54 protein-coding genes, 1 tRNA gene and 1 riboswitch (1 of these 56 running past the window's edge) are annotated in these 57671 nt (G+C 59.3%); of the genes, 18 read left to right on the top strand and 37 right to left on the bottom strand.

The window, feature by feature from the left end; all coding sequences use genetic code 11:
* Positions 1-27, bottom strand: the beginning of a protein-coding gene (locus Q0U90_RS07055; RefSeq protein ID WP_297452944.1) for a BCCT family transporter. The gene continues 1761 nt to the left of window position 1, outside the view; the window shows 27 of its 1788 coding nt (coding positions 1-27); its start codon is at positions 25-27; its stop codon lies off the left edge, out of view.
* Between the two features lie 318 nt (positions 28-345).
* Here Q0U90_RS07055 and Q0U90_RS07050 point away from each other — a divergent pair, with 318 nt between their 5' ends.
* The gene (locus tag Q0U90_RS07050) at positions 346-660 is read left to right on the top strand and encodes a hypothetical protein (protein ID WP_297452942.1); all 315 of its coding nucleotides are present in this window, start codon (positions 346-348) and stop codon (positions 658-660) included.
* A 36-nt stretch (positions 661-696) separates the two neighbouring features.
* Here the strand turns inward: Q0U90_RS07050 and Q0U90_RS07045 are convergent, their stop codons facing one another.
* From Q0U90_RS07045 to thiO, 4 genes are all read right to left on the bottom strand, one after another.
* Positions 697-1905: a ThiF family adenylyltransferase gene (locus Q0U90_RS07045; protein ID WP_297452940.1), complete on the bottom strand. Its 1209-nt coding sequence runs from the start codon at positions 1903-1905 to the stop codon at positions 697-699.
* Positions 1905-2732, bottom strand: a complete 828-nt coding sequence (locus tag Q0U90_RS07040; RefSeq protein WP_297452954.1) for a thiazole synthase — start codon at positions 2730-2732, stop codon at positions 1905-1907. The genes Q0U90_RS07045 and Q0U90_RS07040 overlap by 1 nt, the downstream gene beginning before the upstream one ends.
* Before the next feature lie 29 nt (positions 2733-2761).
* Positions 2762-2995, bottom strand: coding sequence for a sulfur carrier protein ThiS (gene thiS, locus Q0U90_RS07035; RefSeq protein ID WP_297452938.1), 234 nt, complete (start codon positions 2993-2995; stop codon positions 2762-2764).
* A gap of 13 nt (positions 2996-3008) precedes the next feature.
* Positions 3009-4199, bottom strand: coding sequence for a glycine oxidase ThiO (gene thiO / locus Q0U90_RS07030; protein ID WP_297452952.1), 1191 nt, complete (start codon positions 4197-4199; stop codon positions 3009-3011).
* A riboswitch (TPP riboswitch) is annotated at positions 4192-4314 on the bottom strand. Its footprint overlaps the gene before it by 8 nt.
* A gap of 70 nt (positions 4315-4384) precedes the next feature.
* On the opposite strand from thiO, the gene Q0U90_RS07025 reads away from it, so the two are divergent.
* Positions 4385-5140 carry a thiamine phosphate synthase gene (locus tag Q0U90_RS07025; RefSeq protein WP_297452937.1) on the top strand — a complete coding sequence of 252 codons (756 nt, stop codon included), beginning with the start codon at positions 4385-4387 and terminating at the stop codon, positions 5138-5140.
* Between the two features lie 335 nt (positions 5141-5475).
* Here Q0U90_RS07025 and Q0U90_RS07020 read toward each other — a convergent pair whose 3' ends face one another.
* Both Q0U90_RS07020 and Q0U90_RS07015 read right to left on the bottom strand, forming a co-directional pair.
* The gene (locus Q0U90_RS07020; RefSeq protein ID WP_297452935.1) at positions 5476-6177 is read right to left on the bottom strand and encodes a TrkA family potassium uptake protein; all 702 of its coding nucleotides are present in this window, start codon (positions 6175-6177) and stop codon (positions 5476-5478) included.
* A complete protein-coding gene (locus Q0U90_RS07015) occupies positions 6170-7600 on the bottom strand; it encodes a potassium transporter TrkG (protein WP_297452933.1) in 1431 nt (476 codons plus the stop codon). Before Q0U90_RS07015 ends, Q0U90_RS07020 begins: the two co-directional genes overlap by 8 nt.
* Before the next feature lie 435 nt (positions 7601-8035).
* Between Q0U90_RS07015 and trpB the strand changes: the two genes are divergently transcribed.
* On the top strand, positions 8036-9361 hold the full coding sequence (gene trpB / locus Q0U90_RS07010; protein ID WP_297452931.1) for a tryptophan synthase subunit beta: 1326 nt from the start codon (positions 8036-8038) through the stop codon (positions 9359-9361).
* A gap of 30 nt (positions 9362-9391) precedes the next feature.
* On the opposite strand, the gene Q0U90_RS07005 is transcribed toward trpB, so the two are convergent.
* The 3 genes from Q0U90_RS07005 to purD all read right to left on the bottom strand — a co-directional run bounded on the left by Q0U90_RS07005 (position 9392) and on the right by purD (position 13008).
* Positions 9392-9547, bottom strand: coding sequence for a hypothetical protein (locus Q0U90_RS07005; RefSeq protein WP_297452929.1), 156 nt, complete (start codon positions 9545-9547; stop codon positions 9392-9394).
* An 840-nt stretch (positions 9548-10387) separates the two neighbouring features.
* Positions 10388-11608: an aminotransferase class I/II-fold pyridoxal phosphate-dependent enzyme gene (locus Q0U90_RS07000; RefSeq protein WP_297452926.1), complete on the bottom strand. Its 1221-nt coding sequence runs from the start codon at positions 11606-11608 to the stop codon at positions 10388-10390.
* Positions 11609-11733: 125 nt separating this feature from the next.
* Positions 11734-13008, bottom strand: a complete 1275-nt coding sequence (gene purD, locus Q0U90_RS06995) for a phosphoribosylamine--glycine ligase (RefSeq protein WP_297452924.1) — start codon at positions 13006-13008, stop codon at positions 11734-11736.
* Positions 13009-13105: 97 nt separating this feature from the next.
* On the opposite strand from purD, the gene Q0U90_RS06990 reads away from it, so the two are divergent.
* The 3 genes from Q0U90_RS06990 to Q0U90_RS06980 all read left to right on the top strand — a co-directional run bounded on the left by Q0U90_RS06990 (position 13106) and on the right by Q0U90_RS06980 (position 15181).
* On the top strand, positions 13106-13528 hold the full coding sequence (locus Q0U90_RS06990) for an HIT family protein (protein WP_297452922.1): 423 nt from the start codon (positions 13106-13108) through the stop codon (positions 13526-13528).
* A 170-nt stretch (positions 13529-13698) separates the two neighbouring features.
* Positions 13699-14418, top strand: coding sequence for an alpha/beta fold hydrolase (locus tag Q0U90_RS06985; RefSeq protein ID WP_297452920.1), 720 nt, complete (start codon positions 13699-13701; stop codon positions 14416-14418).
* 4 nt (positions 14419-14422) lie between these two features.
* A complete protein-coding gene (locus tag Q0U90_RS06980) occupies positions 14423-15181 on the top strand; it encodes an alpha/beta fold hydrolase (RefSeq protein ID WP_297452918.1) in 759 nt (252 codons plus the stop codon).
* Positions 15182-15190: 9 nt separating this feature from the next.
* Here Q0U90_RS06980 and Q0U90_RS06975 read toward each other — a convergent pair whose 3' ends face one another.
* The 3 genes from Q0U90_RS06975 to Q0U90_RS06965 all read right to left on the bottom strand — a co-directional run bounded on the left by Q0U90_RS06975 (position 15191) and on the right by Q0U90_RS06965 (position 17100).
* Complete coding sequence (locus Q0U90_RS06975; RefSeq protein ID WP_297452916.1) at positions 15191-16033, bottom strand: DUF4442 domain-containing protein; 843 nt, start codon at positions 16031-16033, stop codon at positions 15191-15193.
* Between the two features lie 130 nt (positions 16034-16163).
* On the bottom strand, positions 16164-16538 hold the full coding sequence (locus Q0U90_RS06970) for a hypothetical protein (protein ID WP_297452914.1): 375 nt from the start codon (positions 16536-16538) through the stop codon (positions 16164-16166).
* Between the two features lie 486 nt (positions 16539-17024).
* Positions 17025-17100: transfer RNA gene (locus Q0U90_RS06965), tRNA-Thr, on the bottom strand.
* A 360-nt stretch (positions 17101-17460) separates the two neighbouring features.
* Between Q0U90_RS06965 and Q0U90_RS06960 the strand changes: the two genes are divergently transcribed.
* From Q0U90_RS06960 to Q0U90_RS06950, 3 genes are all read left to right on the top strand, one after another.
* Positions 17461-19128 (top strand): threonine/serine exporter ThrE family protein, encoded by a 1668-nt coding sequence (locus tag Q0U90_RS06960; RefSeq protein ID WP_297452912.1) that lies wholly within the window; start codon positions 17461-17463, stop codon positions 19126-19128.
* 271 nt (positions 19129-19399) lie between these two features.
* Complete coding sequence (locus Q0U90_RS06955; RefSeq protein WP_070603949.1) at positions 19400-19777, top strand: hypothetical protein; 378 nt, start codon at positions 19400-19402, stop codon at positions 19775-19777.
* A gap of 14 nt (positions 19778-19791) precedes the next feature.
* Positions 19792-20268 carry an META domain-containing protein gene (locus Q0U90_RS06950; protein ID WP_297452908.1) on the top strand — a complete coding sequence of 159 codons (477 nt, stop codon included), beginning with the start codon at positions 19792-19794 and terminating at the stop codon, positions 20266-20268.
* On the opposite strand, the gene Q0U90_RS06945 is transcribed toward Q0U90_RS06950, so the two are convergent.
* Positions 20250-20873 (bottom strand): flavin reductase family protein, encoded by a 624-nt coding sequence (locus Q0U90_RS06945; RefSeq protein ID WP_297452906.1) that lies wholly within the window; start codon positions 20871-20873, stop codon positions 20250-20252. The two genes, Q0U90_RS06950 and Q0U90_RS06945, sit on opposite strands and share 19 nt — an antisense overlap.
* Positions 20874-20962: 89 nt before the next feature.
* A complete protein-coding gene (locus Q0U90_RS06940; RefSeq protein WP_297452904.1) occupies positions 20963-22171 on the bottom strand; it encodes a LacI family DNA-binding transcriptional regulator in 1209 nt (402 codons plus the stop codon).
* Positions 22172-22477: 306 nt separating this feature from the next.
* On the opposite strand from Q0U90_RS06940, the gene Q0U90_RS06935 reads away from it, so the two are divergent.
* The 3 genes from Q0U90_RS06935 to Q0U90_RS06925 are packed head-to-tail and all read left to right on the top strand — an operon-like array spanning position 22478 to position 25067.
* The gene (locus Q0U90_RS06935) at positions 22478-23512 is read left to right on the top strand and encodes a zinc ABC transporter substrate-binding protein (protein WP_297452902.1); all 1035 of its coding nucleotides are present in this window, start codon (positions 22478-22480) and stop codon (positions 23510-23512) included.
* Between the two features lie 2 nt (positions 23513-23514).
* Positions 23515-24195, top strand: coding sequence for a metal ABC transporter ATP-binding protein (locus tag Q0U90_RS06930; RefSeq protein ID WP_297452900.1), 681 nt, complete (start codon positions 23515-23517; stop codon positions 24193-24195).
* Positions 24195-25067, top strand: a complete 873-nt coding sequence (locus Q0U90_RS06925; protein ID WP_297452897.1) for a metal ABC transporter permease — start codon at positions 24195-24197, stop codon at positions 25065-25067. The genes Q0U90_RS06930 and Q0U90_RS06925 overlap by 1 nt, the downstream gene beginning before the upstream one ends.
* 557 nt (positions 25068-25624) lie before the next feature.
* Here Q0U90_RS06925 and rlmB read toward each other — a convergent pair.
* The 3 genes from rlmB to Q0U90_RS06910 form a co-directional block, all read right to left on the bottom strand.
* Entirely contained in the window at positions 25625-26569 is a 945-nt protein-coding gene (gene rlmB, locus Q0U90_RS06920; RefSeq protein ID WP_070851867.1) for a 23S rRNA (guanosine(2251)-2'-O)-methyltransferase RlmB, read from the bottom strand.
* A 57-nt stretch (positions 26570-26626) separates the two neighbouring features.
* Complete coding sequence (cysS, locus tag Q0U90_RS06915; protein WP_297452893.1) at positions 26627-28030, bottom strand: cysteine--tRNA ligase; 1404 nt, start codon at positions 28028-28030, stop codon at positions 26627-26629.
* Between the two features lie 135 nt (positions 28031-28165).
* Positions 28166-28741, bottom strand: a complete 576-nt coding sequence (locus Q0U90_RS06910) for a CarD family transcriptional regulator (RefSeq protein ID WP_297452891.1) — start codon at positions 28739-28741, stop codon at positions 28166-28168.
* 154 nt (positions 28742-28895) lie between these two features.
* On the opposite strand from Q0U90_RS06910, the gene Q0U90_RS06905 reads away from it, so the two are divergent.
* Positions 28896-29582, top strand: coding sequence for a hypothetical protein (locus Q0U90_RS06905; RefSeq protein ID WP_297452889.1), 687 nt, complete (start codon positions 28896-28898; stop codon positions 29580-29582).
* A 265-nt stretch (positions 29583-29847) separates the two neighbouring features.
* Positions 29848-31407: a DNA repair protein RadA gene (gene radA, locus Q0U90_RS06900; protein ID WP_297452887.1), complete on the top strand. Its 1560-nt coding sequence runs from the start codon at positions 29848-29850 to the stop codon at positions 31405-31407.
* On the opposite strand, the gene Q0U90_RS06895 is transcribed toward radA, so the two are convergent.
* Entirely contained in the window at positions 31404-32117 is a 714-nt protein-coding gene (locus tag Q0U90_RS06895) for a hypothetical protein (RefSeq protein WP_297452885.1), read from the bottom strand. The two genes, radA and Q0U90_RS06895, sit on opposite strands and share 4 nt — an antisense overlap.
* 4 nt (positions 32118-32121) lie before the next feature.
* A complete protein-coding gene (locus Q0U90_RS06890) occupies positions 32122-32754 on the bottom strand; it encodes a carbonic anhydrase (RefSeq protein ID WP_297452882.1) in 633 nt (210 codons plus the stop codon).
* A 128-nt stretch (positions 32755-32882) separates the two neighbouring features.
* On the opposite strand from Q0U90_RS06890, the gene Q0U90_RS06885 reads away from it, so the two are divergent.
* The gene (locus Q0U90_RS06885; RefSeq protein WP_297452950.1) at positions 32883-33716 is read left to right on the top strand and encodes an A/G-specific adenine glycosylase; all 834 of its coding nucleotides are present in this window, start codon (positions 32883-32885) and stop codon (positions 33714-33716) included.
* Positions 33717-33778: 62 nt separating this feature from the next.
* Positions 33779-35023, top strand: coding sequence for a lipase family protein (locus Q0U90_RS06880; RefSeq protein WP_297452880.1), 1245 nt, complete (start codon positions 33779-33781; stop codon positions 35021-35023).
* A gap of 22 nt (positions 35024-35045) precedes the next feature.
* Here Q0U90_RS06880 and Q0U90_RS06875 read toward each other — a convergent pair whose 3' ends face one another.
* The 5 genes from Q0U90_RS06875 to Q0U90_RS06855 all read right to left on the bottom strand — a co-directional run bounded on the left by Q0U90_RS06875 (position 35046) and on the right by Q0U90_RS06855 (position 39706).
* Entirely contained in the window at positions 35046-35225 is a 180-nt protein-coding gene (locus Q0U90_RS06875) for a hypothetical protein (RefSeq protein ID WP_297452878.1), read from the bottom strand.
* Positions 35226-37910: an ATP-dependent Clp protease ATP-binding subunit gene (locus Q0U90_RS06870; protein WP_297452948.1), complete on the bottom strand. Its 2685-nt coding sequence runs from the start codon at positions 37908-37910 to the stop codon at positions 35226-35228. It abuts the gene before it with no gap.
* Positions 37911-38085: 175 nt separating this feature from the next.
* Positions 38086-38808 (bottom strand): anti-sigma factor, encoded by a 723-nt coding sequence (locus Q0U90_RS06865; protein WP_297452876.1) that lies wholly within the window; start codon positions 38806-38808, stop codon positions 38086-38088.
* A gap of 2 nt (positions 38809-38810) precedes the next feature.
* Positions 38811-39440 (bottom strand): sigma-70 family RNA polymerase sigma factor, encoded by a 630-nt coding sequence (locus Q0U90_RS06860; RefSeq protein WP_297452874.1) that lies wholly within the window; start codon positions 39438-39440, stop codon positions 38811-38813.
* A 47-nt stretch (positions 39441-39487) separates the two neighbouring features.
* The gene (locus Q0U90_RS06855; protein WP_297452872.1) at positions 39488-39706 is read right to left on the bottom strand and encodes a hypothetical protein; all 219 of its coding nucleotides are present in this window, start codon (positions 39704-39706) and stop codon (positions 39488-39490) included.
* A gap of 177 nt (positions 39707-39883) precedes the next feature.
* Here Q0U90_RS06855 and Q0U90_RS06850 point away from each other — a divergent pair, with 177 nt between their 5' ends.
* A complete protein-coding gene (locus tag Q0U90_RS06850) occupies positions 39884-41638 on the top strand; it encodes a cytochrome c biogenesis protein CcdA (RefSeq protein WP_297452946.1) in 1755 nt (584 codons plus the stop codon).
* Positions 41639-41896: 258 nt separating this feature from the next.
* Positions 41897-43612: an AMP-binding protein gene (locus Q0U90_RS06845; RefSeq protein WP_297452870.1), complete on the top strand. Its 1716-nt coding sequence runs from the start codon at positions 41897-41899 to the stop codon at positions 43610-43612.
* A 112-nt stretch (positions 43613-43724) separates the two neighbouring features.
* On the opposite strand, the gene Q0U90_RS06840 is transcribed toward Q0U90_RS06845, so the two are convergent.
* The 12 genes from Q0U90_RS06840 to panD all read right to left on the bottom strand — a co-directional run.
* Positions 43725-44552, bottom strand: a complete 828-nt coding sequence (locus tag Q0U90_RS06840; protein ID WP_297452868.1) for a hypothetical protein — start codon at positions 44550-44552, stop codon at positions 43725-43727.
* Positions 44553-44770: 218 nt separating this feature from the next.
* Positions 44771-46228 carry a metallophosphoesterase family protein gene (locus tag Q0U90_RS06835; RefSeq protein ID WP_297452866.1) on the bottom strand — a complete coding sequence of 486 codons (1458 nt, stop codon included), beginning with the start codon at positions 46226-46228 and terminating at the stop codon, positions 44771-44773.
* Between the two features lie 232 nt (positions 46229-46460).
* A complete protein-coding gene (locus Q0U90_RS06830; protein WP_297452864.1) occupies positions 46461-47672 on the bottom strand; it encodes an acyl-CoA dehydrogenase family protein in 1212 nt (403 codons plus the stop codon).
* 42 nt (positions 47673-47714) lie between these two features.
* A complete protein-coding gene (locus Q0U90_RS06825) occupies positions 47715-49121 on the bottom strand; it encodes an acyl-CoA dehydrogenase family protein (protein WP_297452862.1) in 1407 nt (468 codons plus the stop codon).
* 222 nt (positions 49122-49343) lie between these two features.
* Complete coding sequence (gene lysS, locus Q0U90_RS06820) at positions 49344-50876, bottom strand: lysine--tRNA ligase (protein WP_297452860.1); 1533 nt, start codon at positions 50874-50876, stop codon at positions 49344-49346.
* A gap of 69 nt (positions 50877-50945) precedes the next feature.
* Positions 50946-52505: a polyamine aminopropyltransferase gene (locus Q0U90_RS06815; RefSeq protein WP_297452858.1), complete on the bottom strand. Its 1560-nt coding sequence runs from the start codon at positions 52503-52505 to the stop codon at positions 50946-50948.
* On the bottom strand, positions 52506-53003 hold the full coding sequence (locus tag Q0U90_RS06810) for a DUF350 domain-containing protein (protein ID WP_297452856.1): 498 nt from the start codon (positions 53001-53003) through the stop codon (positions 52506-52508). It lies immediately after the preceding gene.
* A gap of 2 nt (positions 53004-53005) precedes the next feature.
* Positions 53006-53470 carry a DUF4247 domain-containing protein gene (locus tag Q0U90_RS06805; protein ID WP_297452854.1) on the bottom strand — a complete coding sequence of 155 codons (465 nt, stop codon included), beginning with the start codon at positions 53468-53470 and terminating at the stop codon, positions 53006-53008.
* A 4-nt stretch (positions 53471-53474) separates the two neighbouring features.
* A complete protein-coding gene (locus Q0U90_RS06800) occupies positions 53475-54014 on the bottom strand; it encodes a DUF2617 family protein (protein ID WP_297452852.1) in 540 nt (179 codons plus the stop codon).
* 11 nt (positions 54015-54025) lie between these two features.
* A complete protein-coding gene (locus tag Q0U90_RS06795) occupies positions 54026-54640 on the bottom strand; it encodes a DUF4178 domain-containing protein (RefSeq protein WP_297452850.1) in 615 nt (204 codons plus the stop codon).
* Between the two features lie 171 nt (positions 54641-54811).
* Positions 54812-57007 carry a PhoX family phosphatase gene (locus tag Q0U90_RS06790; RefSeq protein WP_297452849.1) on the bottom strand — a complete coding sequence of 732 codons (2196 nt, stop codon included), beginning with the start codon at positions 57005-57007 and terminating at the stop codon, positions 54812-54814.
* 253 nt (positions 57008-57260) lie between these two features.
* Positions 57261-57671: aspartate 1-decarboxylase (panD, locus tag Q0U90_RS06785; protein ID WP_297452846.1), on the bottom strand; the 411-nt coding region annotated here is incomplete at its 5' end.

The raw sequence follows: 57671 nt of genomic DNA, 5'->3' as shown, positions 1-57671 counted from the left end.
TACCTGTGGCGTTGTCGTAGATCCCATTGTCGGGGTCAGCGCCTTTCACTTCTAGACCATCTGCCCCAGTCACGGGGCAGCCCAGGAGTTTTCCCTCCCAAGACGTCTACTTACGTTACAGAAGGGCGTTCACTGTTTCGACAGTCTTGAGCATTTTCGCCACGCAATAGGTCTTCATCACGCTTTCACTTCCGCTTTTCGACGGATCTAGTTTTGCGGCCTAAACTTAGTCTTTATCCCTCACCGAAATTTTCCACCGCTTGCCTTTCCAGGTTGCCTGACAGAACAGGAAATACGATGGACCAACAGCCGGTAGATACCACATTGAAAAGTAATTCCACCCCGATGCAGTCAGATGAAACGCTAGCTTTTATTTTCAGTTTCATGCTGCTGGGCGCCTGGGTCCTCGGCCTGATTTTCATTGTTACCGCTGATGGCACAGGTGGGGATGAATCCTACTTCTTCGGCTTTAGCGCCATCTTCCTGTTTATCGGCGCATTTCTCTGCTCATTTGTTTTCATCCCGATTAATTTCATCATCGGAGCGCGGTGCAAGGAATCGGCCGAAGAAGCTAGAAAGCGACGTGGCCGCCAGATTCATGCGCTGCAGATTCCGGCTTTAATTTTCCCGGTTATCGTGGTCCTGCTCATGACGGGCTAATAACGGGCTCATGATGGGCTAGCTTGCAATAACCAATCAGGCCTCGGTGACATCCAGCCCCGCAGCATGCCAGGCCACAATGCCACCTGCGAGGTTGATGAGCACGGGGGTAGCTCCACTGCCAGCGTTCTCACTGTTCAGCAGTTCAATCGCCTGTTGCGAGCGCGCCCCCGAGTGGCAGTGGATGATGACTCGCTCTGCCTCACTTGCTGCACCGTCCGCTCCGCCGGCCACTCCACCAGCCTGTGCAAGTGCCTCATTCACCGCAGCCCAACCGCGGCTGCGAATCTCACCGAGGGGCACAAGCACCGATCCGTCAATGGCCGCCTCTGCATACTCTTCGGGCTCGCGCACATCAATCAGCGGCACCCCTTCGGCAATGAGCCCGCGTGCCGCATTGGGACCAACGCTGCGCGCACTCTGTTCCGAATCGTCTTCATCTTCCGACCACGATGCTGCACACACCTGCGCAATCTCGGTCAGGTCGGAAACGGGCTCGCGCTCCGGGTCGGCGGCAAAGGACAGGGTGCGGGTGGTTGCCTCCAGGGCGTCGATAAGCACGAGCTTGCCCACAGCGACCTTGCCTACCCCAGTGAGCACCTTGATTGCTTCGACGACCATCATGGAGCCGATTTGTCCGACCATGGCACCGAGAACTCCGCCTGCGGCGCACGACGGCACGGAGCCGGGGTCGGGGATGTCGGGGTAGAGATCGCGAAGCATGGGGCCGCGGCCCGGCCAGAAGACGGACAGTTGTCCTGCGAACTGCAGGATTGTGGCCCAGACCAGTGGCGTTCCGGTCAGTTCCGCGGTATCGGAAGATAGATAGCGCGTGGCAAAATTGTCCGCACCATCGAGCACCACATCGTGGGTGGCGAAGAGTTCCTCGGCATTGTCGACGCTCAACTTTCCGACAATAGCGGTTACTGATGCCTCGGAATCGAGGCGCCGAACAGCATCGGCGGCGGACTCGGCCTTCGGACGACCGATGTCGGACTCGCGGTGAATGACCTGGCGCTGCAGGTTCGACTCGTCGACCACGTCATCATCGATGATGGTGATGTGCCCGACCCCAGCACCGGCCAGGTACAGCAGCGCGGGAGAACCCAGCCCACCAGCGCCGATGACGAGGACGCGGGAGGCCCTCAAAATGCGCTGCCCCTCAGCGCCGAAGCCCGGCAGTGTTAGGTGCCGCGCGTACCGGCGCAGGTCGCGATCCGAAAGACTGACGCCGCGCTCCGCCATTACAGGGAGTCCTGCTCACGTGCGCCGCTGATGCGCTCGGTGATGATTCCCTCAAACGACGAGCTCGCCTGGGCCAGCCGACGCCGCGGGATGCGGCCCGACTCGCGAGCTGTGAGACCCGCTTCAACGCCGAAGCGCATCGCCATTGCCATGCCCACCGGATCGTGTGCACGGGTCACAGCGGAGGCCAGCAGCACTGCATCGCAGCCAAGCTCCATCGCCTGTGCTGCCTCGGACGCGGTACCGATGCCCGCGTCGAGGATGATGGGCACATTCGCGCGGTCCACAATCAGCTCGATGTTGTGCGGATTGAGAATGCCCAGGCCAGTGCCAATGGGCGAGCCCGCCGGCATGACCGCTGCGCAGCCCAGATCTTCCAGTCGCTTGGCCAGCGCCGGATCGTCATTGGTGTAGGCGAAAACGACAAAGTCGTCAGCCACCAGCTGCTCCGCAGCGTTGACCAGCTCGACGGGATCTGGCAGCAGCGTGTCCTCATCCGCGATGACTTCGAGTTTGAGCAGATTGGTCTCCAGCGCCTCGCGGGCCAACTGCGCAGTCAGCACCGCGTCACGAGCGGTATAGCACCCCGCGGTATTCGGCAGTGCCACGATGTTGTTGCGCTGCAGAATCTCAAAAACGTTCTGCTTCGTGCCGGGAGTAAAGCGGCGCATCGCCACCGTCGTCAGTTCGGTGCCCGAGGCCACCAGTGCGCGCTCCAGCGTATCCATGCTGGTCGCGCCGCCGGTTCCCATAATCAGGCGGGAGTTCAGCTCCAGCCCGCCAATGCGCAGTGGTTCGCGCGCGGTTTCGTTTCCTTGTGCGGACATATGTGCTTGTGCGGATTTCCCAGTCATCTCTAGCCTCCCTGAACTGCTGTCACGATGTCGATTGCACCTGCCACGGGCGTGGTCGCCCACTTGGCACGCGGAATCACCACGCCATTCACGGCCACTGCAATCCCCAGGCGGGTACCGTCCGCGGCAGTGCCGTCGTCGTTAAGCGCGTGCCCAGTGTGCTTTGCGACGAGATCTGCGACCATCTCCCCCTCATCCGGTGTGTAGCCTTCGCCATTGAGTGTTGTGGTGGACATAAACGAGCCTCCTCTAGTCGCTGAAGCGGAATGGGTTGACGGCGGAAAGAAGCGCCGGGTCGTTGTCATTTTCTCGACCGGCGACGACATCGGCCGTGAGATTGGAACCGATAGCCGTAAGCAGAATGCCGTGGCGGAAGTAGCCGGTGGATACGGTCAGGCCTGGAGCCACGCGACCAATCATGGGGACATCGTCCGGCGAGCCTGGCCGGGCGCGCGCGGTCATTTCGTAGATTTCGCAGTCGAGAATGCCCGGTACCAGCCTGTATGCGTCGCGGAGTAGCTGGTGGACGCCTTCGGCGGAGACGCCGGTCAGGTCATCTTCGCGGGAGGTGGCGCCGAGCACGACGGTGCCATCAGCGCGCGGAACGATATAGACCGGTCGCCCCTGCACCACACCCCGAATAGTGCGGGTGACCAGTGGCTGCAGGCGCTCCGGCACACGCAGTCGCAACACGTCCCCGTAGACCGGGCGCAGTGGCAGATTCAGATTCTCAGGCAGCCCCGCGATGTCAGCGGTGTTCAACCCCGCGGCCAGAATGACCTCATCGGCGAGGTAGTCATTGCCGTCCGCACCGCGCAGTCCGATGGCGCGGCGGGGGCCTTCATCGGAGGTGTAGATAACCTCTTCCGCGCGGCTGCGGATGACGCGGTCTCCCAGGATGGCCAGCAGCGCATCTGCGAGAAGACGGGGATTGACCTGGTGATCTCCCGGAATATCCACCGCGCCAACACAGCCCGGCCCGAGTGCCGGTTCTGCCCGGCGCGCCTCGGTAGCCGTGATGCGATTGATCTTCATGCCCATGTCGTGCTGCAGCTCAACGAGCTCGCTGAGTGTCTGCCGGTCGGCGGCATCGCCCGCACAAACAAACGTGGAGTTTTCGATATACCCGACATCCTGGCCCGATTCCTCAGCGATGGCCTTGGCAAAATCGCGGTAGAGCTTGCCCGATTCCACCATCAGCGGATACAGCGTCGGCTGATCCCATACAACCTCGGCCACCGGCGCCAGCATGCCGGCCGCGGCGAACGTTGCGCCGGAAACGGGCTGGTCATCGAGGACGGTCACCTCGAATCCCCGGTGGAGGAGCCTCCATGCCGTCGCTAAGCCGATAATGCCCGCGCCTGCGATAACAACACTTGACGACGTATCCCCTGTGCCACCCTCATTGGCCGAGGCAGCACCCACAGCGGCAGCATTCACTGCCATTCCTCCCTCCGGCGGCATAACCCGCATCAGGTATAAGCGGTCGGCGTTTTTCGCCCTCTCAGCCAGCGGCATCTCATCGATACCGAGTACGGCTCCCGCGGAAATTGGTACTCCCCCATCATATGACTTCCGGCTCACAGCCACGACACCGCATCCGCAACCTCGCCTAGCATGGGGCCATGAACGACTCCGCTGCCACCCGCGCAACACGACGCGCCCTGCTTGCCGACGCCCACCTCTACCTCTGCACCGACTCGCGCGCATCCCGCGGTGATCTACGCGAATTCCTGCACGCCTGTTATGAAGGCGGCACCGACATCATCCAGCTGCGTGACAAGAAGGTCGATACCCGCGACGAAATTGCCGCCGTAGAGGTCCTCGCCGAGGTCGCTGCCGAACACGGCAAACTCTTCGCTGTCAATGACCGCGCAGACATTGCCGCACTGACCGGTGCGGACATCCTGCATGTGGGACAGGAAGACCTCACGACCGAGCAGGCACGCCAGATCGTTGGCCCCGAGGTCCTCATCGGCCGGTCCAACCGCAATCTGGACATGTTCGCCGCCTCGCTTGCCGACGATGGCATCGATTACGCGGTAATCGGCCCGGTGTATGCCACCCCGACGAAGCCCGACCGCCAGCCTGTCGGAGTCGACATGGTCCGAGAGGCTGCTGCACTCGTGCGGCGAGTGCGCGCGCAGGGCTCGGCGGAATCACACCAGGATTCCGTGGCCGATATTGTGCGTCCACACGACCGCGGCGCTGGCGACCCGGTCAAGCCATGGTGGGCAATCGGTGGTATCAATGCCGAGACCGCCGGCGAAGTTATCGGCGCTGGTGCGGAACGCATTGTGGTGGTTCGCGCGCTGACTGAGGCGGCGAATCCGGAAGAGGCAGCGCGTGCCCTGCGCGCTGTGGTTGCGGGCGGTCGCTGAGTTTCCTGGGTCAAGTAGCAAAATGTGTGTCTGCTCGGCGTGTCGCTGGGTCGCCGGGTGGGCGCCATTTGCTGCTCGGCCCTACTTAGCCCCCAATGCGAGTTAGTGACTGCGTTTATGGCTGGCGGCGGTGGGACGATGCGAGTTACTGACCCCGCTTATAGCAAAAATGGCCAGAAAAATGGCTTGAAAGTGCTATAAACTCACACAGTTTCACATTTGCAGCCCGTTGAGCGGGGCGTAGACCCCGCCTTTCCACGCTGCACCTTCCACACTGTTGGTTGTTGATTTCCCATCGCGGCGGGCCCCGCGTGCGCGGACTCCACCGCTTGCCCCTACTCCCCGGCGAATGTCTCCAACTGTCGAATGGCGCCCGAGACAATCAGGAGGTCACCTGCGGTAATACGGTCGTCGGCAAGCGCAGGGCGGAAGCGCTGACCGCGCTTTTGCACGGCGACAACGGTAATTGGTGCGCTCTGATTGATTTCCGCGACGGTCTTATCCAGGCAGTGAAGCGGTGGCGCGACCTTGCCGACAGCGTAGTCGCGATCGAACTCCAGGAAGTCCTGGACCTTGCCGCCGATGAGGTGCGCAATACGACGACCGGTGTCGGCCTCCGGACGGATGACATGGTGCACACCAATTTGACCCAGAATTTTAGCGTGGGCCTGGTTATCGGCCTTTGCCCAAATCATGGGTACGCCCATGTCTACCAGCGCAGATGCGGTCAACAGCGATGCCTCGATGTCACTGCCAATGGCAATCACCACGCGTTCGGCCTCATCAACGCCGAGCTGCTTGAGGACCTCCGGCATGGTGGTGTCGGCGGCGACCACGTGGTCGAAAGTTGAGGACAGCTCCTGCACTACCTTCTCGCGGTGATCGACACACAGAACCTCGATACCGCCAGCGACCAGCTCCTCGCCGAGGGCCTGGCCGAAACGCCCCATCCCGAGAATGACAACTGGCGACGAGCTGGCCTGTTTGGAGAAATGCTCCGCGAAACCTGCAAACGGGTTGAATGTTGAGTTAGCCAATGAAGGGCCTTTCTTCCGGATATTCGTAGACGCGCTGGCGTGGGCGAGCGGCTAGGGCCGTCGCCAAGGCGATGGGGCCAACACGACCGGTGAACATCAGCACGATGAAGATTGCCTGTGCCGCCACGGGCAGGTCAGCGGTGATGCCGGTGGACAGGCCTACCGTGGCAAAGGCACTGACCACTTCAAAAAGGATTTGGTCAGTAGAAAACTGTGGCGCCAAGAAACTGACTGCGATTACTGCCAGGAAAACCTGGCCAATACCGAACGCGAGGACGACGAGCGCCTGGCGCAGCACTTTGGGGTTGAGGCGCCGCCGAGCCACAGACACAGAGGTATCACCGCGAATCTCAGCGAGAACGGCGGCGAGAATGACTGCCGACGTAGTGATTTTCACGCCACCTGCAGTGCCGCCGGTGCCGCCACCAATGAACATGAGGAAGTCGGTGCCCAGCAGTGTCGATGGGTGGAAATCTGCATAATCGAGCGCATTGAAACCAGCCGTTCGCGGGCTGACACCGGCAAAGAATGCGTTTAATAACTTCTCCCCTGCGGAGAGTCCAGTCATGGCATTGGACCACTCGCCGAATGCCACCATGAGCGTGCCCAAGGCAATGAGCAAGATGGTGCCTTTAATGGTGAAGCGAGAGGTTAGCGACCAGCGCTTCGGCAGCTGTCCACGGGTGCGAACGCTGAACCACGCTTTGACGTGCCGCCAGATCTCAAGCAAAACAGGAAAGCCCAAACCACCAATGATTAGAGCGAAGGCCAGCGGCAAGAGCACCCAGGCATCGCTGCGAAAACCAATGACGTTGTCGGTGTACAGAGCAAACCCGGCATTGTTGAAGCCGGAGATGGCATGGAACACGCCCTCCCAGGCAGCTCTCCCCCAGCCGTACTCATAACCGAAGTGGAACCGCAGCGTTAGTACCACTGCTACAACGAACTCCACCAGCAGAGTGAAGCTGACAGCAGCACGGACAACCCATGAGATTTCCCCCATGTCCATACCGCGACCTTCGACGCGCGCACCCGCGCGACGGTTAAGGCCGAGCCGTCCTGCTACGAAGAGACCAAAGAGTGAAGCCAAGGTCATGAATCCGAGACCACCCAGCTGAATCAACAGCATGATGACGACCTTGCCGAAGGTTGACCAGTGAGTGGCCGTATCCACGGTAATCAGGCCCGTCAGGCTTGTTGCCGAGGTGGCTGTGAACAGCGCATCGGATAGCGCCGTGGGCAGGCACAGATTCCCGGGGCTCGGGGCGCACTGCCCCTCGGGATTCCTATCGGCGGCCGAAATCGGCAGCATTAACAAAACCGTGCCAACGGTTATGAGGGCGGCATAACACCACACCACCAGCGTCGTGGGACGAACTCCCCGGCGTGACTTGGCGTGCTGCCGCGACAGCGTAATCACCATCGGAACGTTAGTCCCCGCAGCCAGTGGTGTCGAGAGAAATCGTGGAAATTCCCCTCAGGCAGTACCCGACTTATAGGGGAACCGCCTTACGCCCTAGACACAGTTGAGACGCTTCTGTAAGCAACCTGTGCCCAACCTCGCCCCCATGCCCTACCCCGCTTTGGCCGCTAGGGAAACCATGGGTTATTGTCATTTCCATGATGACACCCCTGATGAACACACCCGCGCCAAGCGGCGCACAGTGGTGGTGGCTCGCCTAAGTCCGCGAGCAACGTCACGTCATCTCATTAGTGTCGACGGCAAACCCGTCAAGTACGAGCTCGCAAGAAGATAAATCTGGCGGGCTCTTTTCTTTTATCGGTTCGAGACTTTTATCAGTTCGAGAAAAGAACCAGGGCCCGCTGAAATAAACAACAGCAACGAAAGGCCCTTCCAATGACTAATTTCAACCCCAGCGCGGATGCCATCGCCAAGGCTGCGGCACCGACTGCAACCAGGGTTCCGTCGTCAAGCGTTGATGGTGCGGGTGAGGTGCGCGAAACCCTCCTACCCGCATTTTTCGGTCGTTTCGGCGGACAGGAAGTGCCGGAGTTTCTGCTGCCGGCACTCGATGAGCTGGAAGCGGCTTACATCGAGGCAATGAGCGATCCGGAGTTCCTGCGTGAGCTGGAGGAGCTGCGTCGCGATTTCCTCGGCCGCGCGACTCCGCTGTTCGAATGCCGTCGCCTCTCCACGCCGAACACGACGATTGTACTCAAGCGCGAGGACTTGAACCACGGCGGCGCGCACAAGGGCAACAACGTGGTCGGCCAGGCACTGCTGGCAAAGCGCATGGGAAAAACCCGCCTCATCGCTGAGACGGGTGCAGGCCAGCACGGCACGGCCACCGCAATGGCCGCTGCGCTGCTGGGACTCGAGTGCGAGGTTTACATGGGCGCACACGACGTCGCCCGCCAGCACCCCAATGTCGAGCGCATGGAGCTGATGGGCGCAAAGGTTGTTCCCGTCACCACCGGCGACGCTGGTTTGAAGGATGCTATTGACGAGGCGCTGGTCGAGTGGAGCAAGACTCTCGACTCCACCTTCTACCTGCTGGGCACCGCCGCCGGCCCGCACCCATTCCCAACCATCGTGCGTGAATTCCAGCAGGTTATTTCAAAGGAATCGCGCAGCCAGATGGTCGAGCGTTACGGCAAGCTTCCCGACGCTGTCATCGCGGCCGTCGGTGGCGGCTCGAATGCCATTGGCGCATTTGCCAACTACATCGATGATTCCGATGTCGCTCTGATTGGCGTCGAACCCGCAGGTGAGGGCCTCGACACCGACCGTCACGGCGCGCCCATCAACGCGGGCAAGACTGGCGTCCTTCACGGAATGCGCTCATTTGTCATGCTTTCCGACGACGGCGAGGTGTTGCCATCGCACTCCATCTCGGCAGGCTTGGATTACCCGTCCGTTGGCCCGGAGCACGGCATGCTGAAGGAGAATGGCCGCGCCAGCTATGTCGGAATTACCGACGAGGAGGCGCTGGAGGCATTCCAGCTTCTCAGCCGCACGGAGGGCATTATTCCGGCGATGGAATCCTCCCATGCGCTGGCGCAGGCCATTAAGATTGCGCGACTCCGTGAAACTGACCCTGCTGCGGGTAGCGAGCTTGGGCTTCCGGTCCACGAGGACGATGAGCCTTTACTGTTGCTCGTGAACCTGTCGGGTCGCGGCGATAAGGATATGGAGCAGGTCCGGGAATTCCTGAACCAGTAGGGATTCCTGAACCAGTAGGGATTGTGTCTGTTAAGCAGCGCGGCGATCGTCGGCGGCGATGCCCTGCTTCGGGTTCGCCTCCACGATGGCTTCGGCAAGCAGCGCTGCCAGCGCATCCTGCTTGGATTCCTTGCCGTCGGTGAAAATCGGGGACACAGTATCCATAATCTCGTTGAATGCGTTCATCAGAGGTCACCTCTCTTAAGATCTTCTCGATCTTGATTGTTGGACTTCTCCAATCGATTCTTTGCGATCTCGCAGTTAAAACTGTTGTTTCAACGAACCGTTTGGAACTTATGGTTTGCAACCGTAGACCACAACACACGACCTGGCAAGCGTAAAAGTTTCTTTTTAGTTAACCTACCGTTAACTTTCAGGCGCTTTTTGGTTCACTATTGAACCTTTGGATATGGCCCCGACACCGCTTCCCCACCGCAGTCCCACGATCTCCGGCAATGGCTTCAAGAATCCAACTTTTCCACGATTGGAAGCTACGCGCGGAGGTTTCTTTCTATCGGACGGAAACCAACCGCCCAGGACTGCACCACAGTCTCCGCTGAATGTGCGTTACAAATGATGCCCAACCCCCACCCTAAACAGGGCCACCCCTCGCGTTTTGGTAGCCGGCTCCAGACCTAGGACGGAACGCAAAACATCTAACTACCAGTACTTATACCGCGCTGTCAGTATTGGCAATTGACCCCTGTATAGCCACGCCACCTAGCGAGGCACTCCACATACACCCCGCTGATATCGACGGGTGCGAACACCTCCGCGGAGTCATTAGTTCCGAGCGTTTCCCCTACCTGCCCCCACTTGCCCACCAACTGAAAGCTGCAAGAAATAGAGCGTTTCGCACCACCTCAAAACTAGGCGCGAACCAGCTCAGCGATCACCCCCTATCAGCTCATGTGAAGCACCAGCACGCGCCTTCACATTCCCCATCCCAACCAGCTAAATAACATCCCCCAAAAGGGTGATGCAAATCACACTTTATGAGCCGCTGACTACCGCTCGCAGCCGCCTTTAACTACGCCCGGTGAACTCCCCAATACGCCTGACAGCCTCCTCCATCTCGGATGTCTCACCGGCGAAGCAGAGACGAACCCACTCATGGCCGTTCTCAGTGTCAAAGTCGATGCCGGGAGCAACGGCCACGCCTGTTGCGGCCAACAATTCCCGCGCCCACACCATGGAGTCGACGGAGCTCGGGTCGTCGTAAAGCCCTGCGATATTGGCGTACACGTAGAACCCACCGTCGGGCGGGGCGATGTTGCCGAGTCCAACGCGCGGTAGTCCTTCGAGCAGGACATCGCGGTTGCGTGCGTAGCGCGTCACGTGCGAATTCAGCTCGGCGATGGATTCAGGGCTGAACGCCTCCACCGCCGCAGCCTGCGAGATTGCCGGCGGACAGACAGTGAGGTTGGCTTCGAGGCGATCCAGGGGTGCTCGCAGCCACTCCGGCACGATGAGCCAGCCGACGCGCCAACCGGTCATCGAGAAGTACTTACTGACACTGCCGACCACGATCGCAGCATCGGAGAACTCGCGTGCCGACGCACACTTTCGCCCATAGGTGATGCCGTGGTAAATCTCGTCGGAAATAAGCAGGCAACCGTGCTGCTCACACCACTTTGCAATGGCGCGAAGCTCCTCGGCATCGATGATGGTGCCCGTGGGGTTATCCGGGCTAGTGACAATCACAGCCTTGGGCACGCGCGGAAGTGCCTCCAGGTGCTGGGCGGTGAGCTGGAAACGGGTCTCTGGGCCACAGTCGATTTCAACAATGTTGGCGCCGAGTGCCTGCAGAGTATTGCGGTACGCGGGATATCCCGGGCGCGCCAGCACGATGTCATCGCCGACGTCGAGCGCTGCGAGGAAGAGCGCCACGAAACCACCGGAAGAACCTGTAGTGATGACAACATCAGCGGCTTCCGTCGCCGTGCCGTAATTCTCACGATGCCAGGCGGCGATGGTTTCACGCAGCTCAGGCGTGCCGACGGCCGCAGTGTAGCCCAGAACTTGATTCTCCAAATCAGCACGTGCACGGGCAATTGCGGCAGCCGGGGCCGCGGTTGCGGGCTGCCCCACGCACAGGAAGAGAGCGTCGCCGTGAGTGCGCTGACGCTCCTGCGCGGCAGCGAGAACATCCATCACGTGGAAGGGTGCGACCTCGCTGCGGAGGGATGCTAGGTCGCGCTGCGGTGGTTGCGGTGACTGCGGTGCTTGCGGTGATTCGGCGTGCATACCTTCATCTTTGCAGCCGCGGAGACCACCCGGGAAATCTAGCTTGTCCCCGGGTGGGGCGATCTGGGGAGATTGGCCGGTTACTGACGCACTCCCCAGGGCGGTCTAGCGTCTTACCGCACTACTTAAATGGAAATGCGCCCCTCAACCGCAGGCAGTGCAATGTCGGTGCGATAGTGCGAGCCCTCGAGCTTAATGGTCTTGATGGTCTCGTACGCCTTGTCGCGGGCCTCTTCCAGCGTGTCGCCAACACCAATGACGTTGAGCACACGACCACCAGCGGAAACCAGCTCCCCTGCGGCGTTGCGGGCAGTGCCCGCGTGGAGAATGCCATCTGCCTCACGGCCAGGCTCTGCACCTTCGATGACATCGCCCGTGCGGGTCGACACCGGGTAGCCTTCGGCTGCCAGCACAACAGTCAGAGCGTAGCCATCACGCCAGGACAGCGGACCAAACTCCGCCAATGTGCCGGTAGCAGCAGCGTTGAGCAGCTGAGCTACCGGAGATTCCAGCAACGCGAGTACGGCCTGGGTCTCTGGGTCACCAAAACGACAGTTGAACTCAATGACAGCCGGGCCGTCCTCGCCCCAGGCCAGGCCTGCATACAGCAGACCCTGGAATGGGCAGCCACGAGCGGCCATTTCCCGAGCGACCGGCTCGCAGACCTCGGTGACAATGCGCTCAGTTGCGCCTTCCGGCAACCAGGACAGCGGGCTGTAAGCACCCATGCCGCCGGTGTTCGGACCTTCGTCGTTGTTGCCGACGCGCTTGTGGTCTTGCGCTGGCAGCAGCGGAACGACGGTTTCACCGTCAACCAGGCAGAATAGGGACACTTCCGGACCGCCCAGGAAGGACTCCAGGAGCACCGGGTTGCCGGCAGCCAATACAGCCTTGGCGTGCTCAAGAGCCTCAGCGCGGTCCTTGGTGACCACTACGCCCTTACCAGCAGCCAGCCCGTCATCCTTCACGACCCAATTCGGGCCAAAGCGGTCAATAGCTGCCTCGATGTCCTCATCGGAAGCCTCTGGCTGGATAGCCTCTGCCGAGGCGGTCTTCACCCCAGCTGCCTTCATGACATCCTTGGCGAAAGCCTTGGACCCCTCAATCCGAGCCGCATCGGCATTCGGGCCAAAGACTGCGAAGCCGGCGTCACGCAGTGCGTCCGCCACACCCGCGACCAGCGGAACCTCTGGGCCGATGACAACCAAATCGGCCTCGATTTCCTTGGCCAGCGCAACAGCGCCAGCGGGGTCATCCACGATCAGGGGATGCATGGTTGCAATCTCACTCATACCCGCATTACCAGGGGCTACGTGAAGATCCGTAGCCTGCGGGTCCTTACTCATTGCGTACAACAGGGCGTGCTCACGGGCACCGGAGCCAATTACGAGGATGCGCATAGCCAACATCTTACTAATCAGCCCGGATAACTCTCATCGAGCCCAACCCCAACACCGGAGCCAACCCCCAATCCGCCATTCGGGTTACCCTTGGCACATGAGCACAGTATTTACCAAAATCATCAACGGTGAACTCCCAGGTCGTTTCGTCTACCGCGATGACAGCGTCGTCGCTTTTCTGACCATCGAGCCAATCGCACCTGGTCACACGCTGGTCGTTCCTATTGAAGAGGTGGACAAGTGGACTGACGCTTCGCCTGAGCTGTGGGCTCATCTCAATGAGGTCGCACAGAAGGTCGGCCAGGCTGTTGTCTCCGCTTTTGACGCTCCACGCGCGGGTTACCTCATCGCCGGCTTCGAGGTTCCGCACACCCACATCCACATCTTCCCGGCGCACGACATGTCCGGATACAACCTACAGTCGGTCGATCGCAATCCTTCTGCCGAGTCCATGGATGAGGCCGCCGCTAAGCTGCGGGAAGCTCTCGGCACTGATGAAAATGGAAAGTTGGTGCGCTGATCGACGCGTCAAAGCAGGATTTTCACGACGAGCAGCCACCGGTAGCCCCTACTCCTAAGCCGCAGGAATCAGAAGCACAGAAACCGGTCGCAGCTGAAGAATCACCGCCACTCCCCTATGCCATCTTCCGTCCGCTACGCGGTGTTTTCGAAGATTACTGGGGAGCCGAAGTGTCCAGGTCTCGGCCGTGGCCAGTCATCCTTCTCCACGGAACGGGCCAGGTCAAAGGCATTTGGGAGACCCTCGGTAACCAATTGCGGGAAGATGGCTGGGCGGTCTTCGCGCCGGATTTCGGGCACCGTGCGACGGACCCCATCGATGAATCCATCGATATGCTCGTGCCCTACATAAAGGCTGTCCTGCACGCGACCGGCGCCAAGCACGCCGTTATCGTGGGGCACTCGCAAGGTGGCTTAATTGCCACCCTGCTTTCTCTGCGCATTCCCAAGCACATCAAGCATGTCGTCTGCCTTGCTGCCCCCAATCACGGCACCAACTTGGGCGGCATCGCTTCCGGCATCACTAAGATTCCCGGCACAAAGTCACTGATGAGCAACTTTGTTCAGAGCTATTGGGGTGTTTCCGGCTTGGAACAGCTCACGGGTTCAAAGATGGTGTTGAACGCTAATTCCCACGATATTCTCGGCCCGGGTGTTACTTACACCTGTATTGCCACCAAGTATGACCAGCTCATTTCCCCGCCACAGTCCTGCTTCTTGGATGATGGCGGCACCGACATGGTCACCAACCTCTACGTGCAGGACACGTTCCCTCAAGCCATCGTTTTGCACGAGCAAATGGCGCACGATTGGCGCCCCCGCGCGCTTACCCGCGAGGCACTGTTCAAACTGGTAGGCGAGGATTTTGACCCGACCGAGCACGCAGAATAGTCCGATGCTCGCGCGAATCTTCCCACCGACGACCGCGCGCCCGTCCCTGCCTAATCCAACTCCGATGTCAGGAAACCTCACCGACCCCGTGCCGGTCATCGCTTTACACGGCACGCTCGACAGTCCCGGCGCGTGGGCCCCGCTTGCCGACGGTCTCCGCGCCCGCGGCCGCCACATCTATATTCCGGCCTACGGAAACCGTGGCACTGCAGCCATTGCGGATTCGGTTGCCGAAGTCGAGGCCTATATCCACCGCCTCTGCGCTGAAACAAACTCGGACACGGTCGATATCGTGGCCCATTCACAGGGTGGGCTGCTGGCTTTCCTGCTGTTTATGCGCCTAGCGGACCATGAAGACGAGCGCATTTCATTTCGGCGTGTCATCAGCGTGTCGGGCTCTGTCGGCGGCGTAAACCTAACTGGGTTTTCCCGCATTTTGGCCTGGCAACATGGGGCTCTGGCCCGCTGGCTAATGGGCCAAGCTCTGGCCGATCAGATTGCGGTAGCGGCCGGAACATACGAGCTTCCTCCAGCCAACACTGGCGCACACAATCAAGCCAGCAAGGCAGCTACTCCTGACTGGATTAATGTCATCAGCCACCACGACAGCCTAGCCATTCCGTGGTCCGATACCGCGCAGCGCTTCCTGCCGGGCAGCCGAACTATTTTGCTCGAATCCGAGCTAGGCGGCAGGTCTGTTGCGCACTGGAAGCAGCAAACAGACCCCGAAGTCGTAGCGCTACTGACCCGCCTATTGGCCTAACGCTCTAACCTAAAACTTGTTCAGCGACTCGCGTGCGGTGACGACATCCGCAAGCAGCTGCTGCGCGGCTGGCGAAGGGTTGTCCGAGGTGAGAGCCTCGATAACGACATCGGGAAGCCCTGCGGCGCGATAGTCATCGACGGTGACATCGCCATACTCGAGCACGCCGTGGAGCCATGCGACCGCGCGCGACTCCGGCGAAATGCAGCGACGCGCAGTGCGCTCCTGCTGCACGAGCGCATCGCGATTTTCCACGCCACGCATACCCAGGCGCGCAAGGGTACGAGCAGCCGAGATGAGGTTCTCACCGGCGACACGGTCCTGCTGATTCGGGTTGGCCGGCGGCTTCTTGCCGCCACGACGGCGCACGTAGAGCTCCTGCTGGCCGATACCAACCAGGGAACCATCGCGGTTTCGAATCACGGAGGTGTATGGAACGACCGTCGAATAGCCGCCTTCTGTTTCGGCCTTCAGCTTTTCGACCATTTCATCCGGCACCTCTACCTCGAGGTAGGCACCGTTCTTACCTGGGCGGATAAATTCAAACGAGCCCGTTCGGGTCCACGCCTCGTACTTCTTGGCGTCCAGGCGCTGCATAACCAGCGTGCCGAACAGCACGTCCGTCATCGAGAACAGCGCACCGCCGAATGCCGCGCCGTGCATGTTCGCGGTCAGCGCGTTGAGACGCAGCTCCAGCCGACCGGCCGACCAGTCTTCCGAAATCTCTGTAATTCGGATGCCGGTGCCAAACAGCGGCGGCCAAATATTCAGCAAAAACTTTGCTTTGGCCGGGGACATGTCTTTCTCGGCAAGTTTGTACAGGGTGCGTCGCAGCGATGGACCAATAGTCATAGCTATATACATTAGGTGCTGACCGAGTGAGCGCGGGCATTATCGTCAGAAAACAAAGCATCCCCGCTCCCGCACCTTGCTTTACGACGGCCCCCGCGCCGCTAACCCACTATTTACGCAGTGGACTGATTTAGGCAGCGAACCGCTCCGCTAGCGTATTGACCCGCTGTAGGAAATAATCCCGCAACTGCACGTAGCGAGGATAGCCGTAAACGCCGCGGTCAGCTGGGTCATCAAATTCCCAGCGCTCAGTTTCTACATCCGGCGCGATGTAGTCCGATACATCGATTTGCCCCACGACAATGACCACATCCGCACTATCTGCGAGTGATGGTGTGAGCTGGTGCGGATCGCCATCGCACCGTGCCCCCACCTCGCAGAGTGCGCGCCGCGCATCTTCATCCAGACCGCGGTCATCATCATCGATGCTGATACCTGCTGACAAAACTGTTAGCTCTGGGGCAGCTTGACGCAGCAGCCCTTCTAGTACGCGTGAGAGTCCCATGTTTGAACTACTGACAAAGAGCACCTCTGACATGGGCCTATCGTAGAATATTTTTCTCCGAGAAATCACCCCAGTTTGTGGGGTTTCCTGGAAGGTTTTACAGAAAACTATCAAAAGCGCCCATAGCGCAGGCCCTTTCCCGAGACCAGCTCTATCGACGCTTATGGCTTAAAACAAAATCTCCCTTACATATCGCCGCAAACCATGTGAAGCATGGGGCTCGAGTTGCATATGTGAATACTCCGTGCCCTGTGATTTCCCGGGTGTCGGTGATGCGCTGTCCTATCGATGCCATATTCACCTATCGATGCGCACCAGCGTGTCCATAAGTGAATAGCTCATCCATATGTTGACCGGGGCTTCTGAGGGGGAGCGGACTTTCTACTAGACGATTTCATCCCTCATGCTAGGCAACCCCTACTTACCCCCACACCCCCACAAAAAACCAAAGAACCCCAGGGCGGAAAACTTCCTGACCTGGGGTTTTGGAGCCGGAAACGGGACTCGAACCCGTAACCTACTGATTACAAATCAGTTGCGCTACCAATTGCGCCATCCCGGCAACTTTAAAGCGACCCTTTTGGCGTTAGCCGTCGCTGGCTCGAAAGAATCAGAGTCAACCTGAGATTCGAACTCAGCTGTGCCGCTGACAGGCGATTCTACAGGTTGGTAGGCAGAAGTTAAAAACGACACCACAGGAATACTGTAATCGCACTTCTTGAACACTTTTCTACACGCTAAAAGCACTGTTCAGATAAGTAAATTCGCCGCCTCAAAAACGAATTGAGATTCTCGGTTGCTGACGAGGTAGTGTGACTATCGCTAAATCACTGGGGCTATGTTTCTGCAACGTTTCCGTATCGCGTTTTTACAGCATCTCTGCAACGCAACCCTAGGCAGTAACGGGAAAGGAAGTGTCGACGTGTCATTCGACGGTGGCAACAATTCCAACGGCGGAGAATCCAACGGCGGAGAAAACTCCGCCGCGAAGGATAATCTCTACGACGCTGAAGCCGCTGCCTCCTACGACGCTGACCCCGCTGTCGCCTACGACGACACCCCACAGACTCAGTTTCCCGCAATCGAAGAGCAACCCACGTTCAAGCAGCGTGTAATCGATTTCGTCTCCGGTCCGGCAGCGACTGTCGACCTCGTGCACTCGACCACTGCCCCACTACCCCTGGCACCAATCGACTATTCCGACCCCAGCCAGGTCACGGCAGTCCTCGACCTGGCTGCTCGTATCGGCGGGCTGCTGCTGGCATGCGGCTCGGGCAATCGCGATACCGAACTGCAGATCAAGGCCGTGACCTCGGCCTATGGTCTCACTCAGATCCAAGTCGACATCACGTTGACCTCCGTGACGGTCTATCACCTCATCGGTGCCCGCCGCACACCCATCACGGCTATGCGCGTCGTCACTGCACCGGTGCCCGATTTCGAGCGCCTGCGCCACACCGACCGTGTCATCCGTCGAATCCGCGCAGGCCACATGAGCTTGGAAGAGGCCATCGAAGCCATCGACAAGGTGGAGCGCGAACCTGCCAAGTACCGCCTCCGTGTCATCTACGCAGGCTGGGCATTACTGGCCTCGTCTGTGACTGTGCTACTCGGTTCGGGTTTCGAGGTCGCCCTCATCGCAGCTGCCGTCACGCTGGCTATCGTCATCGTGATTGGTGAGCTCGCCGCCCGCGAGTTACCCACGTTCTTCCAAAACGCAGTCGGCGGTCTCATCGCCACACTCTCCGCTGCTGTACTCAATGCGGCACAGGCATACCTTCCCTTTGAAATGCAACCCTCCAGGCTAATTGCCTCGGGAATCATCGTTATGCTCGCCGGCCTTACCCTCGTACAGGCACTACAGGACGGCATCACCGGCGCGCCCGTGACAGGCTCGGCACGCTTCTTCGACACGATGCTGCTGACCGGCGGCATCGTCGCCGGCATCGCAATGGGCATCGAGTTTTCCGGAATGCTGGGCATTCCGCTTCCCGACGTCATCGCGGGCTCCGACCTCAACCTGGCCCAGGCGACAGTGCGGGTGATAGCGGGAACTACCGCCTCAATCGCATTTGCGTTGGCCTCGAATGCTGGATTCACGGCTTTGGCCGTGTCCGGCACCGTCGCCCTCCTGGGGTCGATGACCTACTACTACGTGCTGACCCCTCTGGGAGTTCACCCGGTCACCAGCGCGGGCGCGGCAGCAACTCTGATTGGCCTAATTGGCGGCCTGCTGGCACGCCGTTGGTCCATCCCTCCGCTGATTACAGCAGTGGCAGGCGTAACCCCGCTGCTTCCAGGTATGACGATTTACCGCGGCATGCACGCACTGCTGCACGACCACCCAACTAAAGGTTTTACGGCACTGGCCTCAGCGCTAGGCATTGCGACGGCGCTGGCTGCCGGCATTGTGCTCGGTGAATGGATGGCACGCAGGCTGCGCCGGCCTCGCGCGCTGCGCGAAGACAGCGGTCTGACCCGTCCGATTCGTGCGGGTATGCGCCGAATCCGGCCGGTGAACCCGAGGACTAAACCTCGTCGTCCACGCAATTACCGCTTCAAGGGCGGTCTGAACCCGCGTGTGGACTAACCATGCCGGGCTAGCCACCTCGTGCGACAAGTACCCCTTGGGCTAGGAGCACTCCTCGCGAGCATTGTCCACTCAGCGCGACCTATCAACAACGTGGTAGAATGTGGTTTTTGTATTGTACGTAGCGCTTCAAGCTGAAACTGCGTCATCACAACCCTTATCTCCTACCCACTGGGCCCAGTTGAGTTCGGTGCCGGAAGTATGTGGTGCGATGGCTAGCAGAAGTAGGTGAATCAGGCGCAGTTAAAGGCCATGCTTGCCAGGAGGATTCGTGCCACCGAAGGTCACAGACACTCGCACTGCTCAGAACGAGGCTCTTCACAAGGTCGAAGAAAAGACCGCTGCTGGCGCACGGCGAATTGTGGCTACCTTCGCCGAGGACTTCTACGATGCCGTCACTCTGATGTGCATGCTCGGAGTGGAGAAGGAAGGCCTGAGCTTCAAGAAGGTCCACGAGGAGTACGAGAAGGAAAACGCTCCGAAGACCGCGAAGCGCACCCGCAAGTCCACTAAGAAGACTGCGAAAAAGTCGACCAAGAAGGCAGCGAAGAAGACCACTCGCAAGACGGCGAAGAAGGCCGCAAAGAAGGCCTCTAAGAAGACGACGAAGAAGGCTGCTAAGAAGACCACCAAGAAGGCTGCTAACTAACGGGGTCACGCAGCATGGGTCAAAGCGGAAAGAAGGCAGTCGCCGCAGTAGCTGTCGTTGCTGCAGTAACCATGACGGCTACCGCGTGCCAGCCAAAGCCGGCAGCGGAGATCGTCGGCAAGCAATGGCAGATTACGGCGATTTTTGACGACCCAGAGCTACCCCACGGTGTGCCTGATGGCACACAAGCGCCGATGATTACGCTGGGGCAGACGACCTATACCTTCGCCGATTCCTGCGGCAACAGCTCCGGCTCTCTGCAGTGGAAGGGCGAAGCAGTCGAATTCGGCGCCCCGGAGCGCACTCGCAGTTTGGACTGCTCGGCGCAGGCACAGACCTACTCGGAGCGCTTCCACCAGATTGTTGCGGGCGAATTCGCCTACACATACGACGACAACGGCCTGCGCATGCGGGAGATTAAAGATGCCAAGCCGGGCGAGGACCGCCGCGGCTGGACTGCAACGACCTCGGGTTACACCGAGGGACGCTGACGCCATTTTTGCTCGATAGGCGCATCGGTGCCCGGGTGAGAGACGCGGGCGTAAGAACCGCGGTGGTAAATGAGCGGATTGATTTCTTCACGCTTGCCGATGGACACAATATCGGCAGTCACAATCCAGTGGTCGCCGCCCTCGTAAACATCGACAACGGTGCAATCAATCCATACGGAGCAGCCGTGCAGCAGCGGATTGCCCAGCTCAGAGCGGGTCCATGTGCCCATCTTGAACTTTTCGCCGTTACGACGGCCAAAGGCTGCCGAGATGTCCTCCTGATCCTCGGCCAACACATTGACGGAAAACCGGCCGGAGTTTTTCACATGCGGCCACGACCGCGAAGTCTTCATGACAGTAAACAGAACCATTGGCGGAGTGAGACTCAGCGAAGAGAAGGACTGGCAGGCAAAACCGTACCTTTCGCCGTCATCCTCGGTGGCGATAATGGTCACGCCGGTGGTGAACTCGCTCATCGCACCACGGATGGACATTTCATCTAATTCGACGGGACCGCCAAGTTCGACGTAGTCGTCACCGTTGGCTTCTGGAGTACTGAAAGTCACGGCTGATTGGTCGGTGCTCGAATTTGCTGAATCTGTCATGTAGTAGACCTTAATCTGAATCCCAACGCAGTAAAGACGAGGTGGGGGTTTTATGCCCCGCGGGCGGCCACGAGCTCTGCCGCGGACGGCTAACCCGCCGACGGTGCCGCGGTAGTGGCTCCGACGACAAACTCGGTCTCCAGCAGGACGCGGGGAGATCGCCGCTCGGAGGAATCTGAAGGTGCGGCGTTCTTGCCGTCGGCGGAAGCACTGCCGACCCCCGCACTATCGGTGTCAGCACCCTTGCCGGCCCCAGCAGTCGCAGGGGCGAAACCGCCGTCGTCATGCGCGGCCTCAAGTTCCTCGGCTAGGGCGCGACCAACCGCGATGCCCTTCTGTCGATTCGGCTGTATGACAGTTGTCAGCTTGTGGAAGAGGGCGCGCTCAATTCCGTCAAAGCCGGTAATGGACAAATCCTCGGGAACACGAATGCCGTTCTCCTGGGCATACTCCAGCACTGCAATTGCCTGGGTATCCGTAGTGCAAACTACCGCCGTGAGATCAGGGTTCTCTGTCAGTAGCTGACGAGCGGCATCGCGGTTGTTCTCACGGTCATTGAGGTGGCGCTCGATGATAGGCACATCCGCGTGCTGAATACCGACTTCGGCAAGCGCCTCCAATGCACCTTCTACGCGGTTCTTCTGCACCTGGTGATGCGCTCCTGCCAGCCGCTCCTCGGTCACATATCCCGAGTTAGGGGTACGCGACAAGCGCACCGAGAGGATCCCCACCTTGCGATGCCCAAGCTCAGTCAGATGCCGCACCGCCGGCTTGATGGCCTCGCGGTCGTCGATACCCACGAACGGCAAAGCCGCCACGTCTGCGGGTTGATCACACACGACCGTCGGCAAGCCGCGAGCGCGCACCGCGGCGAGGAACGGATCGTTGTCAGCGACGGAGTAGACCACGAAGCCGTCGACAACTGCCTGTCGGATCAGGCTGAGATCGACATCGCCGCCTTCCTCGGAAGAAGCTGGGATGACCAGCATGGAGTCGCCCATTTCGCCGAGCTCCTCCGCGAGTCCCGCGAGAAAATCCACGGACGCGGGGTCATCGAATGCGAACGGGAGGTGCTCGGTAAACAGCACGCCGATGGCACCAACCCGACGCATGCGCAGACCGCGAGCCATAGGATCCGGCCCCGGGTAGCCGAGCCGCTCCGCAGTCTCCAGGATGTGCTCACGCAACTTCTCGGAGAGCTGGTCAGGGCGGTTGTAGGCATTGGAGACAGTCGTACGCGAGACTCCAAGCTCAGCTGCAATGGAAGCCAAAGTGCCACGACGACGCTTGCTCTGCACAGGATACCGCCCCTTCATAAAAAAGTTCAGCAGTGGCTGCTCACCGAAATAGCCCATAGGAAAGAACTGCAGTTCTACGGAAGCGAACTACAGCGAGCACCACACGCATCTGATCGCGGACAATGTTACCCAACGGAGGTTTACAGCTGTCATTTCCGCCACTCCGTCTGTCAGCCGTCTTGTTACTGCGGCGCCGCATTCCCTACTATGATGATGAACCTAAAAGACAACTGTTTTCAATAACGGTTGACGTTCAAGAGGTAAAACACTGCAATTTAGCTCGTAACAGGATTGGATAATTTTTATATGAAGGCACGCTTTTCCACGCGCATCGCGGCGCTAGTCGCCAGTGTCGGCCTCGTCGCAGGCCTCGGCGCATGCTCCAGCGACGATGACAGCGCTACAACCGCGGGCGAGTCCACAGGCGACATCAAGGTTGTCACCTCCACCAAGGTCTGGGCAGACATCGCCGACGCTGTCACGGACGACGAGAAGGTCTCCATCGACCCAATCATCGCGTCGAACGACATCGATCCGCACTCCTACGAGCCAGCCGCAGCCGACATGGCGAAGGTAGAGCAGGCCGACATTCTCGTCGCAGGCGGTGGGCATTACGACGCATGGTTGACCGCCTCCCTGCGTGACGCAAAGGATAAGGTCATCATCTCTGCGCTGCCGCAGGAAGACGGCCACGACCACGAGGGTCACGATCACGAGGGTCACGACCACGAGGGCCACGACCACGACGAGCACGAAGCCGAAGGCCACGAAGCCCACGAGGGCCACGCTCACGATCATGGTCACGAGGGCCACGACCATGACCACGAAGGCCACGAGCACCACCACCACGACGGCGAAGCCAACGAGCACGTCTGGTACGACACCGATGCGGTGGAAGAAACTGCACAGCAGCTCTCAGAAGCTCTGACCAAGATGGGCGCCAAGGCCGACACGAAGGCCGTCGAAAAGGAAATCAAGGACATCGAAGAGGCCAAGAGCAAGCTTAAGGCCGCCAAGGTCGCTCAGGTTCACCCGCTGGCCGATGACATCCTGAAGGACACGAAAGTAAAGGACATCACCCCGAAGGACTACCGTCAGTCCACGTTGAATGAGTCCGAGCCGTCGGCAAGCGATGTCAATGAAATGCTCAAGCTGATCGAGTCCGGCGAGCTGGACTACCTCATCGACGCACCGCAGACCCACGACCAGGTTTCCCAGCGACTTGTCGAGGCAGCCAAGGCCAAGGGCGTTAAAATCGTCAATGTTTATGAATCGCCGAGCGCCGACCAGTCCTTCTTTGACCTCTACAAGCAAACCCTGTCCGATATGGAGTCCGCATAACTTTGCCCACACTGACTTTTACTGACGCGGCCGTCGAGCCGCTGTGGTCCGACCTCAATTTGGATGTCGAACCCGGCGAATTCTTGGCCATCCTGGGCCCTAACGGTGTCGGCAAATCCACGCTGCTAACCACTGCCCTGGGAATGCGCCGTCTGACTCACGGTTCAGTAAAAGTCGAAGGGAACCTGGGCTACATTCCGCAGCAGCGGATGTTCGAGCCGTCACTTCCCATTCGGGTCCGCGATCTCGTCGAGTTGGCTGCAGGCAAGAACCGCTCCACCACCGACGAGATGCTGGAATTCGTCGGTGCGAGCGGAATTGCACACCGTCGCGTCGGCACCCTCTCTGGCGGACAGCAGCAGCTCGTCCGCCAGGCGCAGGCGCTCGTTTCGGCGCCGGATTTTTTGCTTTGCGACGAGCCTTTGCTCTCCCTCGACCCCGCAGCACAGCGAACCACGGTTGCGCGCCTGGACCGACACCGCCGGGACAACGACACGGCGGTTGTCTTTGTCACCCACGACATCAATCCTATCCTGGGCGTCTGCGACCGCGTGCTCTACCTAACCCCGCACGGGCATGCCGTCGGGCCGGTCGAGGAAATAATCACCTCGGAAACACTCTCTGAGCTCTACCAAACCAAGATTGTGGTTGCCCGTGTCGAGGGAAAGTTGGTTATCGCCTAATGACCCTACTGGCTCAATACTTTTCCGACACCGCTGCCCTACTCCAAGTCGGGTTCGTCCACAATGCCCTCATTGCTGCAGCTCTGCTTGGGCTGATTTCCGGCATCATCTCGCCGCTGATTGTCATGCGACAGATGAGCTTCACCGTCCACGGCACTAGTGAACTGGCACTCATGGGCGCATCCGCGGCTCTACTACTTGGTGTCAGTGTCAGCAGCGGTGCCATTATCGGCTCGGTGCTCATCGCAATAGTCCTGGCGGCGCTGTCGCTTCGAGGGCGCCAAGATGCGGTTGTGGGCGTGGTTTTGAGCTTCGGCATGGGCTTATCGGTGCTGTTTATCCACCTCTACCCTGGCCGGACAAGTACCGCGTTTTCACTTCTCACCGGCCAGATCATTGGTCTGACTGACACTTCTCTATGGACGATGGCCATCGTCGCGGTCATCGTCGTCGGCGGCGTTGCCTGGAAATGGCGGCCGCTGCTATTCGCCTCCGCTGACCCCATCATGGCCGCCGCCTGTGGTGTCAATGTGAAGGCGCTGTCAATCTACTTCGCAATTCTCACCGGTCTCGTCGCCGCCCAAGGCGTGCAGATTGTCGGCTCCCTGCTGGTCATCGCTCTGATCATCACCCCGGGCGCCGCCGCCGCATTCGTCACCGCTTCACCGGTGAAGGCCGTCATTTTGTCAACCATTTTCGCCGAAGTCGCGGCCGTTGGCGGCATTGTTCTCTCACTCGCGCCGGGCATCCCGGTCAGCGTTCTAGTGACGACAATCGCGTTCGTCATCTACCTGACCTGCTACGCCATCGGAACAGTGCAGTCGCGAAAGGCAACGCGTGACGACGTCCAGGCGGCCAAGTGGAGTAAGTAGACACAAGTAAATTTCGGCGCAGTATTAGACACGCCAATGATAAAAACGCCGAGCAGCCCTTCGAGCGGCGATTATGAAGAAGACGCGTCCGTCTTCCCTCTCGCCACCGAAGGGCTACCCGTATTTTGCTGGATCCTCAAAAGAAGATTCCAACACCCCCAGCTCTTTTAAGACTGCGAGGCTGCCGAAATGGGATGACTCGGCAGACAGAAAAACTAACGCTGAGGATGTCTTGGTCTGACATCTCAGTGACCCAAAGCTAGCTATACAAGCCACCACTAGGTCCGTGCGCATCCCTAAACTACGACCAATTACGCCCCCATTTCTAGGACCATGATTTGCCGCCCTCCCCACGGGAAACGACGGATAATTTTCTGTTGAAAGTGATACTAATGTGGGTATTTCCGCAGCGCACGCCGGGAATAGAATTACTTTTAAAGTATTGAACTACTGGGGGTAGCCATAAGTACCGGCCACAATCTAGAACCCAAAATGCCCCACGTAAACGCCGTTACTATAACGAATCGATAATGGCGTCCACGGGGGCATCAAGTGCGCTACTCGCTGCTCTTTGCCCGGCGCTGACGGGCAAACTCACTCAGGGTCACACCGGCGGCAACGGAAGCATTGAGCGACTCAACCCAGCCAGTCATCGGAATGGACATGATGGTGTCACAGGTATCGCGCACCAGGCGCGAAAGTCCCTTGCCCTCAGAGCCGACGACCACAACCACCGGGGTGGTGCCGTCGTAAGTGTCCAGCGTGTGGTCGCCACCGGCATCCAAGCCAACGACCTGATAGCCAGCCTTCTGGAACTGCTTGAGCGAGCGCACCATGTTAGTCGCACGCGCAACTGGCAGACGCGCCGCAGTACCAGCCGAGGTACGCCAGGCCACGCCCGTAATGGCGGCCGAGCGACGCTCCGGAATCACCACACCATGACCGCCAAAGGCAGCCACCGAGCGAATGACCGCACCCAGGTTACGAGGGTCGGTGATGTTATCCAGACAGACGATTAGACCCGGCTCACCGGTCTTGGCCACAGAATCAATCAGATCTTCGACAGATGCGTACTTGTACGGCGGAATCTGCAGGCCGATACCCTGGTGCATGGTGTTGCCGGTCATGGTGTCCAACTCGTGGCGGGGTACTTCGCGAATCGGGATACCACGGGAGTTAGCAATACGCACTGACTCCTGCAGGCGCTCGTCATTGTCGGTACCCAGCGCCACAATCAGCGCTGCCGCTGGCACCTTTGCATGCAGGCACTCCACGACCGGGTTACGGCCAACTACCAGCTCGGTGCCATCCCCCTTGCGCTCATGACGCCCCGAGTCACGGCGGCGCTTCTCTTTCGCCCGCTTATGAGCTGCGTGATAAACGCGGTCCTCCGCCTTCGGAGTCGGCCCCTTGCCACGCAGGCCCCGCTTCTGGCCGCCAGAGCCGCCAACGTTCTTCTTACTTGCCTTGCGCACTGCGCCACGACGACCGTTGCCGGCCATAGCTACCTGCTTTCTGTTGTTAGTAGTTTTCTCTAGCCTTAAGCCAGCTTTTCAGCCCTAGTCAGCGACAGACCATGCCGGACCATCCGCGGTATCGGTTACCTCGATTCCCGCTTCCTTCAGGCGGTCGCGCACAGCGTCAGCCGTAGCCCAATCCTTCTCCGCACGAGCCCGGGTGCGCTCATCCAGCTGGTGCTCCACCAGCACACCGAGCGCATGCATTGCCGCATCAGAACCGGAATCGGAGGTTGCCCACTGTTCATTCAACGGATCGAAACCAAGGACTGCGGCCATAGCGCGGACAGCACCGGCAATCTCCTTGGCCTTGATCTCGTCGCCGTCGGCAAGCGCCTGATTGCCCGCACGCACAGCGTTGTGGATTTCCGCGAGGGCGCGCGGGACAGAGAGATCGTCGTCGAGCGCGGCTTCGAACTCCGGTGTCCACTCACCGATTTCGATATCGCCGAGCTTATCGACGGCACGGTGCACAAACGCCTCGATACGACGGTAGCCCGCCGCCGCTTCCTGCAGAGCCTCCTCGGAGTATTCCAACACGGAACGGTAGTGCGCACTGCCGAGGTAGTAGCGCAGCTCAACCGGGCGAACCATGGTCAAAATGTGCGGCACGGAGAGAACGTTGCCGAGCGACTTCGACATCTTTTCACCGGACATGGTGACCCAGTGATTGTGCATCCAGTAACGGGCAAAACCATCGCCAGCTGCGTGCGACTGTGCGATCTCGTTTTCGTGGTGCGGGAACTGCAGATCGAGACCACCGCAGTGGATGTCGAACTCAGAGCCCAAGTAGTAGGTCGCCATAGCGGAGCACTCCAGATGCCAGCCAGGGCGGCCATTGCCCCACGGTGTCGGCCACGAGGGCTCGCCCGGCTTGGCGGCCTTCCACAGCGCGAAGTCGTGTGCGCCGCGCTTGCCCGGGGTGTTGGTCTCACCCTGCTCCATCTCCTCGACGCGGTTGCCCGAAAGGCTGCCGTAGTCGCTGCCCTCAGCCTTCGACCAGGCATCCACATCGAAGTAGACACTGCCATCGACGGCGTAGGCGAAGCCGTTATCCATCAGACGCTGCATGTACTCAACCATCTGAGTGACATGCCCAGTCGCGCGCGGCTCCACGCTCGGCGGGAGCACACCGAGCTGGTTATAAGCCCAGGTAAATTCACGCTCAAAGCGGGAGACCCACTCCCACCAAGGGCGACCGTGTTCGGCGGCCTTGTTCAAAATCTTGTCATCGATATCGGTGACGTTGCGCACGAAAGCGACGTCATACCCCTTGGCCATCAGCCAGCGGCGCAAGATATCAAAGGCCACGCCGGAGCGAACATGGCCGATATGCGGCTGGGCCTGCGGAGTCGCACCGCACAGGTAAATGGAGGCATGCCCCTCGCGGAGGGGCTCAAAATCCTTCAGTTGGCGGGTTGCGGTATCGAAGATTTGAAAAGTCACAGCCCCGAGCATAGCGGGGAAATAGATGCGGGTGAAAAAGAGAAAACGGCTAGCACACACGGGCAATGTGTGTGCGCTAGCCGTCAACCGGAAAAGTGCAGAAAATCCCTGCGGGAAGGAACCAGGGTTATCGACTTATGCGTCGGCGTCTAGGTCGACCGGCTTGTCGCCAGCTTCATCCTTCTTCTCACCGGCGGCACCTTCCTGCGCCAGCGCGCGGTGACGCTCGATAGTGGCATCGACCCGGGCAAACACGTCCTCGACCTTGGCCTCATCAACGCCGTCGGCAAGCGCGAGCTCACCGACGAGAACCTGGCGAGCCTTGCTCAACATGCGCTTTTCCCCGGCGGACAGACCGCGGTCCTGATCGCGGCGCCACAAGTCACGGACAACCTCAGCGACCTTGTTAATGTCGCCCGACCCCAGGCGTTCCTGGTTGGCCTTGTAGCGGCGGGACCAGTTGCCGGCCTCTTCCACGTCGGTCTCACGCAAAACGGAGAAGACCTTCAGCAGCCCTTCTTCCCCGACGACGTCGCGGACACCGACCAACTCGGCGTTCTTGGCGGGAACCTGGATATTCAGATCACTCTGCAGAATCTGCAGTACGAGGTACTGAACGGTCTCACCGTTGAGCTCTCGTTCAATGATGTTTTCGATCTTCGCAGCTCCGTGGTGCGGATAAACTACGGTATCGCCAATGCTGAATTCCATGTAATGCACACGCCCTTTCCAACGGCCTTCCACCCTATCATGTCCCCCCGTGATTTTACGGGTAGTATGAGAACATCTTAGGAAGACACTAAGGTGTTCTTTAAATACTGAAAATCCTATCGCCCATCCTCAAGCTACTGGAGGAAATCTAGTCATGGCCTTCAAGTCCGTACTTCGCCGCAGCGCCCTCATCACCGTCTCCGCAGCATCCGCAGTTGCACTCGCTGCTTGTGGCGCCGGTCAGATTTCGCAGACCGCAAATCAGCACCCGGCTGTTGACGGTGCGATGAACGGCGGCGACGATGCTGCCGGCAAGGGTGCTGAGAACACCAACTCGGCTCTCGGCTTCGTCAATATCCGCGACGCTCACATTCTGGTCGACCCGGAGGCTGGCACCGCCGGACTGAAGTTCTCCGCCAGCAACCAGCAGCGCGCGACCGAGTCGGTCTACAAGCTGAAGTCCATCACCGTCGAGGGTCTCGGCGACGTTCAGCTGAAGAAGGTTGCTGAGACTCCTTCCTTCGCTAAGTCTGCCAAGGGCGAGAAGTCCCTGCCGCGCGAGTGCCAGATTGTTGCCGGCCCGAAGTCCGTCATTGATCCGCTGGCTAAGACCGCCAAGGACAACACCGGCTGCATCGCTTACTACACCAATGAGCTGGATCCGGAAACTCTGGTTGGTGCCAACAGCAGCGCTGCTGGCCAGAACCGCAAGGCTACCTTCGAGTTCACTGACCCGCAGGGCAACGCCAACACCTACGACCTGGACATCACCGTCTCCGCTGACATCCTGGAAGCTGGCACCCCGGATCGCGGTGCCGACGGCGCAATCGAAAGCAAGTAAGCGCAACACAGCTGCAACTCAGCACAGTCCTGCCCCCGCAGTAACGCGAAGAGCTTCATCGAGCGGGCATGGGGCGATTGGTCGCTTGATACGGGCCACGGCAGTACAGTCATCCTTGACGCAAGTCATTGACTGACTTAGACATTGACTACTGCCCTGGTCCGCTCTCGCGTATCTGGGGCAAATTTTTCTGCGGCATCACACACGCCATACATATGGTTGCGGCTGTCGCGCCCCTCATTTTGAAGCAAAGGCGGTTGCCCCCGTGGCCAAGACCAAAGACGAAGCCTACGAATGCTCAGCATGCGGTTGGCAGGTGTCGAAATGGGTCGGCCAATGCCCCAACTGCAAAGAGTGGGGCACACTAGAAAAAGTCACTATCCGCTCCAGCAGCGGAAAGTCCACCTCCGCTCTTGAGGACAAGATTGCCGCCAAAGCGGCTAAACAACGTCGCCGCAGCGCTGCCGCAACGCAGCCCGGCGCGCGGGGTGGACGTCGTAAAGCATCTTCCACGTCCGTCGCGGCCGAGAGCCAGCACCTCGCGCAGCGCGCGCTTGACGACGAGGCGGAGGAGCGTTTCCTCGCCGAGACATCCGCAACTGATCGGATTCCCGCTTCTTCCTCCGAACTCACGGCTATTACGGGGATTTCAGCCAAGGCTGCGCACGCAGTGCACACGAGCATAGGTGAGCTGGATCGAGTGCTCGGTTCCGGCATCGTGCCCGGCTCGTTGGTGCTGTTGGCGGGCGAGCCGGGAGTCGGTAAGTCGACGCTGCTGCTTGAAGTGGCATACCGCTGTGCCGACGGCGATTTGGGCCCGACACTGTACGTCACCGGTGAGGAGTCGGTGGGACAGGTTCGCCTGCGTGCCGAGCGCACTGGCGCATTGTCCGACTCGCTCTATCTGTCAGCGGTGTCGAATATCGAGGATGTCATCGACCTGACGCTGGAACTCGCCCCCGGTCTGCTCATTGTGGACTCCGTGCAGACGATGCGTGCCGACGTCGAAGGCGCCCGCGGTGGCGTTGCCCAGGCTCGTGCCGTGACCTCCGCACTGGCGGCACTGGCGAAACAAACTGGCACCGCGATTTTCCTGGTAGGGCACGTGACCAAGGACGGCAACGTGGCCGGTCCGCGGACGATGGAGCACCTAGTTGACGTAGTCCTGAACTTCGAGGGCGATAGGCACTCGGGGCTGCGTTTCCTGCGTGGGCTGAAGAACCGCTTCGGCAGCACGGACGAGGTGGGCTGTTTTGAACAGACCGCGGGCGGAATTGCGGAAGTTGAGGATCCTTCGGGGCTGTTCTTGCATCACCGCACGCCCACGTCGGGAACTGCGATTACGGTGGCTATGGACGGGCGCAGGCCGCTGCTGGCGGAGGTTCAGGGCCTGGTTATCAATACCGAGGCGCACAACCCGCGCCGCAATGTCTCCGGCCTTGATCCGCGTCGCGTGCCGATGGTCGCGGCCGTGCTGACCGAACACGGCAACTTCAAGCAGCTGGCGCGCATGGAAATGTATGTGTCCACCGTCGGTGGCATGACTCTGTCGGAGCCCGCTGCGGACCTGGCAATTGCCCTGGCACTGGCCTCGTCGATGACCAAGCGCACCTTCCAGGACAAGACGATTGCGCTCGGGGAGCTCGGACTTGCCGGCGAAGTGCGACGGGTCACGGATTTAGAGTGGCGTCTCAAAGAAGCTCACCGGATGGGCTTCGACACGGCAATTGTCCCCAGAGGTGCCAAAGGCCCGGCAGGGATGCGACTGCTGGAAGCAGGCACCGTTGCCGAGGCCATTGAGCTTGGATTGGGAACTAAGCGCTAGCGCAGGTTGAACGTGTAGGCATCAGAGTTGTTGTCGCCAATCAGGCCGTAGAAGATGTACGAACCAGACGGCACTGGAACTCGGTCAGCCTCAGAGCACTTATTCGGTGCCGAGGTCAGACGCGACCACTTAGCGGCGTAACTAATCTCCTCGCCCGGTGCCAATACCAATTCACCGTGTCCTTCGGAGTCGTTGCAGTCCACATCCGACCAGATTCGCTCATACGTTGCCAGGTCGTACACCTCGAAGCGCAGCTGCTGCTCATCGAGGTTCACGCGGCATTCTCCGCCGGTGGGATTGTGGACGCTAATTGCCAGAGTTGGCTGTTCATCACCATAGTTCGGCTGATCCGAATTCGCCGTAACCTGCAAGTCCGCGAGGCTACAGTCCTTCTTCTCAGCTAAGGCCGCCTGGGTGTCATCCTTAGCGGGATCGTCGCTTTCCTTGTTTTCCTTCTTTGCGTCCTTGTCCGACTTGTCCTTCTTCGAGTCCTTGTCGGACTTAGGCGCATAAGGCTCCTTGGGCTTGCCCGGAGGAGATACCTCTTTCCCGTCGTCCCTGGAGACATTCACAGGTTCAGCATCCTCGCTGTCCCCCCGGCTTACCAGGGCGGAAATACCCCAGCCCAAGAGAACGAGGATGACAAGGAGCAGCACCAGCGCGGCGATGCGCCGACGCCGGTAGATTTCTGGAGGCAGCTTATTGGTCACACATTTAGGTTAGCGGGTTCTCGCTAACGCCATGCGTAACGACGGTCTCAGCGCGTCCGTCCTCCAAGCGGTACCGCATACCGACGACTCCGACCTCCCCGGACTCCAAACGCGAGGAGATTTCCGGCGAGCGATCAATGATGTGATTGACAATCTCGCGGACATGGCGACGCTCGAACTCATCGATTTCCGTCTCGCCATCCTTGCGAGCCGCCAGCAGCGACGGAGTGACCTTTTCAATTAGCACACGCTGGAAACCACCCGGCAGGTCGCCGCCGTCGAGAGCGCTCTTTGCCGCAGCCACCGCGCCACAGGACTCGTGGCCGAGGACAATCACCAGCGACACACCGAGGCCATCAACCGCGAATTCCAGCGAGGCCAGCACCGACAGGTCGGTAATCTCGCCAGCAGTACGAATCACGAACACATCGCCCAAGCCCTGGTCGAAAATAATCTCCACCGGCGCACGGGAGTCCGAGCAAGCCAGCACGACGGCCTTTGGCTTCTGCCCCTGAGTCAGCTGCTTACGACGAACCAGGTCCTGGCGGGGATGCGCAGTCTTACTCTCGCAGAAGCGGAGGTTTCCGCGCACCATCGATTGCCATACACTTTCAGGAGTCCTCTCAGAATTGCTCATACTTACATTGTGCAACGTCACCGCGATCTTTGGGAAAGCGAGAATGTAGATTGACCTCTGCAATTGGCCAGTCCGACGACTTCGACGAACACGTCGACGCCGCCTTACGTGATTGGTATCGCGCCAATATGCGGCCACTTCCCTGGCGCGAAGAAGGCACGTCACCGTGGGCTGTGCTCGTCAGCGAAGTGATGAGTCAACAGACCCCCGTCGCCCGCGTTATCCCTTCGTGGCGCGCCTGGCTGGAAAAATGGCCCACCCCAGCCGATTTAGCGCTCGCGCCAAAGAATGAAGTTCTGCGCATGTGGGGAAAACTCGGTTATCCCCGACGTGCGCTCCGGTTGCGTGAATGCGCGGAGGTAATCGTCGATAAGCACGGCGGCGTAGTGCCGAACGACGTGGACACACTGTTAGCCCTTCCGGGGGTAGGAGACTACACCGCTCGCGCAGTGGCGGCGTTCGCTTTTGGCGCGCGCACCCCAGTGGTGGACATCAACGTACGCCGAGTGCTCCGCCGCCACCGACAGGGCACGTACCTGCCCGGCACTGCCAAGCGGGCCGACATGGCGCTCGTCGAGGAATTCCTACCACTCGACCCCGCCACTGCCGCCGAGACCTCCGTCGCACTCATGGAACTCGGTGCTACGGTCTGCCGAACGACCCCCGACTGCGATGCCTGCCCCATCGCCGCCAGCTGCGCGTGGATCGCCGCCGGGCGCCCTGAACCCGAAGACCACGAAATCGCCGCCGCGAAACGGCGCGTACAGAAGTTCGAAGGCACCGACCGCCAAGTCAGGGGCTTGCTTCTCGACGTGCTCCGCGCCGCCGACTCCCCCGTCGAACAGGCTGCCCTCGATGCGATTTGGGATGATGCGCACCAGCGTTCCCGCGCACTGTTTTCCCTGCTTGACGACGGCCTCGCGGAGCAAACCCCCGATGGCCGCTTTCAGTTGCCCAGTTGAGGCCTCGGCGCTGCCGCAGCAATGACCGGACTGGGGCAGGTTCGTTGCCTAGAATTAGGCACATGAAAGCCTCGCCCTCTCCATCTCAGCGCCAGCGCTGTCTTTTGGGGATGAACGTGGTGCTCGGAATCTCCCTACTTGGCACCAGCGCGGGGGCACTCAGTGGCTGCTCAGCAGTGGATGGATTAGGTGCGATTGGCTTCGGTTCCTCAGATTCTTCCTCCGCTGTAGAAGCTAAGCGACTGCCGCCGGGGCAAGTAATTACGCAGACACCATTTCCGGTCAATGCGCCCGCACGCGCACAGCGGGTCGTGTTTTCCTCCACAGGGGCAAGGGATCAGCGCCAAACAGCGGTGTCCGGTACGATTTTGCAACCCTATGCCCGCTGGTCGGAGAAGTCCCCACGGCCTCTGGCGGTGATTGCGCCGGGGACTCTCGGTATGGCTGATAACTGTGCCAGTTCGGTTGCGCTGCGCTACGAAGCACCACCGACACCACCGGCGCCGGAGCTGCTAGCGCAGGGCTGGAATGTCGCCATCGTGGATTACCAAGGGCTCGGAACCCCTGGGGTGCATCCATATCTCAACCGTGAGGTTGCCGGGAATAACACGCTCGATATGGCACGAGCCGCCATTGAGGCCTTGCAACTGCCAGCGGAAACCCCCATCGCGCTCTTTGGCTACTCCCAGGGAGGAGGTGCCACTGCGGCGGCAGCGGAGCTAGCTGAGGAATACTCCCCTGAGCTGAATATCCGCGCCGTATACGCCGGGGCTATTCCCGCTGACCTCACCGACACCGCACTACACATTCGCGGCTCGGCGCTGGCGGGTCTCGTCGGTTACTTCATGAACGGCTTGGTTGCCGAGTATCCGGATACCAAAGAACCAATTGAGCGCATGCTGAGTCCCCTTGGGCAGGACTTCTTGAAGTTCACGGCCGAAGAGTGCATTGGCGCTACCGTCGAGCGCTGGCCCCGCAATGACACCAAGGCCTTTACGGCCAATGACTTAGGAATCGCGGAGAATCTGCGCTCGGCGAATCTCGCCCCCGTCGTTCGCCGCCACGTAGACGAACAAGCTCTGGGCACAAAGACTCCCAGTATGCCAGTGTTTGTCACACATAACGCACTGGATGATGTGTTACCCGTGACGTCGGCACGCGAGCTTGTACAAAAATGGCAAAAGGCCGGCGCCGACATCACCTATGTGGAGGTCGACGAGGACCTCGGTGATGGGACGCACGGCCTTGCCTACGTGCTCACCCACGACGAGATGATTGCGTGGGTCAATAAGAAAATGGGGTACTAGCGCGCTAACCGCCAGCCGCTAACTACTTATTCTTCTTCCAACGACCGCGGAAGGTCAGCCCCTTGCCCAGTCGGACGGTGTAACCGCCACGGCTGTTGATGGTCACCGGACCGATGCGCTTAGAACCGGACACACCGGAGCCGGAATAGTTCAGCCACGTGTTCTTATCCAGGTTCTGCTTCTTGCGGTAGTTGAGTCCCATTTAGTTCTCTCCCTCGGAGTTATCAGATTCGGTCTCTGCCTCAGCAGCAGCCTGATCTGCAGCACCTTCGATGTCATCGGATTCAACGCTCAGGGTGCCATCAGCGCTACCGAGAACATCCTCGGTCTCCTCGGAGCCACCCAGGGCGCCACCGTCGGCATCAACGTTACCGACCTTGCCCTTGTTGGTGAAGGTGAACTTCGCCTTGTCGATGTCCTTGGACTCGCCATCCCAGCCCTCGACATCGATGAAGACGGTCTCGCCGAGACCAACCTCACCGTAGAGAATCTTCTCGGAGAGCTGATCTTCAATCTCGCGCTGGATGGTACGACGCAGCGGACGAGCACCGAGCACCGGATCAAAGCCACGCTTGGCCAGAAGGTTCTTAGCGCGGTCGGAAATCTCCATGGTGATGCGCTTCTCACCGAGCTGATCGCTGACGCGGTCCAGCATGAGATCGACCATCTGAACAATCTCAGCCTGGCTCAGCTGCTTGAAGACCACAATCTCATCAATACGGTTCAGGAACTCCGGACGGAAGTGCTTCTTCAGCTCGTCGTGGACCTTGTCCTTCATCCGTGCGTACTTGCCGTCTTCATCGGCCTCGCCGACACCCGAGAAGCCCATCCCCACGGCCTTGGAAATATCGCCGGTACCGAGGTTCGAGGTGAAGATCAGGACAGTGTTCTTGAAGTCCACCACTCGACCCTGCGAGTCAGTCAGACGACCGTCTTCCAGGACCTGCAGCAAGGTGTTGTAAATCTCCTTGTGGGCCTTTTCAATCTCGTCGAAAAGCACGACGGAGAACGGCTTACGGCGCACCTTCTCGGTGAGCTGGCCGCCCTCTTCGTAGCCGACGTATCCGGGAGGGGCACCGAAGAGACGCGATGCGGTGAAGCGATCGTGGAACTCACCCATGTCAATCTGAATGAGTGCGTCTTCCTCGCCGAAGAGGAACTCGGCCAGAGCCTTCGACAACTCGGTCTTACCAACACCGGACGGGCCGGCGAAGATGAACGAACCGGACGGACGCTTCGGGTCCTTCAGACCAGCACGGGTACGACGGATTGCACGGGAGACAGCACTGACGGCTTCTTCCTGGCCGATGATGCGCTTGTGCAGCTCGTCCTCCATGCGCAGCAGACGCGAGGACTCCTCCTCGGTGAGCTTGAAGACCGGAATGCCAGTCCAGGAGGCCAGCACCTCAGCAATCTGCTCCTCGCCGATTTCAGCGATGGTGTCGGACTCACCCGCACGCCACTTCTTTTCGCGTTCGCGGCGCTCTTCGCCCAGCTTGCGCTCCTTGTCGCGCAGGCCAGCTGCCTTTTCGAAGTCCTGCCCATCGATGGCGGCCTCCTTCTGGCGGCGGACATCGGCAATCTTGGAGTCAATCTCCTGCAGGTCAGCCGGGGCAGTCATACGCTTGATGCGCATGCGAGCACCGGCTTCGTCAATCAGGTCCACAGCCTTATCCGGCAGGAAGCGATCGTTGATGTAACGATCCGAAAGCGTAGCCGCAGCAACCAGTGCCTTGTCCGAGATGGACACACGGTGGTGAGCCTCATACTTATCGCGGACACCGCGCAGAATCTCAATAGTGAGATCCACGCTCGGCTCCGGCACGTTCACCGGCTGGAAGCGACGCTCAAGAGCGGCGTCCTTTTCGATGTGCTTGCGGTACTCATCCAAAGTGGTAGCACCGATGGTCTGCAGCTCACCGCGAGCCAGCTTCGGCTTCAGAATCGAGGCCGCGTCAATTGCACCCTCGGCGGCACCGGCGCCGACCAGCGTGTGAATCTCGTCAATAAACAGGATGATGTCACCGCGCTGGTTAATCTCCTTGAGCACCTTCTTCAGACGCTCCTCGAAGTCACCGCGGTAACGGGAGCCCGCAACCAGCGAGCCCAGGTCGAGAGAGTAGAGCTGCTTGTCCTTCAGTGTCTCCGGCACACGGCCATTGACGATGTCCAGCGCAAGACCCTCCACGACGGCGGTCTTACCAACACCCGGCTCACCAATCAGCACAGGGTTGTTCTTGGTACGGCGAGAAAGAACCTGCATAATGCGCTCGATTTCCTTCTCACGGCCAATCACCGGATCCAGCTTGCCCTCGCGCGCTGCCACCGTCAGGTTACGGCCGAACTGATCGAGCACCAGGGAACCGGACTGGTGGTTGCCCTCCTGCACACGAGCACCGGAGGTGGCACCGACCGGACGCTGCTCCGGAGAACCATCGGACTCATCCCCCTGGAAACCGCTAAGCAGCTGAATAACCTGTTGACGCACGCGCGGAAGGTCAGCACCGAGCTTGACCAGAACCTGAGCGGCAACACCTTCGCCCTCACGAATCAGGCCGAGCAGCAGGTGCTCAGTACCGATGTACTTGTGACCCAGCTGCAGAGCCTCGCGCAGAGAGTACTCCAGCACCTTCTTTGCACGCGGGGTAAACGGCACGTGACCGCTCGGCGGCTGGGAGCCACGGCCAATAATGTCGACCACCTCAGAGCGCACAGCGTCCAGGGAAATACCCATGGACTCCAGCGCCTTGGCAGCCACACCGTCGCCTTCACTAATCAGGCCGAGCAGGATGTGCTCCGTGCCGATGTAATTGTGATTGAGCTCGCGTGCCTCATCCTGCGCCAGGACGACAACGCGACGTGCTCGGTCCGTAAACCTCTCGAACATCACTGCCCTTTCAAGTGTCTATATTTGCCGTAATTCAATAAAGGTTGTTTCACCTAGCTTAAACGCGACACGACGCAGATTAATCCCTATAGCCGTACGCCAGTAGCGAACAGGCAGGTCGACCGAGGTACAGCACCCATTACGCACCGAAACTAACGACACCAAACCGACGGTGTCATAGCTCCACCGACGCCAGCACCGCTCCCTTCGGCGATTCTTCTCCCGCCATCGGCTCGACTGTCACTTTTACCGCCATGGTGTCCGCAGGCAGCGGCATCCACACGTCCGTGTGCGGCTCTTGTCCGATAACACCTGCCGAGCGTGCTCGCCCGGCGCTGTCGATCGACCACACCTGCGCGCCCATGCCGTCATCCAACTGCGGTGCACCATTGACCATGGCACCGCCCTTGTTCATGTCTTCCGAGACAACAACATCGAGCGTCGCGCCATCCGCACTAAACGAGGCTGAGCGCACGTCCTTAGCTGCCATAATTTCGTGCATGGTGTTGGTGCCACTGTTCGCCTTCTCTGCACTGACAACGATCGAAGATTCCGACCCCGCATCGTCGTCGGGCCAGACGACGAATACACCCACACCTGCAACCAGCACCAGTGCCGCCGCAATGCTGGACACCACCATCCAGCTACGCCGGAATCCGCCGTCAGCCGACGCTTTACGACGGTCACTGAGGTCAATCACCTCAGCGAAATCGGTATCCGCTACGGGGGCTCCTTCCGGCTCTCCTATCGAAGCGGCACGCTGCGGGAAGTCATCCAGCTGCGACATTATGGAGCCTTTTAGCTCCACCGGTGGAGCCACCGGTTCCGCATATTGAGCAAGAGCCTCCTCAAAAGCATCGGGAAGCTCAGACGAATTCGACGTGTTCTTCTCAGCCATCGTTACTTCACCCCTGCCTCAATATCAGATGCTCCTACATTCGGCGACGCTGATTCCACGCCTTCGTCGTAGTGAGCCGCACTCGCTGACAATTCTCGGTGGAGTTTTCGAAGACCATCCCGCAATCGCGTCTTCGCTGTTCCCAGTGGAACTCCGGTGGCCTCTGCCAACTCGCGATTGGTCAGCCCCTGGAAATACGCCAGCAAAATAGCGGTCTTGTGCGGCTCCCCGACTCGTTCAATTGCCGTGCGTACCAGCTCGCGGTCGAGATTGGTCAGTGTTGCCTGCTCAACCGACTCCACAGCCTTTGCCGCATCCAGGAGCGCATCCCGGTCGTCTCTGGTCACTGCTGCGCGATGCGAGCGCAACCGGTCAATTGCGCGTTGCCTGGTCAACCGGAAAATCCAGGCTTTGGCGCTTCCCTTGGCAGGGTCGAATGACATCGATTGTTGCCATAGCTCAAGAAAAACTTCCTGAGTAATTTCCTCTGCCTGCGCGCGGTCATGCAGCACTTGCACGGCAAGACCGAGCACCTGGGAGGCCGTGACGTCGTAAAGCGAAGAAAATGCCTCACGATCGCCATTTTGAACACGTACGAGTAACTCGTTGACGAGCTCGGATTCATGCCTCACAGGTGTTGATAATAATTCACGCACGGCCACAACGAGGAACCGAAAAGCTAGTTGCTCATGCGGTCATCGTCGTCGTGATCGCCGTCCATGCCGTCCATCTTCTCTGTCGACATCTCCATGGAAGTCTCGGAAGGAGTCATTTCGGCATCAGAATTATCGCCACAGGCTGCGAGGCCAAAGGCCGCACCGGTCGCGACTGCGCCCACAACGACAACTCGGGCTGCAAAAATGCGCAGGAAAGCTCGGTTCTGGGAAGCGGAATTCATAGTTTCTCCTATGTCGTATCGAATAGCTTCACCCTCTACTACGGAGTCGAGCGCGTAGTTGGATTGGAACATCTTTCTCAAAATTTTTTCCAGGGGACACTATCCACTTCCCAATCCGTTATCAGGGGTCGGTCCGTATTGGTGGATGAATCGAAGTTTTAAAGGAGAACAATCATGATCCCCGAAGTGATCTTGATCGGCGTTGTCGGAGGCCTGGTCACGGGCTTGTCTCCGTGCATTCTGCCCGTACTGCCAATTGTTCTGGCCGTATCTGCCGACGCCAAACGCAAGCCAATTCTCGTAGCGCTCGGCATCGCCTTGAGTTTTACGGCCATTACTCTGCTCGGAACCGTTGCGCTATCAGCATTGGGCCTGCCAAGCGGCACGCTGCGATGGATTGGCGTGGCGCTGCTAGTGATTGTGGGGCTCAGCATGCTGATTCCCTCGCTCGGCGAGTTACTAGAGCGACCTTTTGCCGCCATTAGCGTGCCGACGTGGATTTACGACCGCACCAGCGAAGATACGCAGCCCGATGGCTCGACGAAGAGGAGCTCCGGTTTCGGCATTGGTCTTGCCCTCGGAGCGGTGTATGCACCGTGTGCGGGCCCGGTGCTGGCAGCGGTGACAGTCGCTGGAGCGACCGGAAAGATCGGCTGGCAGACAGTCATCTTGGCGTTCTCCTTCGCCTTCGGCGCCTGCGTGCCCCTATTCTTCTTCGCGCTGGCAGGCTCCGCGTGGTCGAAGCGGGCCGACTTTGCCTCCAAGCACCGCACCGGAATTACCCGGGTGGCCGGAGCTCTCGTTTTGGCTCTCGCGTTGGCTATTGCCACCGATGTGCCGGCACAGCTTCAACGCACGCTGCCAGACTGGACTGCCAGCGTGCAAGAGAAGTTCAATTCCTCGGACAACACCCAGAATGTACTGGACGGAATCGGCGGGGCCACTTCTGGCTCCGCGTCGTCGTCAAGCCTGAAGGACTGCCGCAATGGTGACCCGAAAGTGGCGGCGGACTGCGGACCGGTGCCAGCTTTTGAAGGCCTGACCAATTGGATCAACACGGATACGCCCGTGGATCCCGCGCGACCGGAAAAGGTGGGGGATGTCCAAACAATTACGCTTGTCGATTTCTGGGCCTACGCCTGTATCAACTGCCAGCGAGCGAATGAGCACATCACTAAGCTCTACGACCACTACCGCGACTACGGCTTAAATGTCGTCGGCATCCACGCGCCTGAATACAGCTTCGAGCGCGAACCAGCCAACGTGGCTGCCGCGGTGAAGGAGCAGAAGATTCACTACCCCGTCGCACTGGATAATGAGTTCCTGACCTGGTCGAACTTCAACAACCGCTACTGGCCGGCCCACTATCTAGTTGATGCGCAGGGGCAAATTCGCCAGATTCATGAGGGCGAGGGCGAGTACTCCGCCACCGAACGTGTCGTGCGCCAACTGCTTGCCGACGCGAACCCGGGCATTGACCTACCTGCGCCTATCGAAGCCGACGACACGGACAAGCCGATTGCGACGCAGGACCGAAATCTGGAAACCTACCTGGGCACTGATCGGGCTCAGTTCTACAGCAATCCCCCACGCGAGTACCGACCGGGACCACATAACTTCGCGTTCAGTGATCCTTTTGAGAAGGGATACAGCTTGGAAGGGCCGTGGGAACTGCGGGGGCAGTCGATTGTGCCCGCTGGGCCCGGCGCAAAGATTCACCTGAACTACTACGCAGCGCTGGTACAGATCGTGGCATCTGGCGAGGGTGAGCTGAAGGTGACGGATGACAACGGCAAGGTCACGACTTTCCCCGCAATGACATTGCCGGGAACGATTGACCTCTTGCGGTCAACGGACGGTTCGCCGCTGTCTGGAAACCTGACGATTGAAATGCCGGAATCAATGACCGCGTACTCATTGACCTTTGGATAACCGCTTTCGGAGCACGACATCGAGGACGACGAACCTGCAGTTTTTGACCGTCTTCGCTGGTTATGGAGCTGTTCTTCACAAATATTCGTTTCTGATAAAGAATTTTGCAAAAGCTACACAAAAGTGAGCTGGGACACTTATTCTTGCTACAAAAGAAACTAAATCGGCGGTCCTGCTGATGAGGTTTCGATGATGCGGTTTCGCCTACTTAGGGCTCTCCGAAGACCACAGAACATAGACCACGGAAGATGAGTGACAATGACATCTAATCCCCCGGCCTCGATTCTCAATAAAGTGCGCAAAGCTTCGCGGGCTACCTCTGATCTAGTTCTCGGCCTCGCACCGGTAACACAGGCAGGTGTCCTCGGCTCGATGGGGCCCGGTGCCGCCGGCAAGGCACTGACCTCCATCTACCGTTGGGACTTCCTGCCAGCTGGTCTCCTCGGCATTGCCGCCGGCCGCGACCCTCACCACACCGCCATCATCGATGACGGTGGCTCGCTGACCTACGAAGAGCTGCATGAGCGCTCCACTGCCCTGGCACGCGCACTTCGCCACGGCGATATTCAGCAGCGAAACCGAATCGGTGTCCTGGCCCGCAACCATCGCGGTTTCATCATGGCGCTGTGCGCTCATGGCCGTCTCGGCACCGATCTGGTGCTGCTCAATACCGGGGCCGCTGCTGAGCAGACCCTGGCCGTGATTCGCGAGCAGAAGATTGACTTCCTCTTCATTGATGAGGAATTCACCCACATGCTGCCGGAGGACTTCGATGAGTGCCCGGTCGCTGTGTCGTGGTTCGAAAACTACGGTGATACCTCCTGCGTCCGTGAAGGCTGGACCTCCATGCAGGAGATGCTGAAGACCGCACCGCCGGCTAACTGGCCAACTGCCGAGTTACCTCGCCGCCCCCGTCGCGGTCGCGTTATTATTCTGACTTCCGGCACCACCGGCACCCCGAAGGGTGCGAAGCGTCCGGAGCCGCGCAGCTGGACGCCCGCGTCTTCCATCATGAGCCGTATTCCGCTGCGCCAGCGTCGCCCAGCATACCTCGCGGCACCGCTGTTCCACACCTGGGGATTCGCGACTGCGCAGCTGTGCATCGCACTGCGTTCCACCATGATCATGCGCCGGAAGTTCGATCCAGTCGACAGCCTCCGCATCATCGAACAGCACTCGCCGCATACCATTTTCGTGGTGCCAACCATGCTGCAGCGCATGATTGAGGTGCTCCCGGACAACTACGACATCGGGGCGACATCGCTGAGGATCATCGCATCGTGTGGTTCGGCGATTCCGGAGGGGATTGTCAAAAAGACCCTCGAGCGCTTCGGTCCGGTTCTCTACAACCAGTACGGCTCCACCGAGGTCAGCTGGGCGACTATCGCCACCCCGGATGAACTCAAGAAAAACCCGACCACGGCAGGTCGCGCACCACTGGGAACCCGAGTCCAGATTCTCGACGAAGACGGAAACCGCGTCTCCGACGGCGAGACCGGTCGAATCTTCGTCGGCAACAACATGTTGTACGAGGGCTACACCCGCCCCGGCGCGGACAAGCAGGTCGTCGACGGCATGGTATGCACCGGTGACCTGGGCCGCATGGAAAATGGCCTGCTTTACATCTCCGGCCGTGAGGACGACATGATTGTCTCCGGCGGCGAGAATGTCTTCCCCCGTCAAACCGAAGATGCACTCAGTCAGCTCGAGGGCGTCCGCGAGTGCGCAGTCGCCGGTGTTCCGGATGAGCGCTTCGGCCAGGCACTAGTCGCCTGGGTCGTCCGCGACGACTCCCCGGAGGGCCGCGCCCTGACCAATGAGCAGATTCGCACATTCGTCAAGCAGCGACTTAGCCGTTTCGCTGTTCCGCGCGAGACCGTGTTCCTCGATGAACTGCCACGTAACGCAGTCGGCAAGGTTGTTCCCCGCTTCCTGCCGAAGCCGTGGGAGAATGCCGCGGAGAAGGTGGCCTAGGTCGCTGGGACCGTCGTAAAGCCAACAGCAGCCGCGAAAAGGACGCGGTAAGCACTTCCTACTGTGGAAGTCACCGCGTCCTTTTGCCTGCGCTGATAGTGCTCAGAGCTGACTACCCAGCATTCAGAACGCCGAAGTCAGTGACGGATTCACGGAAAATTTCCTCGCCGTCCCGGGTCACTGTCACTGCATTCGGGGTGACGGTATAGGTGTAGACCCCATTCTTCGCTACCGCGCGGTTCGTGGAGAAACTATCGACCTTATACGCATCCGGGGCATCCGAGATTTCGCTGAAGTCCCCAATGTAATGGCGCTGTTGACGGTTATTGGAGTTCTCGCAAATCACGGCCTTACCCGACGGAGTTTCCGCCAACATACGCGCGTAATATCCGCCCGAGCAGCGCGCGTTACTTCCGACCCAACCGCCGGCATCGATATCATCGCGATCCATCCCAAACGCGCGAAGTCCGAAGTTACCCCTCTGGGTTGTCTTCGTGGTGGATGTCTCCGGCTGCTTCGTGGCTTCCGGCTCAGCGGTCTGGGTATAGGTTTCCGTGTACGTCTCCGCCGGTGCAGAAGACGCAGTGCTTGACGACGCATCCCCCGCCGCAACCGTATCGGGAGACTGCGGGGAATTATCGGAGGAATTACTCAGATAATATGCACCACCAATGCCGACAACCGCGGCAAGCGCGACACCGACAATGCCTAAAGCCACATACAGACCGTTGTTGCTGTTCTGCTCAGGCGCGGGAGCCTGCGGATAAGCCGGATACTGCTGGGTGTAATCTCCCTGATTCGGCCCCGGCTGCTGGTACTGGTACTGATTCTGGGGCTGGCTCTGAGGCCCACCCTGCGACTGCTGCCAGGCAGACGCTGCATAACCGTCCTGCTCCCAATCCTGCGGGGAGGACGAACGCGGGTTGTACTGGTCGGTCATCGCTTAAAAAATTCCTTATTACTTCACAGGCACACCTGTGCTCGGCCAATAACGTTGCAGCTTTGCGAAGGCTCTTACCCATGGCGATTACCCATGGCACGTATTCATGGATATTCACGGTGCGTATCCACGGTGCATGTTCATGGTGCACGCCACTGCGTACTATCTATTAACACTATTTGTTGCCCAGCGTACCCTTGATTCACGCTAGAACTAGTTCAGAGCGGAACCTTGTTCTTGAAGAAATTGACGTAATTTCGATCGGAAATCTTTCCCAGCATGAATTCCGGTTCCAACCCGAACATCGACCATCGAGTCTTTGCGGACCACGACAACGACTGTGGTGTTGTCGTGCGGTGGTAGCTAATTTGATAGCCGTCCGTGTGAACTCGAATCTGCGTATAGCCGCCCGGATACCCCAATGCTGCGCCGCGCTCACAGAAGTCCGTAGCCCCATAGTCGGCAACACCACGACGACTGCGGTGCGTATGGCCAGCGAAAACTCCCTTAGCACCCGGTGTGGCGGCGAGAATCTCCTGGAAAATCTTGGACTGCTGCGCCTCCACCATAAACGCCTCACCACCGAAGTGCGAACGCACCGCATCCTGAGTAAACGGATGGTGTGCGAACAAAATTGTCGGCCGCTCTGGATCCTCCGCAAGCTCTGCACGCAGTGCACGCATCTGGCGCTCACCAATACGGCCGCCTGCAAAACCAAACTCCGCAGTATCAACACCAATGAGACGCACTTCGCCAACACGCGTTGACCAATGCTGCTGCGTTGGCACTAGCCGCTGGCTGAAATAATCCGGAACAGCAGTCTTACCCTTGCGGATACCGCGCCCCCGGAAACCGTTGATATTTGGAAGCCCCGGCGGGTGCACGTCGTGGTTACCGCGGGTGACAAACCAGTCTTTTCCAAACTCACCAAACCCATCCAAAATACCGATGAGCTCGTCATATTCCTCTGGGCGGTTGCTATCCGTGCAATCGCCATTGACGACGAGAGTCTCAATCCCGGCGGCCTTAACTGTGTCCACCAAGCCCTGCAACTGCATAGAAGGAAAGGGCTGCTCCCCCGGATTCGAGGAAAGACCGAAGTTACCAATGCGAATGCCATCGTGATTGGGCTTACCAATATGCGTGTCATTCGTCAGGGCAAACGTTGCCAAATGTGCACCCGTTAATGCTGGCAGAGTGCTAAAGACGCCTGTTTTCTCCGGCGCAGTTTTGCTCATGGTGATATTCAGCGACGGAACCGCACGGCAGTTGTGCGACCAGCATTCAAAGCGATACTCCCGACCTGGTTCCAACCCATCAATGACAACGTGGTGGTAACCCGACTCTGAGTAACCCTCGTACACGAGTTCCAATTGGGACGAATCCACCGGACCGATCAGCACCCGTTCATCAGAAGGGACGGTCGGCTTAATGAAGCCGTACGCTGTCTGCACCCCCGGAGCATACGTGGCCCATGTGAATGCGACCGACGTGTCCGTGACTGTGATGACTTCCAAGTCGCTGGCCAGAACCTGCCACGACTTTGAATCTGACTGGGTAAGTCCCAGCCCCGACGTGACATATCCCAGACCGTAGGCTCCCGAGGTTTTCGCAACAGCCATTGAACTTGCAGCGAGAGTCGCAACAGAGAGGTAGGCCCGACGGGAAATGCTCATGGCAATAAAGCCTAGAACCTAAAGATGAAAAATAGATTAACTTTCCCTCTAATCTCAGAAAATAGGGCTACCCCACCGAGGACTCCACCGAGGGACGTATAGCCCCAAAGCACGCACAAGAAAGCACCGCCCTAGCCAAGTGGTGGCTGGACGGTGTTTTAAAAATGTGGCTTGAGCATCTCAGATGAACTTTTACCGGCTCACCTGCATGTAGATAGCTCTGAAACTGTAATTACTTGAGTTCCTTGGAAGACAGCCCCAGGGTGCGGCGAGCAACGACGAGCTGCTGAATCTGCTGGGTACCTTCGAAGATATCCAGGATCTTGACGTCGCGGGACCACTTCTCCAGCAGGTTCCGCTCAGAGTAACCGAAGGTGCCTGCCAGCTGAACAGCACGCAAGCAAATCTCGGTGCCAGCACGGCCTGCCTTCGCCTTACACTCAGAAGCCTCAAGGGTATTCGGCTGCTTGTTGTCAGCCATCCACGCAGCGCGCAGGGCCAGGAGGTAAGCAGCCTCCCAATCGGACTCCAGCTTCAGGTACTCAGCTGCAGCAGCGCTCTGGGTGTGTGCCGGTGCATCGTAGTCAATCTCAATGCCGGCCTCTTCCAAGATGCGACGCAGCTCTTCCAGCGAAGCACGGGAGACACCGATGGCCATACCGGCAACCAGCGGACGCGTGTTGTCGAAGGTTGCCATTGCGCCCGCGAAGGACTTCTTAACATCAATCTCCGGGGAGCCCAGCAGGTTCTCCTTCGGAACGCGGACGTTGTCCAGGCGCAGCACAGCGGTATCCGAGGAACGAATACCCAGCTTCTCCTCCAGGCGCTCAACAGTAAAGCCCGGGGTGCCCTTCTTCACCAGGAAGGACTTGATGGCAGCGCGGCCCTTGGACTTATCTAGAGTCGCCCACACGACGACGGAGTCGGAACGCTCACCAGCGGTGACGAAGATCTTCTCACCGTTGATGACGTACTCATCACCATCGAGCTTGGCGGTGGTGGAAACGGCGGAGGAGTCAGAACCGAAGGACGGCTCGGTAATAGCCATGGAAGCCCAGGTCTTACCGAAAGCCTCCAGCTGCTCATCAGTAGCAACTGCGGCAATAGCTGCGTTACCCAGACCCTGGTACGGCAGGGACAGGGTCAGACCCACGTCACCCCAGCAGGTCTCAATAACGTTGAGCAGCGATGCCATGTTGCCGCCGTTTTTCACGCCAGCGCGCTTCGCCTTCTTTTCATCGCCGCGTCCGCCGGATGCACCGGAGAAGCCACGGCCACCGTCTGCCATGCCGTCCATCATGGAGGCAAGGGTGTCGAGCTCCTTCGGGTACTCGTGCTCAGCGAGATCGTACTTACGGGAAATCGGTCGGAAGATCTCAGCGGCGGCCTGATGCGACTGGGACGCGCCCGCCTTGAGGAACTTCGGCAGTTCGAGGTTAATCATTTTCTTTCCTCTTAATTCTTTTCGGCTGAAGTATCTAGCGGTTTACAGAACGACGACGCCTTCGGCGACGCCAATTGCGCGGAGGTCACGGTACCAACGCTCAACCGGGTGCTCCTTGGTGAAGCCGTGTCCACCTAGCAGCTGCACACCGTCGGAACCAATCTTCATACCCTTTTCAGTGGCGAAGGTCTTAGCCAGTGCTGCCTCGCGAGCGAAACCGCGACCCTGGTCAGCACGAGAAGCACCGCGGAGGGTAATCATGCGGAGACCGTCGAGCTCAATCTTGATGTCAGCGACCATGAAGGCCACTGCCTGGCGGTGGGAAATCGGCTCGCCGAATGCCTGACGCTCGTTGACGTAAGGAATGACGTAGTCGAGAACTGCCTGGGAAGTACCCATTGCAAGAGCAGCCCAACCGAGGCGGGAGCGACGCAGAATGTCGAGGTATGCCTCTTCGCGCTCCTCGGCAGAGGTGCTGGCACCACCGAGAATGTTCTCAGCCGGAACCTTGACATCCTTCAGAACAACTCGCCCCAGTGCGGCACCGCGCAGACCCATCGACGGGTCAGCCTCTACGTGGAGGCCCTCAGTGTCGGACTCGACGATAACCAAAGCCGGCTTGCCCTCGAGCTCAACACCAATGACGAAAAGCTCAGCTGCACCGGCGTTCGGAACGAAGGACTTCACACCGTTCAGGACCAGCGAATCGCCCTCGCGCTTTGCGGTGGTTTCAGGCTTGCGTGCGTCGAAAAGCGGGCGTGGCTCTGCGAGAACGACAGCGGCAGCCGGGACGTTCTCACCAGCGAATGCCGGCAGGTAGGTCTTCTGCTGCGAGTCGGAGCCGTGCGCGGTCAGAGTGGCGGCGACACCGGCCGGAGCCAGCACAGCCAGAGCCAGACCCATGTCGCCGTAGGACAGAGCCTCTGCCACCAGAGCGTTGGTGGTGACGTCCTCACCAGTAGCGATGCCCTCGAAAGCCTCCGGGACGTTAATCATGGTGACACCCAGCTCCGATGCCTCGGAGACGAGGTTCTCCGGCGGAGTTGCCTCGTGGTCAGACTTGTAAGCGGTCTCGCGCAGACGGGACTCAGCGAACTCCTTCACCGTCTCGACAATCATCTGCTGATCCTCGGTCGGGGTCAGGTCGAAGAGCTGCTTTGCCTTCTCCTCAGCTGCGGCTTCCTGCGCAGCCTGGGCCTCCTCCGCCGGACGCTCCGGCTTACCGGAACCGGAAATCTTCTTAAACTGACGGTTAGCGGCACCAAGGGTCTTGAAACCGGACTTGGTGGACTGGTACACCACACGGTCGATCTTTGGCTGAAGGTCGTACTTCTGGGCGAAGTCCGAACCAGTAATCGACGTGATGAACCGCATTGCCGCTCCGATAGCGTCGCGACCAGGGTTATTGCGGCCGACGGTCGAATCTTCGCGGTTCTTCTTCTCGCTCATGTGATCATGGCCTTTCGAGTCAGAACTATTACTGGCATAACAATAAATCAATCGCGTGACAGCTGTCACAAGAATTGGAAAAACAATGCCAAGTAACAGAAAACTTTCAGGTTTCTGACTTGTCAGGCAACAAACAGGGTTAGCTCAGTGGTGTTCCCACGAAAAAGGCGCCCCCGGAGATGAGAGCGCCGCGTCACGTCGCGTGAGTCGTTTAGATTGCGTTTACACTTCTGGTTTCACAATCGGGAACAGCACGGTTTCACGGATGCCGAGGCCGGTCAGGGCCATCAGCAGACGGTCGATACCCATGCCCACACCGGTCGTCGGCGGCATACCCTGCTCCATTGCATGCAGGAAGTCCTCATCCAGAACCATCGCCTCGTCATCGCCGCCGGCGGCCAGACGAGCCTGATCCTCGAAACGCTCGCGCTGGACAACCGGGTCAACCAGCTCGGAGTAACCAGTAGCCAGCTCGAAGCCACGGACGTAGAGATCCCACTTCTCCGTCACGCCCGGCTTGGAGCGGTGCTGACGAGTCAGCGGAGAGGTCTCAACCGGGAAGTCACGGACGAAGATAGGACCGTCGAGCTGATCTTCGCAGAGCAGCTCCCAGATTTCCTCGACCAGCTTGCCGTGGCCCCAGCCGCCCTTCTCCGGAACCTCAAGGCCAATCACATCAGCAATCGCCTTGAGCTCCTCGACGGTGGAGTCAATGGTAACTTCCGGCTGACCAGGGAACTTGCGAGCAAGAGCCTCGTTCAGCGACGGGTACATCTCAATCTGCTTCCACTCACCGCCGAAGTCGAACTCCGTGCCGTCGGCAAGCGTGACCTTCGTCGAACCGAAGACCGCGACGCAGATTTCCTGGATGACCTCGCGGACGGTGCGGGCGGAGTCGTCATAAGTACCGAATGCCTCGTAGTACTCGAGCATGGCGAACTCCGGGCTGTGCGAGGAGTCAATGCCCTCGTTGCGGAAGTTGCGGTTGATCTCGAAGACGCGCTCCATACCGCCGACGACACAGCGCTTGAGGAAGAGCTCCGGCGCAATGCGTAGGTAGAGATCAATGTCCAGCGCGTTGGAATGAGTCACGAACGGACGTGCAGCAGCACCGCCGTGCAGAGTCTGCAGCATCGGGGTTTCGACCTCAAGGAAACCGCGGCGCTCAAGAGCGTGGCGTAGTTCGCGAATGACCTTGATACGAGTCAGAGCATTAGTGCGAGCCTGCTCACGCATAATCAGGTCCGTGTAGCGGTGGCGCACACGGCTGTCCTCGGACAGGTCAGCGAACGACACCGGCAGAGGACGCAGAGCCTTCGAAGCCATCTGCCACTTGGTAGCCATCACGGACAACTCGCCGCGGCGCGAAGAAATCACACGGCCAGTAATGAGGACGAAGTCGCCCATATCCACGTCGGACTTCCACGCAGCCAGAGCGTCTTCGCCGACCTCAGCCTTGGAAAGCATGGCCTGCAGGGTGGTTCCGTCACCCTCCTGCAGAGCAGCGAAGCAGAGCTTGCCAGTGTTACGGATAAACATGACGCGGCCAATGACGGTCACGACGTCCTGAGTCTCCTCGCCGGCCTCGAGGTGCCCCCACTCCTCGCGGACATCCTTGAGGGAATGGGTACGGGGAACCTCAACCGGGTACGGCTGAATTCCAGCCTCGAGCAGGCGGTCACGCTTCTCGCGGCGAATACGCAGCTGCTCAGGAACGGTGGCGGTGTTTTCAGGGGTCTTCTTCGCGTCAGTCACGGCTATAAAGGTTAGCCGACTACACCGCCGACCTGCTACTCGCCCACTCCTTGCGAAACACCCGATGGATTATTCCCCCGCCTCCCGCCAACCCCGACGAATATCTTCCACAATTCGAGGATGAGCAAGGGTCGACGGTTCTAATTGTTGAGGACCGTTATCGGCACCGAACACGGTTGCGGCTCGGGCCACGTCAGGAGTGAAGAATCGAAGCGGCGGGGAGCCGTCGTAAAGTGCGAGCGAAGGAGGCTCAGGCGTGGCCTGTGCTAGCACAAAACCCCAGTCTCCAAAGGTGGGAACGTGCACGTGATACGGGGTGGTCGACCAGCCTGCGGCGCGAATCGAGCTGTCGGTGCGCCAGAAGGCCTGCGGCGTCGAAAACGGCGAACCCGACTGCACCACAAGCTTCGCGCCCGGCGCAGCCACCGTGCGAATCAACCCGTAGAACTCCTGAGAGTACAGTTTTGCCAGCACTGCGTTGTCGGGGTCGGGAAGGTCTGCGTAGATGGCATCGAACTTCTGCACCTGAGTCTTGCCGCGTGCTTGGTCATGGAGCCATGCGAAAGCGTCCGCAGTCACCTTCTCCACGCGTGGGTTGTCCAGACTGCCGTGGTTGTCTTCCCGCAATACAGTGCGGGCGACCTCTATAACCTCTGGGTCCAGCTCCACCTGAACAATGCGCTCGATGTTGGGCATCCTCAGCAGCTCCCGGGCTGCCAGCCCGTCGCCCCCGCCGAGGATTAGAGCCGACTTCGTATCCTTATCCACCGCCGGGTAGACCAACGACTCGGTGTAGCGATACTCGTCACGGCTGGAGTACTGGAGCCCTCCGTCGAGGTATAGCCGCCGATCCTTACCAAATTGTGTGACGACGATGTCCTGGTACTTCGAATGCTTAGCAAAAACAATGGGTTGAGCGTAGAGCGACTGCCGAGCAGTCGCCTCAATATCTCGGATACCAGCCAATAGTGCTACCAGCGCAACCAACGCCGCGCCGAGAGCAGCGACAGATACGACAAGTGCTCGACGAGACAGCATCTGCCTCAGCAGCAGTGCGGCAATAATCAATGCCGCGGTGACATTGATTAGGCCTGCGATGGCAGTAGCCTTCAACATACCCACCGTTGGCAGAAGCACAAACGGCCAGACTAATCCACCGACCAAGGCACCGAAGTAGTCCGCAGCGTTGAGATTCGCCAGCACGCGACCGGTGTCCTCGGCGGAGGTAGTCCGGCCGGTCTGCAGAAGTGTCATGAGCAACGGCACCTCGGCACCGACGAGCGTTCCGATCACGAAAGTCGCGGCGACCAGCGCCCCAAGGCTCTCGCCTGTGACGGAAAATACCCAGTACAGAGCGGTTGCGGAAACGCCGCCGAGCAAACCCAACGAGCACTCGATGCCGAGGAAGGACACAGCGGCACGGCGAACAAGCGGCTTCGCCGCCACGGCACCAAAGCCCAGCGCCGCGACATAACCGGCGACAATCAGGGAATTCGCAACGACGTCGCCGCGGCCCAGAGAGGCCGACAGCGCCAGTAGCGCCAGCTCATAGACTAGACCGCAGGCGGCACAAGCCGCCACGGAACCCAGCAGGAGAGCCCGCCAGCGCCGAGAAGTCGTGGTCTCCATCTACGACAGCGCCACCGCGTTAATCACACCGATAACGATGAAGGTAATCGCGGCCAACGCCGCTCGGGGGCGTACCTTCGCATCCATCACAACATCGCGGAAGCGCCCCGGAATCAGGGCTTCCAGCACCAACAGCGATGCTGCCTGCAGCACAATGCCAAGGGCGCCGTAAACGAGAGTCTCCCCCAGGCCGACCATCAGGCTGTCGTCGGATGCGCGAATTACCGAAACAACAATGCAGGCCAGCGCAATCTGCTGTGATCCCGCTACCATTGCGGCGCCCGCACGGTTTTCGACAAACACCAGGTCACGCAGTTTCCCAGGCGTGAGCAGGTCGAGGACGATGAATCCAACCATCAGCACCAGAGCTCCCGCAAGGAAGTAACCGATGGTGGCTGGCACTCCGACCGCCAGATGCTCGCCCACTGTTGAGGACACAATCGACTGCGCCGTGAGAGTAGCCGCCCCGGTGGCAGCCATGTACGTTACTGGTTCCATGGTTATTTCGCTCCTCCGTATGATCCGGCCGATCCACCCGAACCGCCCGAGGGGGCGGAGGGGCCGAAACCAGGGCCGAGATAGATGAAGTGCCCACTCGAATAGCGGCCCCCCAGTGATTCGCGAGTGATCAGACACGTGTCTTTCGCCCCCGCCTCAGGGACCTGACGAGAGACGATGAACAGATATTTTTGAGTTCTCAGGTACGCCGCCCCGTCATCTTCGTTGTAAGCCTGTGGCCTGATTTCCTCCCGCAGCTCGCGCCCAACCTCAATGGGGTCACGGTCACCACAGTTCCAGCGCCGGTCAATTCCATTACTGGCTTGCGTCGCAGACACTGCACCGGACGCGGACGGAAAGCGATCACTAATCCGCTCCTCCGCAGATTTCCCGCCGACAAAGATACCAACAAGACAGACCATAACGCCGATAACAATCAGCGCGTACCCAGCATTTGCGCGTCCCATAGACTCAGGAACCTCCCTCTACGCTGTCTGGCGCTACCCTCTGGTTGTCAGCAACAGCAGTCCAAGTATTCGACGTCCACACGAACTGCCCCGGCGGGTAGCCATGCCACGTTACCCAGCGATACCCCTGTTCAATCGGCTCCGCGGACAACACAGTCAGCGCGTCGGGCGAACCGGGAAACTCCGCGACGACCGAATGGGGATGCCCCGCGCCAAACTCGCGTCGTAAAGCATTTGCACGCTGAGCGAAGGCTTCTGGCGAGAGGTGCTCCACGCGAGAGTTCACCGTCACGCCCGCCCGGCTCAGGGGCACACCGTGTGCCGCGGCGCATGAAATCTCCTCGGTGAAATGCGGATTCTCCCGCTTACCGACGAAAACCACATGCGACGCTCCGAGAACTCCCAGCGTCAGCGGCGGTGTCCTGCCGTCGGGGTGAGAGATAACCGTCTCGCAGAGAGTGTCCGGGACTTGGCCGTCAATGGCAACACGGAGTTGCTCCGCAGCGGTGTCTTTGAACGGCACATCTAGGATTGCCAGCGACATAGCGGCCACCACTAGCGATTGTCCGCGTCCGGATTATGGTCCGGAGCTGCCAAAACGTCAATCTCACCGGGGAGAATCCTAATACCGGTTGAGGCTTCCCACATTGAGTCACCGTAACGCTCCAGCCCGAGCAAGCGACCGTCCTCGGACTTGTAGTCAACGAAGTCCGTAGCCCCCTCCGGCGGCAGCCCAGTGGTACCGGTCGCGGTGAAGCGGGCGCTTCCTCGCTCCTCCTCCCAGTACTCCACACCGTCGACAACGATGGGATTGGCTGGTTCGAAGCTCCCTGGAAGCTTGCGCCACCAGGTGAGGATAACTTCACCCTCATCTTCCTCAACACCGAACCAAGAACCATCCGCCCCACCATCGACGAGATGCTCCCACCAGCGGAACGGTCCCTGCGAGAGCTCAAGTGATCCGCGCACGATATGGGAGGCGCCGCCGTAGTTCAGAATTGCGCCCGGCGCGACAGAGGTTGGACCGTACTTGCGGTACTCGTCCGTCATCAGCGGATCGACAAAACGCGCCCGATCGGAGCCCGGAACCTCGGTATTCCGACGTTCCACGGCAACGACGATGATGCCGATGATAACGAGGATGATGCCGATTATGACAATGCTGTTCACTAGGTTTAATCCCATCGATAGTTCGGTGGCGCTGAGAAAACGCCCAATTACTAACTTTCTACCGAATACAGTCGCGGCGCGTCGTCGAACAATAACTTTCGTTCGAGACGCGCCGCGATAGGCCTACGCGCTAATCCGCACGTTTTTGCTTAGCTCCCAGCCACGGGCAACCTACACACCAATCTTCTTGCCATCAGTGCGTACAACCTGAACGACTGCCGGGCGCGGCTGCTCCTTGCCACCATCCGGCCAGTGCGAGGTCGGGTTGGTGGTCGGGTCCGGGTTATCACCGACCGGGTGGCCCTGATCCGTCTCAATCTCACCCGGGTGCTGGACGTTGACCATGACGCGGTTGGAGAAGATCTGCGGACCACAGGTCTCAGCAGCAACCGGGACAGTCAGGAAGCACTTGGTCTCACCACGACGCTCGCCTTCGACAGCAACGGCGAACAGACCGTCGTTGGAGTCCAGAGCATTACCGTCGGTGGAAACCCACAGGTTGCCGTACTCGTCGAAGGCGACGTTGTCCGGGCAGGAAATCGGAGAGACCGATTCCTTGTCGAAGCCACCGAAGTAGGTGTAGGCCTCGTTCGGGTCGCCACAGACCAACAGGAGGTTCCATTTGCCCTTGGTACCAGCGTGGTCATCTTCCATCTCCAGAACAAGACCATTCTTGTTCTCAGTGATAGGTGCGACCTCAGTCGCGTCCTCGTAGGGGCGCCCAGCACCGTCAGTCTTCTTCGCAGCCTTGTGGTCCTGAGTCTTGCCAGAGTTATCTGGAGTTGCCTTTCCGCGGTACTTATTGTTGGTCAGTGCCGCGTAGACCTTACCGGTCTTCGGAGACGGCTCGATGTCCTCCGGGCGGTCCATGCGGGTCGCACCGACCTTATCACCTGCAAGGCGGGTGTAGATGCAAACTTCTTCAGCGGTCATGCCGTCAACGTGGGACTCGTGCTTGCCATCAGCCTTGGCAGTCATCAGCGGAAGCCACTCAATGTCACCGTCGAAACGGCCGTCCTTCGGCAGCTCACCGGAGCCGTCAATCTCGGACTCGGAATTACCGTTGAACTTTCCGACGTAGAGCGTGCCCTCGGACAGGATGCCCATGTTGTGCTTGAGGTCGCCCTCCTTGACCTTGCGGGAGGAGACGAACTTGTAGATGTATTCGAAGCGCTCGTCATCGCCCGAGTAGCACACCACGGTGCCGTCGTCGGTAACGTAAATCTGACCGGCCTCATGCTTGAAACGGCCCAGTGCGGTGTGCTTGACCGGGGTGGAGTTCGGGTCAGATGGGTCGATTTCTACCAGCCAGAAGAAGCGGTTCGGCTCATTCGGCTCCTTGGAGACATCGAAGCGGTCATAGTACTTCTCCCACGCGCGGTCGGACAGCTCTTCATTCTTGACCGAGTAGCGCTTGAGCTTCTTAACTGTGTCCTCATCCTTGAGCTTGCCAACGTTGCCGAAGTACTGGTCAACGTTCTCCTCACCGGACAGGTAGGTACCCCACGGAGTAACGCCACCGGAGCAGTTGTTCAAAGTACCCTCGATCTTCATACCGGTCGGGTCAGCCTTGGTTTTCAGCAAATCGTGACCAGCAGCCGGGCCGTCGACTGTGAACTCGGTGAAGCCAGTGATGCGACGGTTACGCTTGTCGCTCAGAATCGGCTTCAGGAAGCCCTTGTCATCCTCTTCCACAGCAAGGATGGTCTGCCCGTGAGCAGCCAGTCCAATGTCAACCTGCTCCTTGGTGGCATCTTCCTTCTTGTAAGCACGGAACATCATCGGCTCAGTGGTGTACTCATGCGAGCAGACGTACAGCAGAGTGCCGTCTTCAGCCTTGATCAGGCCAGCGAAGTCATTGTTGAAGCCAAACTGCTTCTTCTGGTTTTCCGGAGTCTGCTTGTCGAAGTCGAACTCCGGACCGCCCTCGTGAATCGGGTCGCCCCAGCGAATCAGAACATTCTGCTCGTAGCCGTCCGGGATAACGACTGCGTCTTCCTTATTCGGCTTGACGACGTCGAAACGCATACCCTCCGGCGATTCACCCTTGCTACCGTCACCGGCTGCAGCGGTACCGGAGGCATCGGCACCACTTGCGCTACTGCCTGAATCGTCGGATGAGCAAGCGGCCAGCACGGCGCCACCGCCGACTGCAAGAGCACTGGCACCAGTGACCTTCAGTGCGGCGCGGCGGGAGAATGCGCGCTGAGAGAAGGCCTGCTTCGCAACATCACCGAAGTACTCGTTGTCAGAGAACTCATTCGGAGCATCGTCAGCACAAGCATTACCGCACTTGTAAGTACAGGTCAGGGAGCTGCGAGAGGTAGCAAAAGAATTCGTCAGCAGATTCTTGCCAATACGAACCATGAGGAGACCGCCTTTGTTTAGCTTCAACTAGGTGAGGACATGGATAACTAAAACTTTTAGATCCTCTAAGAAGCTAAGGACGTTGTGTTACTTTCCGGTTTCTAAAAACCAACTCGCCAATGAGCTTTAGCTGACGGTCTAATGGCTTACACTTTAACGCAAAGTGAACGCCCTGGTGTTGTGGTTTTCCAGCTCGGCTTTTCTCTCCAACTGCGCAGTCGACACCCCAGCTCGCGGGCTGTGCGGGCTAGATCTAGTTCTCTGGGCTACGCGGATTCTTCAGCTCAGAGCCCTCCGGCACATCCGCCGGGTCATTGCCACTTTCTAGGATCTTGTTGTCCTCGTCGACGAAGATGACATTCGGCTTGTACTCACGCGCTTCGGCATCATCCATCATGCCGTAGCCGATGATAATAACCAGGTCACCCGGCGAAATCAGGCGGGCAGCGGCACCATTGATGGAAATAATGCCCGAGCCGCGCTCACCAGTGATGCAGTAAGTGGTAAGACGGTTGCCATTATTGATATCGACGATGTCGACAGCTTCACCTTCAAGCAGGTCAGCTGCTTCCATCAAATCAGCGTCAATCGTGCACGATCCAACGTAGTGAAGATCAGCCTGAGTCACCGTGGCACGGTGAATCTTGGACTTCAACATAGTGCG

Source organism: uncultured Corynebacterium sp. (assembly GCF_946998835.1).
Lineage (GTDB): Bacteria > Actinomycetota > Actinomycetes > Mycobacteriales > Mycobacteriaceae > Corynebacterium.
This window is presented reverse-complemented; position numbering and strand designations above follow the sequence as displayed.

Excerpts from the sequence above, each read along its gene's own strand:
- Q0U90_RS06865 (WP_297452876.1), bottom strand. The coding sequence starts at position 38,808 with ATGGCTGAGAAGAACACGTCGAATTCGTCTGAGCTTCCCGATGCTTTT.
- thiS (WP_297452938.1), bottom strand. The coding sequence starts at position 2,995 with ATGTCCACCACAACACTCAATGGCGAAGGCTACACACCGGATGAGGGG.
- Q0U90_RS06890 (WP_297452882.1), bottom strand. The coding sequence starts at position 32,754 with ATGAGCAATTCTGAGAGGACTCCTGAAAGTGTATGGCAATCGATGGTG.
- Q0U90_RS07015 (WP_297452933.1), bottom strand. The coding sequence starts at position 7,600 with ATGGTGATTACGCTGTCGCGGCAGCACGCCAAGTCACGCCGGGGAGTT.
- Q0U90_RS06805 (WP_297452854.1), bottom strand. The coding sequence starts at position 53,470 with ATGGGACGCGCAAATGCTGGGTACGCGCTGATTGTTATCGGCGTTATG.
- trpB (WP_297452931.1), top strand. The coding sequence starts at position 8,036 with ATGACTAATTTCAACCCCAGCGCGGATGCCATCGCCAAGGCTGCGGCA.
- Q0U90_RS06880 (WP_297452880.1), top strand. The coding sequence starts at position 33,779 with ATGAAAGCCTCGCCCTCTCCATCTCAGCGCCAGCGCTGTCTTTTGGGG.
- Q0U90_RS06950 (WP_297452908.1), top strand. The coding sequence starts at position 19,792 with ATGGGTCAAAGCGGAAAGAAGGCAGTCGCCGCAGTAGCTGTCGTTGCT.
- Q0U90_RS06840 (WP_297452868.1), bottom strand. The coding sequence starts at position 44,552 with ATGACCGACCAGTACAACCCGCGTTCGTCCTCCCCGCAGGATTGGGAG.
- purD (WP_297452924.1), bottom strand. The coding sequence starts at position 13,008 with ATGCGCATCCTCGTAATTGGCTCCGGTGCCCGTGAGCACGCCCTGTTG.
- Q0U90_RS06905 (WP_297452889.1), top strand. The coding sequence starts at position 28,896 with ATGGCCTTCAAGTCCGTACTTCGCCGCAGCGCCCTCATCACCGTCTCC.
- Q0U90_RS06975 (WP_297452916.1), bottom strand. The coding sequence starts at position 16,033 with ATGACTATTGGTCCATCGCTGCGACGCACCCTGTACAAACTTGCCGAG.
- Q0U90_RS06990 (WP_297452922.1), top strand. The coding sequence starts at position 13,106 with ATGAGCACAGTATTTACCAAAATCATCAACGGTGAACTCCCAGGTCGT.
- Q0U90_RS06790 (WP_297452849.1), bottom strand. The coding sequence starts at position 57,007 with ATGGTTCGTATTGGCAAGAATCTGCTGACGAATTCTTTTGCTACCTCT.
- Q0U90_RS06980 (WP_297452918.1), top strand. The coding sequence starts at position 14,423 with ATGCTCGCGCGAATCTTCCCACCGACGACCGCGCGCCCGTCCCTGCCT.
- Q0U90_RS06845 (WP_297452870.1), top strand. The coding sequence starts at position 41,897 with ATGACATCTAATCCCCCGGCCTCGATTCTCAATAAAGTGCGCAAAGCT.
- Q0U90_RS06935 (WP_297452902.1), top strand. The coding sequence starts at position 22,478 with ATGAAGGCACGCTTTTCCACGCGCATCGCGGCGCTAGTCGCCAGTGTC.
- Q0U90_RS06855 (WP_297452872.1), bottom strand. The coding sequence starts at position 39,706 with ATGAATTCCGCTTCCCAGAACCGAGCTTTCCTGCGCATTTTTGCAGCC.
- Q0U90_RS07025 (WP_297452937.1), top strand. The coding sequence starts at position 4,385 with ATGAACGACTCCGCTGCCACCCGCGCAACACGACGCGCCCTGCTTGCC.
- Q0U90_RS07000 (WP_297452926.1), bottom strand. The coding sequence starts at position 11,608 with ATGCACGCCGAATCACCGCAAGCACCGCAGTCACCGCAACCACCGCAG.
- Q0U90_RS07040 (WP_297452954.1), bottom strand. The coding sequence starts at position 2,732 with ATGTCCGCACAAGGAAACGAAACCGCGCGCGAACCACTGCGCATTGGC.
- Q0U90_RS06970 (WP_297452914.1), bottom strand. The coding sequence starts at position 16,538 with ATGGGACTCTCACGCGTACTAGAAGGGCTGCTGCGTCAAGCTGCCCCA.
- Q0U90_RS06810 (WP_297452856.1), bottom strand. The coding sequence starts at position 53,003 with ATGGAACCAGTAACGTACATGGCTGCCACCGGGGCGGCTACTCTCACG.
- Q0U90_RS06925 (WP_297452897.1), top strand. The coding sequence starts at position 24,195 with ATGACCCTACTGGCTCAATACTTTTCCGACACCGCTGCCCTACTCCAA.
- Q0U90_RS06835 (WP_297452866.1), bottom strand. The coding sequence starts at position 46,228 with ATGAGCATTTCCCGTCGGGCCTACCTCTCTGTTGCGACTCTCGCTGCA.
- Q0U90_RS06870 (WP_297452948.1), bottom strand. The coding sequence starts at position 37,910 with ATGTTCGAGAGGTTTACGGACCGAGCACGTCGCGTTGTCGTCCTGGCG.
- Q0U90_RS06800 (WP_297452852.1), bottom strand. The coding sequence starts at position 54,014 with ATGTCGCTGGCAATCCTAGATGTGCCGTTCAAAGACACCGCTGCGGAG.
- Q0U90_RS06885 (WP_297452950.1), top strand. The coding sequence starts at position 32,883 with ATGCGGCCACTTCCCTGGCGCGAAGAAGGCACGTCACCGTGGGCTGTG.
- Q0U90_RS06830 (WP_297452864.1), bottom strand. The coding sequence starts at position 47,672 with ATGATTAACCTCGAACTGCCGAAGTTCCTCAAGGCGGGCGCGTCCCAG.
- Q0U90_RS07005 (WP_297452929.1), bottom strand. The coding sequence starts at position 9,547 with ATGAACGCATTCAACGAGATTATGGATACTGTGTCCCCGATTTTCACC.
- Q0U90_RS07050 (WP_297452942.1), top strand. The coding sequence starts at position 346 with ATGCAGTCAGATGAAACGCTAGCTTTTATTTTCAGTTTCATGCTGCTG.
- Q0U90_RS06815 (WP_297452858.1), bottom strand. The coding sequence starts at position 52,505 with ATGGAGACCACGACTTCTCGGCGCTGGCGGGCTCTCCTGCTGGGTTCC.
- Q0U90_RS06945 (WP_297452906.1), bottom strand. The coding sequence starts at position 20,873 with ATGACAGATTCAGCAAATTCGAGCACCGACCAATCAGCCGTGACTTTC.
- rlmB (WP_070851867.1), bottom strand. The coding sequence starts at position 26,569 with ATGGCCGGCAACGGTCGTCGTGGCGCAGTGCGCAAGGCAAGTAAGAAG.
- Q0U90_RS06825 (WP_297452862.1), bottom strand. The coding sequence starts at position 49,121 with ATGAGCGAGAAGAAGAACCGCGAAGATTCGACCGTCGGCCGCAATAAC.
- Q0U90_RS06910 (WP_297452891.1), bottom strand. The coding sequence starts at position 28,741 with ATGGAATTCAGCATTGGCGATACCGTAGTTTATCCGCACCACGGAGCT.
- Q0U90_RS07045 (WP_297452940.1), bottom strand. The coding sequence starts at position 1,905 with ATGGCGGAGCGCGGCGTCAGTCTTTCGGATCGCGACCTGCGCCGGTAC.
- Q0U90_RS06875 (WP_297452878.1), bottom strand. The coding sequence starts at position 35,225 with ATGGGACTCAACTACCGCAAGAAGCAGAACCTGGATAAGAACACGTGG.